The organism is Streptomyces albipurpureus, from assembly GCF_023701525.1.
GTDB classification, from domain to species: domain Bacteria; phylum Actinomycetota; class Actinomycetes; order Streptomycetales; family Streptomycetaceae; genus Streptomyces; species Streptomyces albipurpureus.
The window spans coordinates 159,427-217,097 of the sequence record NZ_JAMQAW010000036.1 but is presented as its reverse complement, the minus strand read 5'-3'; the positions used below and the strand labels follow the sequence as shown (position 1 = coordinate 217,097).

The 57,671-nt window shown below is 67.1% G+C and carries 41 protein-coding genes, 1 tRNA gene and 1 pseudogene (2 of these 43 only partly in view); 23 read left to right on the top strand and 20 right to left on the bottom strand.

The window, feature by feature from the left end:
• Positions 1-770: the 5' portion of a N,N-dimethylformamidase beta subunit family domain-containing protein gene (locus tag NBG84_RS28020; protein WP_250922403.1), read on the bottom strand. 706 nt of this gene lie to the left of the window's left edge; 770 of the gene's 1,476 nt are visible here — the first part of the coding sequence; its start codon is at positions 768-770; its stop codon lies beyond the left edge, outside the window.
• A gap of 300 nt (positions 771-1,070) precedes the next feature.
• On the opposite strand from NBG84_RS28020, the gene NBG84_RS28015 reads away from it, so the two are divergent.
• Positions 1,071-1,916 (top strand): class I SAM-dependent methyltransferase, encoded by an 846-nt coding sequence (locus tag NBG84_RS28015; protein WP_250922402.1) that lies wholly within the window; start codon positions 1,071-1,073, stop codon positions 1,914-1,916.
• A 147-nt stretch (positions 1,917-2,063) separates the two neighbouring features.
• Positions 2,064-2,837 carry an N-acetyltransferase gene (locus tag NBG84_RS28010; RefSeq protein ID WP_250922401.1) on the top strand — a complete coding sequence of 258 codons (774 nt, stop codon included), beginning with the start codon at positions 2,064-2,066 and terminating at the stop codon, positions 2,835-2,837.
• Here the strand turns inward: NBG84_RS28010 and NBG84_RS28005 are convergent.
• Together NBG84_RS28005 and NBG84_RS28000 are read right to left on the bottom strand one after the other, a co-directional pair.
• The gene (locus NBG84_RS28005) at positions 2,791-3,933 is read right to left on the bottom strand and encodes a hypothetical protein (RefSeq protein WP_250922400.1); all 1,143 of its coding nucleotides are present in this window, start codon (positions 3,931-3,933) and stop codon (positions 2,791-2,793) included. The genes NBG84_RS28010 and NBG84_RS28005 overlap by 47 nt on opposite strands.
• A 122-nt stretch (positions 3,934-4,055) precedes the next feature.
• On the bottom strand, positions 4,056-4,361 hold the full coding sequence (locus tag NBG84_RS28000; protein ID WP_250922399.1) for a hypothetical protein: 306 nt from the start codon (positions 4,359-4,361) through the stop codon (positions 4,056-4,058).
• A 214-nt stretch (positions 4,362-4,575) separates the two neighbouring features.
• Here NBG84_RS28000 and NBG84_RS27995 point away from each other — a divergent pair, with 214 nt between their 5' ends.
• Positions 4,576-5,046 carry an anthrone oxygenase family protein gene (locus tag NBG84_RS27995; RefSeq protein WP_250922398.1) on the top strand — a complete coding sequence of 157 codons (471 nt, stop codon included), beginning with the start codon at positions 4,576-4,578 and terminating at the stop codon, positions 5,044-5,046.
• Here NBG84_RS27995 and NBG84_RS27990 read toward each other — a convergent pair.
• Positions 5,030-5,839: a class I SAM-dependent methyltransferase family protein gene (locus NBG84_RS27990; RefSeq protein WP_250922397.1), complete on the bottom strand. Its 810-nt coding sequence runs from the start codon at positions 5,837-5,839 to the stop codon at positions 5,030-5,032. The two genes, NBG84_RS27995 and NBG84_RS27990, sit on opposite strands and share 17 nt — an antisense overlap.
• A 337-nt stretch (positions 5,840-6,176) precedes the next feature.
• The gene (locus NBG84_RS27985; protein ID WP_250922396.1) at positions 6,177-6,824 is read right to left on the bottom strand and encodes a hypothetical protein; all 648 of its coding nucleotides are present in this window, start codon (positions 6,822-6,824) and stop codon (positions 6,177-6,179) included.
• Between the two features lie 760 nt (positions 6,825-7,584).
• Here NBG84_RS27985 and NBG84_RS27980 point away from each other — a divergent pair.
• The 5 genes from NBG84_RS27980 (at position 7,585) to NBG84_RS27960 (ending at position 13,609) form a co-directional block, all read left to right on the top strand.
• Entirely contained in the window at positions 7,585-9,111 is a 1,527-nt protein-coding gene (locus NBG84_RS27980) for a sensor histidine kinase (protein WP_250922395.1), read from the top strand.
• Positions 9,014-9,673, top strand: a complete 660-nt coding sequence (locus NBG84_RS27975; protein ID WP_250922394.1) for a response regulator transcription factor — start codon at positions 9,014-9,016, stop codon at positions 9,671-9,673. The genes NBG84_RS27980 and NBG84_RS27975 overlap by 98 nt, the downstream gene beginning before the upstream one ends.
• Positions 9,674-10,119: 446 nt before the next feature.
• On the top strand, positions 10,120-10,722 hold the full coding sequence (locus tag NBG84_RS27970) for a carbonic anhydrase (RefSeq protein WP_250922393.1): 603 nt from the start codon (positions 10,120-10,122) through the stop codon (positions 10,720-10,722).
• 101 nt (positions 10,723-10,823) lie between these two features.
• On the top strand, positions 10,824-13,064 hold the full coding sequence (locus NBG84_RS27965; RefSeq protein ID WP_425608711.1) for a SulP family inorganic anion transporter: 2,241 nt from the start codon (positions 10,824-10,826) through the stop codon (positions 13,062-13,064).
• A complete protein-coding gene (locus NBG84_RS27960) occupies positions 13,061-13,609 on the top strand; it encodes a hypothetical protein (RefSeq protein WP_250922392.1) in 549 nt (182 codons plus the stop codon). Before NBG84_RS27965 ends, NBG84_RS27960 begins: the two co-directional genes overlap by 4 nt.
• Positions 13,610-14,032: 423 nt before the next feature.
• On the opposite strand, the gene NBG84_RS27955 is transcribed toward NBG84_RS27960, so the two are convergent.
• The 3 genes from NBG84_RS27955 to NBG84_RS27945 form a co-directional block, all read right to left on the bottom strand.
• Positions 14,033-14,839: an SAM-dependent methyltransferase gene (locus NBG84_RS27955; RefSeq protein WP_250922391.1), complete on the bottom strand. Its 807-nt coding sequence runs from the start codon at positions 14,837-14,839 to the stop codon at positions 14,033-14,035.
• 439 nt (positions 14,840-15,278) lie between these two features.
• Positions 15,279-16,043, bottom strand: coding sequence for a polyphosphate polymerase domain-containing protein (locus NBG84_RS27950; protein WP_250922390.1), 765 nt, complete (start codon positions 16,041-16,043; stop codon positions 15,279-15,281).
• Positions 16,044-16,288: 245 nt separating this feature from the next.
• Entirely contained in the window at positions 16,289-16,942 is a 654-nt protein-coding gene (locus NBG84_RS27945) for a DUF4956 domain-containing protein (protein ID WP_250922389.1), read from the bottom strand.
• Positions 16,943-18,171: 1,229 nt separating this feature from the next.
• Between NBG84_RS27945 and NBG84_RS27940 the strand changes: the two genes are divergently transcribed.
• Positions 18,172-19,395 carry a hypothetical protein gene (locus NBG84_RS27940; protein WP_250922388.1) on the top strand — a complete coding sequence of 408 codons (1,224 nt, stop codon included), beginning with the start codon at positions 18,172-18,174 and terminating at the stop codon, positions 19,393-19,395.
• 105 nt (positions 19,396-19,500) lie between these two features.
• Here the strand turns inward: NBG84_RS27940 and NBG84_RS27935 are convergent, their stop codons facing one another.
• Complete coding sequence (locus tag NBG84_RS27935; RefSeq protein ID WP_250922387.1) at positions 19,501-21,318, bottom strand: TerD family protein; 1,818 nt, start codon at positions 21,316-21,318, stop codon at positions 19,501-19,503.
• A gap of 627 nt (positions 21,319-21,945) precedes the next feature.
• Here NBG84_RS27935 and NBG84_RS27930 point away from each other — a divergent pair.
• The 8 genes from NBG84_RS27930 to NBG84_RS41215 all read left to right on the top strand — a co-directional run bounded on the left by NBG84_RS27930 (position 21,946) and on the right by NBG84_RS41215 (position 34,532).
• Entirely contained in the window at positions 21,946-23,364 is a 1,419-nt protein-coding gene (locus tag NBG84_RS27930; protein ID WP_250922386.1) for a serine hydrolase domain-containing protein, read from the top strand.
• Positions 23,364-24,401, top strand: coding sequence for a dipeptidase (locus NBG84_RS27925; RefSeq protein ID WP_285367824.1), 1,038 nt, complete (start codon positions 23,364-23,366; stop codon positions 24,399-24,401). The genes NBG84_RS27930 and NBG84_RS27925 overlap by 1 nt, the downstream gene beginning before the upstream one ends.
• 210 nt (positions 24,402-24,611) lie before the next feature.
• Entirely contained in the window at positions 24,612-26,834 is a 2,223-nt protein-coding gene (locus NBG84_RS27920) for a dipeptide ABC transporter ATP-binding protein (protein WP_250922384.1), read from the top strand.
• Positions 26,835-26,919: 85 nt separating this feature from the next.
• The gene (locus NBG84_RS27915; RefSeq protein ID WP_250922383.1) at positions 26,920-27,870 is read left to right on the top strand and encodes an ABC transporter permease; all 951 of its coding nucleotides are present in this window, start codon (positions 26,920-26,922) and stop codon (positions 27,868-27,870) included.
• Positions 27,867-28,829, top strand: a complete 963-nt coding sequence (locus tag NBG84_RS27910) for an ABC transporter permease (RefSeq protein ID WP_250922382.1) — start codon at positions 27,867-27,869, stop codon at positions 28,827-28,829. Before NBG84_RS27915 ends, NBG84_RS27910 begins: the two co-directional genes overlap by 4 nt.
• A gap of 196 nt (positions 28,830-29,025) precedes the next feature.
• A complete protein-coding gene (locus NBG84_RS27905; protein ID WP_250922381.1) occupies positions 29,026-30,891 on the top strand; it encodes an ABC transporter substrate-binding protein in 1,866 nt (621 codons plus the stop codon).
• A 93-nt stretch (positions 30,892-30,984) separates the two neighbouring features.
• The gene (locus NBG84_RS27900) at positions 30,985-32,424 is read left to right on the top strand and encodes an erythromycin esterase family protein (RefSeq protein WP_250922380.1); all 1,440 of its coding nucleotides are present in this window, start codon (positions 30,985-30,987) and stop codon (positions 32,422-32,424) included.
• On the top strand, positions 32,421-34,532 hold the full coding sequence (locus tag NBG84_RS41215; RefSeq protein WP_250922379.1) for a prolyl oligopeptidase family serine peptidase: 2,112 nt from the start codon (positions 32,421-32,423) through the stop codon (positions 34,530-34,532). Before NBG84_RS27900 ends, NBG84_RS41215 begins: the two co-directional genes overlap by 4 nt.
• 57 nt (positions 34,533-34,589) lie before the next feature.
• Here NBG84_RS41215 and NBG84_RS27890 read toward each other — a convergent pair whose 3' ends face one another.
• The 6 genes from NBG84_RS27890 to NBG84_RS27865 all read right to left on the bottom strand — a co-directional run bounded on the left by NBG84_RS27890 (position 34,590) and on the right by NBG84_RS27865 (position 41,165).
• Complete coding sequence (locus tag NBG84_RS27890) at positions 34,590-36,257, bottom strand: PucR family transcriptional regulator (protein WP_250922378.1); 1,668 nt, start codon at positions 36,255-36,257, stop codon at positions 34,590-34,592.
• Positions 36,258-36,420: 163 nt separating this feature from the next.
• Positions 36,421-37,530, bottom strand: coding sequence for an o-succinylbenzoate synthase (gene menC, locus NBG84_RS27885; protein WP_250922377.1), 1,110 nt, complete (start codon positions 37,528-37,530; stop codon positions 36,421-36,423).
• Positions 37,527-38,552 (bottom strand): GNAT family N-acetyltransferase, encoded by a 1,026-nt coding sequence (locus NBG84_RS27880; RefSeq protein WP_285367820.1) that lies wholly within the window; start codon positions 38,550-38,552, stop codon positions 37,527-37,529. Before NBG84_RS27880 ends, menC begins: the two co-directional genes overlap by 4 nt.
• Positions 38,536-39,753 (bottom strand): M20 family metallopeptidase, encoded by a 1,218-nt coding sequence (locus tag NBG84_RS27875; protein ID WP_250922642.1) that lies wholly within the window; start codon positions 39,751-39,753, stop codon positions 38,536-38,538. Before NBG84_RS27875 ends, NBG84_RS27880 begins: the two co-directional genes overlap by 17 nt.
• 816 nt (positions 39,754-40,569) lie before the next feature.
• Positions 40,570-40,645: transfer RNA gene (locus NBG84_RS27870), tRNA-Pro, on the bottom strand.
• A gap of 301 nt (positions 40,646-40,946) precedes the next feature.
• Positions 40,947-41,165, bottom strand: a complete 219-nt coding sequence (locus NBG84_RS27865; protein WP_250922375.1) for a hypothetical protein — start codon at positions 41,163-41,165, stop codon at positions 40,947-40,949.
• Positions 41,166-41,864: 699 nt separating this feature from the next.
• Between NBG84_RS27865 and NBG84_RS27860 the strand changes: the two genes are divergently transcribed.
• The 3 genes and pseudogenes from NBG84_RS27860 to NBG84_RS27855 all read left to right on the top strand — a co-directional run bounded on the left by NBG84_RS27860 (position 41,865) and on the right by NBG84_RS27855 (position 44,691).
• Positions 41,865-42,290, top strand: coding sequence for a PIN domain nuclease (locus NBG84_RS27860; RefSeq protein ID WP_250922374.1), 426 nt, complete (start codon positions 41,865-41,867; stop codon positions 42,288-42,290).
• Positions 42,291-42,813: 523 nt separating this feature from the next.
• Positions 42,814-43,017: pseudogene (locus NBG84_RS41630) on the top strand (HNH endonuclease); the annotation flags it as partial.
• A gap of 18 nt (positions 43,018-43,035) precedes the next feature.
• The gene (locus NBG84_RS27855) at positions 43,036-44,691 is read left to right on the top strand and encodes a DEAD/DEAH box helicase (protein WP_250922373.1); all 1,656 of its coding nucleotides are present in this window, start codon (positions 43,036-43,038) and stop codon (positions 44,689-44,691) included.
• Positions 44,692-44,699: 8 nt separating this feature from the next.
• Here the strand turns inward: NBG84_RS27855 and NBG84_RS27850 are convergent, their stop codons facing one another.
• From NBG84_RS27850 to NBG84_RS27835, 4 genes are all read right to left on the bottom strand, one after another.
• On the bottom strand, positions 44,700-45,140 hold the full coding sequence (locus NBG84_RS27850; protein WP_250922372.1) for a hypothetical protein: 441 nt from the start codon (positions 45,138-45,140) through the stop codon (positions 44,700-44,702).
• A gap of 957 nt (positions 45,141-46,097) precedes the next feature.
• Positions 46,098-49,052 (bottom strand): DUF499 family protein, encoded by a 2,955-nt coding sequence (locus tag NBG84_RS27845; protein WP_250922371.1) that lies wholly within the window; start codon positions 49,050-49,052, stop codon positions 46,098-46,100.
• Between the two features lie 54 nt (positions 49,053-49,106).
• Positions 49,107-51,833, bottom strand: coding sequence for a DUF1156 domain-containing protein (locus NBG84_RS27840; protein ID WP_250922370.1), 2,727 nt, complete (start codon positions 51,831-51,833; stop codon positions 49,107-49,109).
• On the bottom strand, positions 51,830-55,045 hold the full coding sequence (locus tag NBG84_RS27835) for a helicase-related protein (protein ID WP_250922369.1): 3,216 nt from the start codon (positions 55,043-55,045) through the stop codon (positions 51,830-51,832). The genes NBG84_RS27840 and NBG84_RS27835 overlap by 4 nt, the downstream gene beginning before the upstream one ends.
• Before the next feature lie 528 nt (positions 55,046-55,573).
• On the opposite strand from NBG84_RS27835, the gene NBG84_RS41625 reads away from it, so the two are divergent.
• The 3 genes from NBG84_RS41625 to cas2e are packed head-to-tail and all read left to right on the top strand — an operon-like array spanning position 55,574 to position 57,198.
• Positions 55,574-55,822: a type I-E CRISPR-associated protein Cas6/Cse3/CasE gene (locus NBG84_RS41625; protein WP_425608710.1), complete on the top strand. Its 249-nt coding sequence runs from the start codon at positions 55,574-55,576 to the stop codon at positions 55,820-55,822.
• A gap of 5 nt (positions 55,823-55,827) precedes the next feature.
• The gene (cas1e, locus tag NBG84_RS27825; RefSeq protein ID WP_250922368.1) at positions 55,828-56,832 is read left to right on the top strand and encodes a type I-E CRISPR-associated endonuclease Cas1e; all 1,005 of its coding nucleotides are present in this window, start codon (positions 55,828-55,830) and stop codon (positions 56,830-56,832) included.
• Between the two features lie 51 nt (positions 56,833-56,883).
• On the top strand, positions 56,884-57,198 hold the full coding sequence (gene cas2e, locus NBG84_RS27820) for a type I-E CRISPR-associated endoribonuclease Cas2e (protein ID WP_250922367.1): 315 nt from the start codon (positions 56,884-56,886) through the stop codon (positions 57,196-57,198).
• Between the two features lie 120 nt (positions 57,199-57,318).
• On the opposite strand, the gene NBG84_RS27815 is transcribed toward cas2e, so the two are convergent.
• On the bottom strand, positions 57,319-57,671 hold the end of the coding sequence (locus tag NBG84_RS27815; RefSeq protein ID WP_250922366.1) for a ParB N-terminal domain-containing protein. Its footprint extends 622 nt past the window's final position; the window shows 353 of its 975 coding nt (coding positions 623-975); its start codon lies beyond the right edge, outside the window — the gene reads right to left on this strand; the stop codon is at positions 57,319-57,321.

The window sequence follows — 57,671 nt, the reverse complement described above, 5'->3', positions numbered from 1 at the left end:
GCGACATTCCCACCCGCCCGCACGAAGTCCTCCACCTGGGTGCGCATGGCCTGGCTCCAGTATTCATCATGGCCAACGCTGAGAACGAGGTCGTATCCCGTGAGGAGGGCGGGATTCTCATGCAGGTCGAGATCCGTGCAGTATTCCACCGCATAGCCGCTGCGCTCCAGCCAGGAAATGAAGGGAGCGTCCCAGTAGGCAAGGTCGATCACCCCGCCGGGGCGATGCAGGCTCACCTGGTGGCCGGGTCCACCACCGTCCTCCCCACGCAGGTAGACCGGGTTGTCATACAGGCTGGCGGCACGTTCCTCATCTCGGCGATCCGACCTGTTGTACGCATGGCGGGTAAACGTCGACTTCTTGTAGAGAATGCGGGAGAGTTTGCCGGGTTGCCGGGGCCTGACGATGAAGAACTCTCTCTCAAAGCCTTCGATGGTCGAGCCGTCCAGAACCGGCGGGGAGTCTTCGCAGCCCGGACCGCCCTCGATGAAGTGCGCCAGATATATTCCGGTACGCCAACTGTCCGGTATCGAGAACTCCACCGAGGGCCAGTTCCAGTCCACCGCGGGTGAAGCACCTGCCGGATGGCCATCCGGATGTGGCGGCGGCGAGTGGAGAGTGCCCGGCTGCCACACTGATTCCCGTACCAATTCCAGCTCATTGCCGAGCCGATAGAAACGCACCCGGTAGATCGGCGCATCCGTGGAGACATGGAGCGCAAGAATCCCGCCCGCCGTCACGCTTTCCCGGCCCACATAGCCCTCTATCACGCCGCTCCCAGGATCGCTCGCAGAAAGGGCGGCCACCGTGTTCGCGCCGCCGATCGATCATGCTAGGGAGCCCTACCCGATGACGACAATGGTGCGTAGTGAACCGGCCACCCGTGGGGTCAGTTTGGGACACAAGGGCCGGTGATCGACTCATTTTCAGTGGGTCGGGGTAGTGCTGGAAATCAACACAAGAACCGACAACTCCGCAACGACTCAAACCCATACCACCATCCTGGACAACCCGCCTCGGTACAGCGCCCGCCCGTAGCTCCGCCCGTAGGACAGCGAGGGGAATCTGAAATGAGCAGCGAATTCCGTGTACGCGAACTCGTGCTGGGAATCCAGGGCATGGCGCTGCTGCGCCATGCCATCGACGGGGACGAGGAGTTCCTCAAGCAGCGGGTCGAGGACATCCGCAGGTTCGTCCTCAGCGACGAGCAACTGCCCGGCAGGGGTGCGGCGGTCGACGAACTCGACGCCGCCGATGGCTATGCCTCCTGGTCCGCCATCTACGACACACTGCCCAGTTCCTACATCGAGGTGGAGGAGCCCCTCGTCCATGAGGTCCTCGACCGGGTACCGGCCGGGACCGCGCTGGACGCCGCCTGCGGCACCGGTCGGCAGACCCTGGCGCTGACCTCCCGCGGATTCAGCACGATCGGTGTCGACCAGTCGCCGCAGATGCTGGAGAAGGCCCGAGCCCATGCCCCGGACGCCCAGTACCGGCTCGGCCGACTGGAGCACCTGCCCGTCGACGACGACTCCGTCGACCTGGCCGTCTGCTCGCTGGCGATGACCCATCTGCCGGAACTCGACACCGCCGTAGCCGAGTTGGCCCGGGTGGTCAAGCCCGGGGGCCGCATAGTGATCTCCGATATGCACCCCTTCGTGATCTCCCTGCAAGGGCAGTGCCTCTTTGTCCACGGCTCCGAGCAACTGGCCTTCGTACGCAACTACGTGCATCTGACCAGCAGCTATCTGGGGGCCTTCGCTCGGGCCGGGCTGAGCGTACGGGCCTGTCATGAGCCGCTCTTCAACGGCCGGCTGGCACCCGGGGGATATGAGGAGTTCATCGCCGACGCCGCCCGCGCGGCCTGGGAGGGCATCCCGCTCATCGTCGTCTGGGAGGTCTCCGTGCCCGGCTGACCCCGTCGCCCGGCAGGGCCCCAGCGAACAGCGGGCCCATCGCCCCTGGTCGGAGATCAGCCAGGGCCGCCCCACGTCCGACCATGTCCGACCCGAAGGCCCGTCGAAGAGCGAGCGCGACTCGTCGGAGAGAAGAGAGCAGGTCAGATGGCCATCGTTGTGGTGCGCTACTCGCAGCGCCCATCCCTGTGGGATCGCATCCCGGAGCAGTTCGCCGGCGTCATCCCCGAGTACAACCTGCATGGAGACATCAACGGCGACTACTGGAACCGCCTGTTCGAAGACTTCCCCGACTACCAGTTCCTGCTCTACGACGACGAGAGCGACGACATCCTGGGGGCGGGCCGTTCACTTCCCCGCAGTTGGGACGGCACCCCGGAAGACCTGGGCCCCGGACTCGACGACTCCATCGGCCGGGCCTTCGCCGACCATGACGCCGGGCGTGCCCCGGGCGGACTCTGCGCCCTGGGCATCGAGGTGGCCCAGACCCACCAGGGCAAGGGCCTGTCCAAAATACTGCTCGACACCATGACCGCAACGGCACGTATCGCAGGCGTCGACACCGTCCTCGTACCCATCCGCCCCACCTGGAAGGACCGCTACCCCCTGGTCCCCATCGAGCGGTACGCCTCCTGGACCCGCGATGACGGCTCGCCCTTCGATCCCTGGATACGTACCCAGGTCAAGGCAGGGGGAGCGGTCGCCGCCGCGTCAGCGCGGTCGTCCCGGATCACCGGAACGGTCGCCGAATGGGAGAGCTGGACCCAGATGTCCTTCCCGGACGACGGTGACTATGTCTTCCCGGGCGGGCTGACCACCCTCTCGGTCGACCACGGCGGCGATCTGGGCGCGTACTGGGAGCCAGCGGTGTGGATCACCCATCGGGTGCGTCCTGCCACAGACGCTCCCCAGCACGGATAGCGGTCCAGGCGAACTCCGTCATCAGCCGGATCTTCTCGGGCCCGGCCTCGGGGCGGCGCTCAGGGGAGAGACCCGCGGGCCCAACGGTGGACACGGCGGCTTCCTTCAGTCGGGCAAGGGCATCCTCATCCACCACGTCCGCAGGCCCCGCCGCGTTCTGGGGCGCATGCCGGTGGGCGGCTCCGGCCGCCTGCCGGCCCATGAAGAGACAGTGAACCCACAGTTCTTCGGCGAAGTCAGGGCCGAAGGTCCGGGCCACATCGGTCGCAAGCCCCAACGGCATATGCTCCGCGACCAGGTCGCGAACCCGCTCCTCGGTCAGTTGTGATGAGCGCGCTATGGCGGGGAGCGCATCGCGCCACCGGATGTGCCCACGGCCTCCGTCGGCAGCCTTCTCCTGACCGGGAAGCCGGAGATAGCCCTCCCCGTACCGCATATAGGGGAGCCAGTCGAGCTCCTCAAGCACCCATCCCCGACGCAGCAGCCCATCGGCATCGGTGGCGTCCATGGGACAGACCGCGAGCCGGATGCCCTGCGCGGCATGTCCGTTGATGCTGCTCGTACCGATGTGCTCCACCACATTGGGTACGGCGAGCAGACTCATCCGGCCCTTGGTCCGAAAGAACCCGGACAGCACCTCATCGTCGTGCCGCTCCGCACTGTCCCGGGCGAACGCACCGAACTCGGCGGCCAGGGCGACCGGTAGGCAGACGGCCAGCGACGGGGTGAACTCCTCCGGCACGGCCCGCACCCACGCCGCCCCCGCCAGCGCGGCCAGCCGAGAGGCAGATCCATTGCGGGCGTGCCAGTTGGTGTAGAAGACCAGTGCCTCATCCGGGAAGCGCTCCACCGCCCGACCCACCAGTGCCAGGAGATCCGGCGGCGCCGAGACATCGTCCTGCACCACCAAATGGTGGCCGGCTCCCGGCGACACCGCCGACCAGGCGACCAGCGCCGTACGCAGTGCGGACGGCGGGTCATGGGGAGCGGGGTCCAACGCGAGGCCACCGAGCCGGAGCCGGCTGACCAACTCCTGCGCCTGGCGCTCTCGTACCGGATGGGTCATGACGGCCGAGCTGATGGGTACCACGGTCACCACAGCGCTCCTTGGCATCCTGGACATCATGGCCGTGACAGAGTCGCAGACCTCTCTACGGCCGTCCGCACCCCCGCCCAACATTGGCCTGATCTTGTGGGAGCGTGACCTGGGGAAATGCCCTAAGGCCGGGGCCCACTGCTCCAACGCGGCTTCGCCTGCGGATGTCCTTCGGTGGTACATCGCACCGCGGGCTGTTCCGGGGTATCCGAATCCGCAGCCGCGCACGGATGACCTCGCTCGTCCCGGTTGGCCAGGTGCCTGGTCACCCCGTACGCGGCACCGCTCAGCCAGCAGAACACCACCGCGGCGTCCGCGTACAACCGCACGGCCAACGGGGGACGCGCCCATTGGTGGACCGCCAGCAAAGCGAGTGCGGTCAGCGCGATCGCCAGCGCGAGTAACAGATACAACCCGACCCGTCCCATGGGACAACCTCTCAGTGACCAGGTCCCCCGCGACCGGGTGGGTCGCCGTGCTTCCGGACCATTTCACTCCGGCTGTACCCAACGGCGGCGGTCGTACCCCACGGTCACCGTGTAATCACCGGTCACTCCGCAGGGGCCGCTGCCATGGTATGGAGGTCGGCCCAGCCGCGCACAACTGCTGCGCCGCACGTCATCTCAGGTCATGATGTCCGCCATGGCTGATGTCTTTCTTGCCCTCGCGATCATTTCCACGGGTCTCTACTCGGGCTTCATGCTGACGTTCCAGACCGGGATCATGCCGGCCTTCGCGCAACTCACCGATGAGCAGTTCCTGGCGGCCATGCGTCGAATCAACGAGGTGGTGCCCCGTCCCCTCTTTCTGCTGACGTTCGTCTCCATCATCGTCTTCCCGGCACTGGCCCTGGTGTTCCCCGTCGACGATCTCAGCGGTGACCAGCGCAGGTTCATCATCGCCGGCCTGGTCTGCGCGGCCCTCAACCACCTGATCACCGTGGCGGGGAACGTCCCACTGAACAACGCGCTGGAAGCGGCGGCGAGGGCTACCCAGAGCCCAGGGGATGACCAGCTGCGGATGGCCTTCGAGCCCCGCTGGAACCGTTTCCATCTGATGCGCACCCTGCTGGCGGTCACGGCGTTCGTACTGCTGGTCAGCGCTGCTCTCTGACGGCCGTGGTCGCCGTCGTCACGGTGAAGAGCCCGACCTGCTCTCGTCTGCTGGCGACGGTGGTGAAGCCGGCGTCCACCGCCCACCGCTCGGCGAGCTCCACCGGCCGGCACTTCATCTCCCACAGGACGCCGTCGCGGTTGGGCAGCACATTGGCGATGAACTCCAGTTGCGGATGGCGGGTCTGGGTGGTGAAGACCAACACTCCGCCCGGTGCCAGCAGGGACCGGAGCCTGCTGACCGAGGCGGCGATCACCTCGTCGTCCAGCAGCAGCTCATAGAGGCCGGACACCACGATGACCTCGGGAGCGCGAGAAGCCGGCTGAGGGTCCAGGGCATCCCCATACACATAGGACAGGCCCTTCAGCCCCCGCACCCGGGCCAGGTCCTCACCCTCGGCGAGCCCCGCACGGTCCAGGTCTCGGCACTCCACCCGCACGCTCCCGGGGGCGTACTCCTCGACCAGGTCCTGGAGATAGCGCCCTGGACCCGATGCCACATCGAGGATGAAGACCTCGCCCCCACGCTCGGCGACTTCCTTGCGCAGAACGTCCTTGAGCAGCTCGCGGCGGGCCCGGATGGCCCGCCAGCCGATGGCGTTGAGATAGACACGGTCGATCAGCCGTCCCACGCCGAGGGAGCCCCGGGCCTTGTTGACGTACACGTAGTCGAGCATGGAACCGCTGTCGAAGCCGTACCGGAAGCCGATTCTGATGCCCTCGCTCAGCCGTCCCGCGCTGCCCAACAGCATGCGCATGGCTGCCCAACGTGCCTTGCCCAGTCGCTTTGTCATGGCTTCAGCCTTCCGCCCGGCTGCCGTTCGGACATCCGTGCGGCTACTCGTTGGGCGTCTGAGTGCCTCTGAGTACGAGGTGGGCGCAGACCCGTACGGTTTTCCGGCGGTGCCCAACGCATGGCCGAAGTAGCACCCGGAGACCAGTAAAGGTCAGGTTGGATCGACGGGCGGGCATCGTCTGGTCTCCGTAGTCGATCTCATGACGTGTCCATGCCCGTATGGTCGAATCCGTTCCTCGGGCGGCCGGACCCGTGCCGTCCGCGCCTTCGCCGGCACCGCTTCATGGCGGCGCCGCCGCCACCCGACGCACCCGTCGGGGACCCGGTGGGAGCCGCTACCCCTGGAGGGGTTCACAAGCTCCGGCTGTATCGAGCGCGGTGGGAAGCGGGGTGACGCGTAGCTGAATCACGTCATAGTGCGAGTAGCTGTTGAGGTCGTCCGTGCGGTGGAGCTCCAGTTGAAGCCCCTGGCGGTACCAGACCTCGCGGTACTCATCCATCTCACCGCCGAACGACGCGTCCGGCGCGCCGAGTTCGGCTCTCAGCAGCGCTCCGATTCGGCCATACTCCCCCCGGAAGTCCACCCGGGAGGCGGTGGGGAAGCGGATCCAGTCGGCGTTGTACTCCCCGTCGAGATCATCGCTGTCATCCGGGTCCAGATCGGCCGGCTCGTCGCCGAAGGCAGGCCAGAACAGTGCGCAGGGCAACTGAATGAAGCCGGAGGTGTGCGCGGGACCCCCAGGCGCGTCGCCGAGTTCGAGTCGGCGTCCGCAACCGGCGTCCGTTGAGTCCTGGCCAAAGTAGTGCGGCGAGCCGGCGCCACCGCCCCAGCCCACCTGCGGCTTGCCGCCGGTGGGAGCGACCGGTGCCCACGCGTACTCGATGAACTTCCGCTCCAAGGGCTCTCGTTCCCATGGAACCGCGGTCAGGGCGACCATGCGCCGGATGTCTTCCCGGCCGATCTGCAAAGTCTTCAGTGACATGGTTTGGACCGTATCCGACCGCACTGACACTGCTTTGTGTCCTGGGTTGGCGAGATCCGATGGATCTTGGATGTGATCATTCCGGCAGACTGTTGAGTCGTCGACGGTCCGCTGTGCGTATCTGTCGTCGGATCGGTCGTCAGGCGCCCGTCGGCCGGAGAGCGCAAGAGGGAGACAAAGGATGCCTTTCTGGTCTGCACGTGCAACTGCACGCCCTGACCGGCCCGGACATGAGAATCCTCTCCTCTTTCACTCATCTGTTCGATCTGGGAAGCAAACTCTCCGCATGACACTGAGGAGAGCCAACATCGTGATAACGGCAGTGTGCGCCCTCGCCGGGGCCGGCATGCTGGGTGGCCGTGTCTGGGCGGAAGGACCGGCTCCCTTGGACCTCGGACCCGACATCGTCGTCTACCCGAGTAGCGCCCCCATGCCCGAGGCGACCGCACGAAGCGCACCCCCATCCCCGATGACCCCCTCGTTACCGAACCAGAAGACCCCCTTGCCATCGAAGTCCACCCACACCTCGAAGACCTCCGCACCCTCCTCATCCCCCTCTTCCTCCCCGCCCCCCTCCCATCAGCCCGGGGGCCAGCCGGTGGAGATCCTGGAACCGCCCCGCAGTACGGAGAGTGGCACCCCCACTCCCCGGCCGGGCGGCCAGGAGGAAGAGGGGGATGACGATGAGGAGGACAGTGCAGACGGGGGCGGAGGCGGAAGCGGTGTGGATGGTCGAGACGGTGCCGAGGGAGACGACTAGATGAGACGTCGCACGGCCAGCGCGCGATCGCGCATTGTTGGGTGGATGCTTCTCCTGGTGGGCGCGGCCGTGGCCGCCCCCACTGTCGGCATCACGGTGGTGTGGCAGGCCCAACTCGACAATCAGGTCGACGAGCAGTTGCAGCGACAGGTCAACGAGCTCCGGCAGTTCGCCGCGACCAGGACCGACAGCGAGACGGGTCTGCCCTACCGCGACGGCGCCGCACTGCTCAAGGAGTTCCTGACCTACAACCTGCCCAACCGCGACGAGACCTTCTTCAGCATCGTGGACGGCCAGTCCGGACACCGCAGTGCCACCGAGCCCCCGGTCATTCTCTCCATGGACCGGTCGGTGGTCAGAATGCTGTCCACCGTCAAGCCCCCCCACACCGGTTGGCTCGACTCCAAGGTCGGCAAGGTGCGGTACGGAGTCGTCCAGGTCAAGGTGACCGGCGACGATCGTGATGTACGGCTGGTGGTGCTGGAGTTCAGCGACCGCAAACTCCAGGAGGAGCGACGCGTCGCCAAGATGCTGATGTTCACCGCGTTCGGGGCGCTGGTCGTCGCGGGACTGGCCAGTTGGCTGGTGGCAGGCCGGATTCTCGCCCCGATCCGGCTGGTGAGGCAGACGGCGGCCCGCATCGGTGAATCCGATCTCACACAGCGGCTCGATGTCCGGGGCGATGACGATGTGGCCGCTCTCGCCCACACCTTCAACCACATGCTGGACCGGTTGGAGCGCGCGTTCACCACCCAGCGGCGGTTCCTCGACGAGGTCGGGCATGAGCTGCGGACCCCCATCACCGTCGTACGGGGGCATCTGGAGCTGATGGAGGACGGGCCGGACGACTCCTCCGCCATGACCCGGGCCCTGCTGGTCGACGAACTCGACCGGATGAGCCGCATCGTGGACGATCTGCTGCTGCTGGCGAAGGCGGAGCGCCCGGACTTCCTCACCGTGGGCGAGACCAACCTGACCGATCTGATCGTGGATGTGGTGGCCAAGGCCAGGGCGCTCGGACATCGGCACTGGCGCGTCGCCGCGGTCTCCGAGGCCACGGTGCTGGTCGATGGGCAGCGGCTCACTCAAGGACTGATCCAGCTCGCGGCCAACGCCGTGCGGCACACGCTCGACGGGGATCTCATCGAGATGGGTTCCGCGGTACGTGAGGGCCGGGTGCTGCTCTGGGTCCGGGACACGGGCCCCGGGGTCGGGCCGGTGGACCGGGACCGGATCTTCGGCCGTTTCGTCCAAGCCGGCAGAGTCGCCTCACCGGCTCAGGCGGGCACGGGCATCGGCCTGGGCCTCGCCATCGTTCGGGAGATCGCCGAGGGGCATGGCGGTACGGCATGGGTGGAAGACGCGGAGACCGGCGGCGCCCGTTTCGTACTGGATTTGCCGGCCTATTTCCCCTGGCAGAGAGGACAACATGCACCGGATTCTGATAGCGGAGGACGAAGCAGGAATCGCGTCCTTCGTCGAAAAAGGCCTGCGAAGCAATGGCTTCGTCACCTCGGTGGTCGGTGACGGACTTTCGGCGTATGAGCATGCCAGAGCCGGTGACTGCGATCTGATGATTCTTGATCTGGGACTGCCAGCGGTCGATGGACTGACCGTGCTGCGCAAACTCAGAGAGCTGCGGGTGACCCTTCCCGTGGTAATTCTCACCGCCCGAGACAGCGTCTCGGACGTTGTTGCGGGCCTTGAGACGGGTGCGGACGACTACATCTCGAAGCCTTTTGCCTTTGAGGAGTTGTTGGCCCGCGTCCGATTGCGACTGAGGGGCGAAGCAGGGCCGGAGGCATCGGTTCTGCGCGTTGGTGATCTGGTGCTCGACCTGCGGACCCGCCGTGTCCATGTGGACGGGCGGGTCGCTGAACTGTCGGCTCGGGAATTTGCCCTCGCCGAGGTCTTTTTACGCAATCCGGACCAGGTGCTCACCCGTGAGCAGCTGCTGAGCAGGGTCTGGGGCTTTGACTACGACCCGGGATCGAACATCGTCGATGTGTATGTGCGCTACCTACGCCGGAAGTTGGGCCCGGACCGGGTGGAGACGATCCGGGGTGTCGGCTACCGGCTGCGTGCCTGAGCCGTCGGTGTGCAGGCCTGTAGCGCCCGCTGGTTGGGCTCTGGAGGGCCGGCGCCGGGTCCCTGGACCCGGTTGCCGGCCCTTGGCGCCCCGGCCTCGTGTCGCCGAATGCCGAATCCGGGTCCTGCCGCACCGGAAGTCGGTTACGGGAGCTGGGAACTGAGTTGTACGCGTTAACCGAGGAACAGCGAGCCCTTAATTACGCTAGCGAAGGGACCTTTCACTCACAGTGAATAGGGCCCTGCGCATATGCCGTTGGAAGGGTCAGAACCCCTAAGAAATTCTTTGTTCGTACAAATGACATCGTTGTCACAGCCATGAGAACTCTCTCACGGTGATCTCACGGATGACTCATGACTTCAGCGCAGTATTCCGGGCCAAGACATTCAGTTCGGATGTCTCTCCCCCCATCGGCTTCAATTGCCGGATCTGCAAGGAGCGTGACCATGAAGCGACTGCTCGACAACGCGCGCAACTTCCGCCACCGCGTAGCCCCTGAGAGCGAGACCTTCCGACGCTTCGCGGCTGGACAGACGCCGGGAACGCTGTTCATCAGCTGTTCCGATTCGCGGGTGATTCCCGCACTCATCACCGGTGCGGTCCCCGGTGAGGTCTTTGAAATCCGCAACGCAGGCAACATCATCACGCCCTTCGATCCCGATCACTCCTGCGCCGAGTCCGCGACCATCGAGTACGGGGTGGAGGTCCTCAAGGTCAAGGACATCGTCGTCTGCGGTCACTCCCACTGCGGAGCGGTCGGCGCGGTGGCCAACGACTCGGATCTCACCTCTCTCCCCAGCGTTGCCCAGTGGGTGTCCAGCTGCAGGCCGGCGCTCGCGCCCATGCTCGGCACTCCACCGGACGACCTGACGTTTTCCAAGTACGTCCAGCGCCATGTGGTGGCCCAGCTGGAGAACCTGCGGACCTACCCCAAGGTGCGCGCGGCGGTCGACGAGGGCCGGCTGAACCTGCACGGCTGGTACTACCGGGTCGACACGGCCGAGGTGTTGGAGCTCGACGAGCTCAACGGAGTGTTCAACCGGAACTAATCCCCGGGCCCCTCCGGCCCTCTTACCCCCCACACGCACCGTGCCGCCGAACACGAGCACCCCCAGCTCCTCGGCGGCCCGGTTGCGGCGAAAGGACCACTGTGTCGACTGATACGAATCGTCCCGGTGCTCGGCGCCATGCGAAGAGAGGTGCCGCCCCCGCGTCGAAGGGTGCCCCCGACCCGTCGCTGTTCAGCTCCGTCAGTACTGACTTCAGTGCCTCGATCGTCGTTTTCCTTGTCGCCCTACCTCTGTGCATCGGTGTCGCGGCCGCCTCCGGCGTCAACGTCGCCCTAGGAATCATCTCCGGCATCGTCGGAGGTTTGATTGTTGGATTTCTTCCCGGCAGTAACCTCCAGGTCAGCGGCCCCGCCGCCGGACTTGCGGTGCTGGTGCTGGAGTTCGTGACCGAACACGGTGTGGGCATGCTCGGCCCCGTCGTGTTCATCAGCGGAATCCTCCAGATGATCCTCGGAATGCTCAAGCTGGGGCGGATGTTCCAGTCCATCTCGCTTTCCGTGGTGCAGGGAATGCTCGCCGGTATCGGTGTGCCGCTGATCCTGAGCCAGATCTACGCCCTGGTGGACTCCAAGCAGCTCGGTACGGCCCTGAAGAACATGGCCGGCCTTCCCGATCTGGTCTCGGACGTCATGGGCGACCGGGACAAGAGCGCCGCTCTGATGCTGGGCGTCATGGCGGTGGTCATCTGCTTCATGTGGAAGAAGGTCCCCGCACCGCTCAACAAGGTCCCCGCCCCGCTCGTCGCGGTGATCCTCGGCGCGGGCATCGCAGCCATCCCCGGCTTCGGTGAGGTCAAGAAGGTCTCCTTCGGCAGCATGGCCGAGGCGATCAAGTTCACCGGGCCGTCGCAGCTGTCGCATATCTTCGATCCGGCGATCCTGATGATGATCGTCACCTTCACGGTCATCGCCTCGGCTGAGAGCCTCTTCAGCGCCGCGGCCGTTGACCGGATGCACAGCGGACCGCCGACCAAGTACAACGCCGAACTCTTCTCCCAGGGCGTCGGCAACACCATCTGCGGCCTCCTTGGCGCGCTGCCCATGACCGCCGTCATCGTGCGCAGTGCCGCCAATGTCCAAGCCGGTGCCAAAACCAAGCTCTCCCGCATCCTGCACGGATTCTGGCTCCTCAGCTTCGGTCTGCTCCTGCCGGGGCTGCTGGGCCTGATCCCGATCACCATCCTCGCCGGTGTGCTGCTCCAAGCGGGCTGGAAGCTCTTCAACCCGCCCGCCTTCGCGGCGATGTGGAAGAAGGACCGCGGCGAGGGCGTGGTCATGTTCATCACCACACTCGCCATCGTGGTCACCAACCTGCTGGACGGCGTTGTCGCCGGTCTCGCCATCGCCATCATCCTGACGGCGATGCGGATGAGCCACATGACCATCCGCAAGACCACCGACGGCGACACCGCTCGGCTGGAGCTCAAGGGCAACGTCACCTTCCTGCGGCTGCCCAAGCTGATCGACGCCCTGGAAGACATCAGCGACCTGGACCGTGTGTTCATCGACGGGAGGAAGATCTCGCACCTGGACATGGCCTGCCGTGCCCAGATCGAGGAGTTCGCCGAGTCGCGTCGCAAGGCAGGGGCCGAGGTCGAACTCGAACTGCCGGGTGACCCGACGGTCGAGAAGGTCGATGAGGTCGTCGTTCCTGATGAGCCGATCACGGAAGAGATCGGCACTCCGGTCAAGGAGACCCCGCAGCCCGAACCGGTCGGTGCGGCCTACGCCTCGGAGCCAGCCCCCGCCTACCAGCAGCACACCGCGGCGGGCCCGGCCTACGGCCACGGCCATGTGGCCCACGGCAGCCCCTATGCGCGCCAGCACCAGCACGCGCAGCAGCACCAGCACAACAACCAGCACCCGCACGCACCGCAGCCCACCCATCAGGCGCACTACGGGCAGCAGCACAACCCACAGCACAACCCGCAGCACCACCCCCAGCAACACCCGCACGCACCGCAGCACCCCAACCACCAGTACGGCATGGGTGGCCAGGGGCCCGCACGCCCGATGCACCAGCAGCACCAACCGCAGTACAACCAGCACGCTCAGGTACATATCCCCAACCAGGCGCATGGCCCCCAGCACAATGGTGTGCCGAACGGCCAGCCGCAGGGCCCGCACGACGGCCAGCAGCAGATGCCGCCGCAGGGATACGCACCGCCTCCGGGATACGGCCCCCAGGAAACCCCCTACCAGGGCACTCCGATGGTTCAGGGATACGGCCCACAGGGTTACCAGCAGCCGTCGCAAGGCGGCTACTGGGGACCCGATGACGACTGGGCCGTTCAGCAGTTCGGCGAAGGGACTCGACGATGAGGAAACCCTTGAAATCGGCGCTGGCGGATGCACTCCACCTACGCGACCTACGAGACCTGCGTCATCACCGGCATCAGCCGGGGCGGCCACGGAGGGTCGAACGGCCACGCGCCGATCGGACCGACTGCGCCAGGACCGACTGCCCACTGACCGACCGGCCGGGGGCGGACCGTCCCAGGGCCGAGCGGCCGTGGAGCGGCCGGGACTGGAGCGACCGCTCCTGGACCGAACGCCCGGTGACGGACCGCCAGGTCACCGAGCGGCACAGCACCGACCGGCACGGCAGCGACCACGCGGTGTACGACCGGATGAGCCATGACCGTGCCGTGTACGACCGTACGACGTACGACCGCACCAGCTACGACCGGCGTGGCGAGCGTCGGCAGCCGGCCAGGCCGTGCGAGGAGGACAAGCTCTTCGAGTTCCTGCGCTCCCTGCACAAGTTCCTCCTGGCGCCGCAGGACGCGGCCACCGGGGGACTCGCCGAACGTCCCACGGACGGCTCCGCGGCAAAGCGCGCCAACCCGCCCACCACGGCGGGCTGACAGGACCCCAAGACGTCGCCCACGGCGCCGACATCCCGCAGGGTGTCGTGGGCGGCTCCAGGGCCTTTGAGCGACAAGCGCTTCCCCCACTGGGCCCTGGTGAGCCCCCTCTACTGCTTGCCGCAGAGAGGGGGCTCCCCTGACTTACCGACCCGACCGGGCGCGGGCCCCCAACCGCGCCTGGTCCCATGGACCCGAACCCGGCGCCCCGACCCGCCCGGGTGAGGTGAACAGGTCGGGCGACCCGGAAATGCGGCCGGGCCGCCCGGCCCCTTCATTCGCCCCCGCCAGGCTTCGTGGCGCGGGCGCGCCACCTCCGGCCCCTCGTACCCGGGAGTCCGACTCCGTACCGGCGCGCCGGGGGAAGACGGCGGATGGCCGCTGACCGGGCCCCCGGCCGGTATCCGGTCAGCGCACCCTCGATCAGGGTTTGCGGGCAACGCCGCCGAGGGCGATGACCTCGTGCGGGCGATCGGACGGCGCCGCGGGGTCGGGTCTCCACTCGGCGAGCGGCACCACACCCGGCTCCAACAGCTCCAACCCGTCGAAGAACGCGGCGATCTGCTCGGGGCTGCGGAGGAAGTAGGGCGTCGCGCCGCTCTCGTTGTAGCGACGGGTGGCCAGGGCGTTGACGGTGTGGGTGTCGACGCTGTCGTTGAACACCAGGTAACTACCGGACGGCAGTGCCGCCATCAGCCGATCCACCACCGACCGGGCCTGCTCGTCGTCGGCCACATGCCCGACGACCTGCAAGAGCGTCAGCGCGACGGGTCGAGCGAAGTCCAGTGTCGACGCCGCCTGGCTGATGATCGATTCGGGGTCGTGAAGATCCGCGTCGAGATAGTCGGTGGCACCTTCGGCCGTACCGGTCAGCAGTGCCCGGGCATGGGCCAGCACGAGTGGATCGTTGTCCACATAGACGATGCGCGAGGACGGAGCGACCCGCTGGGCGATCTGGTGGGTGTTCTCCCGGGTCGGCAGCCCGGTGCCGACATCGAGGAACTGCCGGATTCCCACCTCACCCGCCAGATGCCGCACGGTACGGGCGAGAAAGGCACGGGAGTCGTGGGCCAGATCGACGATGCCGGGAAAGAACTCCTGGAACGCCTGCCCCACCTCCCGGTCCGCCAGGTAGTTGTCTCGGCCACCGAGCCAGTAGTTCCAGACCCTGGCCGACTGCGGCAGCGACACATCGAGGTCTGGTCCCCTCCCGAGGGGGTCGGCTGTCATCGAGCGTCCTCCTGGCCCATGGCGCGTCAACGTTCTGCGCGCATCAACCTAGGGTCACCAGCCGTAACCGGGAACGGAATTGGTGCAAGAGGGCGCGGTACCGCGAAGGCCGTGGTGGAGGGCGCCGCGCGGACGGGACCGTTCTGCCGCTCGTACGGTCCGGAGCACGGGCGCAGCCGGCCGGACCCCGGGGAGGAGGGCTGGGTCGGCTGCGCCCTTCAGGAGTGGTCAGGGGAGCGGGTGCCTGAGGGCCTGTGTTCAGACGAGGCTTTCCCACGCGAACGGTGGTGCGGTGGGCGCGGACGCCGCCCGTCCTGGGTGGTGCTGTTCCCAGGCCCATGGCGCGGTAGTGGTGTTCTCGGAAGGAGGTCCAAGGGGCGTCGGCCCCAGGACCACGGTCCAACTCCACCAGGGGTCGGACCAGGGTGGGGAGAACTGCTCAGGACGGAGCGATCACCGAGAAGGCGCGCCCGGCGGCGCGCCGCCAGCGGTTGGCGGCGAGACCTGGACGCAGCGCGGCGAGTGAACCGCAGTACTTGGTGAAGACCGCGGGCCGCACTCCGTGCGCATGCAGAAAGAGGTCCGCCTCGGTGAGATGACCGGTGGTCTTGGTCTCGACCAGGACCAGCCCGGGATCGCAACGGACAGCGGAACGGGCGCGGACGTCGTCGCAGCGCAGCCGCGCGTCGCAGGTGATCCGCTCGCCGTCGGAGACCAGGGTCGCCCGCTGGTAGTCGGTGGTGACCGAGGGGGCCAGCAGGGTGGGTGCCTCGATGCCGTACGCGGTGCGCAGGGCATCGGCGAGGAAGGCCCGGTAGGGCCCGTCGAGCGGGGTGTCGGACCCGGTCAGGGGGCGGCGGTGCTTGACCGTCTCACCACGCCCCCCTTTGAGTTTGATCTCGAACTGGCGCTCCCCGGAGTCCTGGTAGACCCGCTCCCGGATCTTGAACCGCAGCCGGCGACCCTGTCGGTGATCATGAAAGCAGCGCAGTTCGGGGGTGTCGTAGTAGACGGAGTGATAGCGGAACCAGCGTCGGCCGTCGATGGTGAGCGCCCGAAACGGCCCCTGCGGTCTTCGGGGATCGGTCAGATGCCTGGTCAGCGCGGCGAAGATCGGGGTGGGGACCAGATACGCCTGGTCGAAGCGAGCGAGTAGTTCGGCGCGCTCCTTCACCTCCGCGAGGGATATCGAGCGAGCGCTCATCACTGGCCAGGCGATCTCGTCGAGCCCCGGGAGGAATGAGTCCCCGGAGTCCCTCCGGTCGAGTGGAGTCGGCTTCGACCGGTCCTGACCAGAGTTTCGCTGCGCGCTTTCCCCTGGGGTTTCCCGAGTGCTTCCCGGCGGGTCCTTGCGCGAGGAGTCGTTCTGGGCGGACCCCGCGGACGGGGGCTCCGTCGATGGGTCCTTCTGCTTTCCGGGAAGCCGGCCCTGATCTGCCTCCGCGCCGGTCACACCGACTCCAGCGATGGTGTGGGAGCCTGCGGTGCGAGAGCGGTGGGCTGCTGGTTCTCCGGCTGAGTCTCCGCCGGCGCCTTCTTGGCCTCCTTCGGTATGCGGTAGCGCACATCCACGACGGTGAGATCGCGAACGTAGTCGACCTCCATGACCGTCCAGTTGAGGGGTTCTCCCAGCCGTCGATCGAGGTCGGCTCGGAGCTCGTCGGTGCTGCCGTACACGGCGTCCAGGGTGACGACCGTACGGCGGGCGCGGGCGAAGAGCCGTGGATGGTCGGCCGCGTAGATGACCACGAGCAGCAGGGCCGCGAGCGCGCAGGCCTGCTCGATCTCCAACTGGGGCAGACCGCAGAGCAGGCCGAGGACGAGAGTGGTGAAGTAGTAGGCGACTTCCTCGTGCTGGATGGAGTCAGAGCGGAGCCTGATGATCGACAGCACACCAAAAAGGCCGAATCCCAGTGCTGTACCGCCATTGCCATCGACCTGTGCGAGGGCTGCGACGACGGTGAAGAGGGCCACGTTGAGGGCCAGATACGCCGGGAGCAGATCACGACGCCGATGCCTTGGGTAGTACACGGCGAAGGTCAACAGGGATACGGCGATGAGGTCGAGGCCAAGATGCGTGCCGAGTTGCCTCAGGGAATCCAAGGGGATGCACACCTCCTCTAGGGAATGAAGGGATGGATGTGGATTGCCGGGAATACTAAGGAGCGCAGTGCAAAGAAACTGGAAAAGACATATCCGTTTATGCAAAAGTGGCTGGTGGTCGATTATCGGCCACCTTGCTCTCATGTGCGTTCGCGGGCCGGCGGTTCGAAGTGTGAAATCCCTGGTGATATCGGCGCCTGGACGCTGAGGCCTGCCGCAACACCCCTGGCCGTGCCCCTGGCTTTATGCCTGCACTGCACGTGTTCGGCTGGGTCGGATTGCCGCTTGGGAGGGTGGAAGGGCCGGTCTTGGGGGGTGGCAGTCAGGATCTTTCGGAGAAGCTGGACATCGACTAGATCAGGTTCTTCTCATAATCGCCTTGAAGGCTTGAGGTTCGCTGCGGCAAGCATGTTTCGAGATAGGCGGGAAAGTGACCCGCTGGGCGCTATGGAGGCCCCGTTGATTTCCTGCTGGTTGAAGTGTGAAAATTCATACGGAGGTCAATTGGCGCCGAAACTGGCCGGGTTTGCCCCTGCTCGGGCACGGTGTATCTGACACGGAACGCGTCCGCCCGGGAAGATCCGGAAAGGAGCGCTTCCCTCGGCGCCGCGGGACCCCTGCCCAGCGGATGATCGGGGCGCCCTGTGTCAATCAGGTGTTGGCCGGTCGGGTGTCTGATGGCCAACCTCAGCCGGTGTGCCCCTGACACTGGAAGCCCCTAGGGGTGTGCGCTCCGACCGCGCCCCGACGCGGAGCCGGTCAGCGCGCCGCGGAACTCCGCGACGGGGGTTCCGCGCTCCGCGACGTCTGTTCTGTGGCGCGGGTCCACGCTGATGGCTCACGGTCCGGGGCTCGTGCCCGGGCCTCACCGCCCCACCTCCGACTCCGGGGCCTCCCTCCCGCACCTCGCGTTGTCCGCGCGCAGGCCCGGGTCCCGGCCGTCGTCGACATCGACCAGCGGTGGGCCGATCCGTGGCTCTCGCCCGAGGTCCCCGGGCCATGGCAGCGGTTGATTCCGGTGTGCCTGCCCCCGGCCTGTGCGTAGCCCTACCGGGGGAGTGGCCGGGCGCGCCGGGGCGGACATGTCACACCGACGTGGTGGTGCCAGTGCCCAGCCTCCTGTCGTAATGTGAATGTATGAACAACGGCGGGGCGGGTCATGTCACCTCCTGCCGGTCCTTTCCCGGCTCCTGGATGTAAGGCAGCTGAACCGACCTTGCGAGGAGCCGATGGCCCATCAGACCCACAGTGACGTTCGCCCGTCGGCGGCCGCTGTTCCCGCCCCCAGGTTCCGTCAGCGAACAGGCGATCCGCGCGGACTGAGATTTCGCCCCGGTGACGCCTTTCTGCGGCTGATCGGCACGGTCCTCGCGGTCTACGCGGGGAGTGTCTCCCTCCATCTGGTGATCCTCGGGGCGATGACCAGCCCCGGCGGGTCCAGCGTCAGCGACCGTCTGTTGTCCTGGGACGGCCAGCTCTACACCTCGATAGCCGCCGACGGCTATCCGAACGGCTTCACCTACGACGAGAACAACCAGCCCGCGGGCAACAACCTCGCCTTCTTCCCGGTCTATCCGCTGCTGGCCCGAGGCCTGCACCAGATAACGGGCGTGGACGCGGGCACCGCGGCCATCGCCGTGGCCCATCTCTCCCTCATAGCGGCGCTGCTGGCCCTCCACTGCCTGGTGACCCGGCTCTATGACGAGCGCACGGCCACCATCGCCGTCATCCTGGTGGCCGGCGCCCAGCCCATGGCGCTGGCCTTCTTCATGGCCTACAGCGAAGCGCTCTTCCTCGCTCTGGCCGCGGGGGCGCTACTCGCGGCTCACCGTCGTTCCTGGCTCACCGCGGGCACCCTGGCACTCCTGACGGGCCTGACCCGGCCGGCGGCCGTCGCCCTGACCCTCGCCGTGATCACCGCGGTCATCCTGGAGATCCGTCGCACCGGCCGCCCCACCTGGCGACCGCTCACCGCGGTCGGACTCGCCTGCGCAGGCACCCCGCTGTATCTCCTCTGGGTGGGAAACCGAGCCGGTCAACTCGATGCCTGGTTCGTGATCCAGGAGGCGGGCTGGGGAACCCGTTGGGACAACGGAGCGTCCTTCTTCACGTTTCTCCGTGACACATTCCAGACCGGCGACGGCTGGGTCCCCATCAGCACCGCGGTACTGCTCATCGCGGCCATCTGCACCACCATCATCGCCTGGCGCCGCGATGCCTGGCCCCCGCTGCTGGTCTACGGCACCACGGTCCTGGTGATGACCCTGGGCCAGAGCAACTACTACCACTCCAAACTGCGCCTCCTGATTCCCGCGGTCCTCTTCCTGCTTCCGCTGGCCAAGGCGCTGTCCCGCGTCAGTCGTCGAACGCTGGTGATCACCTTGACCGCGGCCACGCTCTTCGGCTGCTGGTACGGCGCCCATATGGTCACCCTCTGGCGCTACGCGATCTGACCTTCCGCCCGGCCGGTCGGGTGTCTGTGTGTGTGTGTGGTGACGGCTTGCTGCCCAGGCCCCGTTCGCCGGGGCGCTGAGCGGCTCGCGTCCGGTCGGCGACCCTCAGTCGGCGATGTTGACGCCATAGCCGCGGGCGAGTCCATCGAGACCGTGGTCGTATCCCTGGCCGACCGCGCGGAAGCGCCAGATCGGGCCGCGGCGGTAGATCTCGGCAAGCAGCATGGTGCGCTCGGTGGTCGCTGCGTCCAGAGTGGCCTGGCTCAGCGGTAGCGCACTGGCGCCCGGTGCCGTGGTGATCTGGATCGCCCCGACATGGCCGAAGGTGGGTGTGCCGTCGATGGCGGCGGCAATGACCACCTTGAGCGCCGCGGGCGGCAGAGCGGCGAGTTCGATGCTGATGGTCTGCTCGGTGGGGCCGTCACTCAGCAACCGCACGGCCCCGTTGGGGCACTCCGGAGCGCCGTAGAAGGTGAAGTCGTCGTCATAGGAGACCTGGTCCTCCTCGTCGACGATGAACGCGACCAGATCGATCTCGCAGCTCGTCTGCTGCGCCCAGGAGGCGGTCACATTCCACCGGTGCGTCGCCTCAAGACGGGGCAGATCGACCACCCCGCCTCTGGGCAGGATGTGCGCGGCCTGGCCCCGATCGCCACCCGGCGCGGCCGGTGAACTGGTGGGTGCGATGAGCCAGTCGGCGTCATGCGTGGGTAGTTCGAGGGCCACGATGCGGCGCATGCGCCGATCCTTCTCGCCACCGGGGAGTATGACGGCGTCGGTGACACTGGCGGAGAGGTTGACCGCGGCGGACGCTCCCAACTCCACGACCCGCGTACGGGCCGCCACCGCCTGCGGATGGGTGCCGCCCAGCACCAGCACCCGGCGCCCCGACAGCGGTTTGCCGGCCGAGGTCCGCGGCCTACGGGTAGCCGGTGGAGTAGCAGGGGGCGCGGCCGTTGGCGCTTTCGTCCGCGCTGTCGCGGGGGCGGCGGTCGACTGGCTCTCGTGTGCTACCCCAGGACGCACATCGCCCAGCAGCCTGAGGAAGGTCCGCTCGTCGATGACGGGAACGCCCTCGGCCAGGGCGCGACGAGCCTTGGCCGAATCCGCCCCGGAGTCATTGGCCACCAACGCACTGGTGTGCCGGCTGACCGATCCCACCATGTTCAGACCCGCGGCAACGGACCGGGAGATGAGCTCGTCGCGGGCGATCCCGGTCTCTCCCGTAATGGCGATCTTCATGCCCTGGGTGAGTGCTCTCCCGCTGGTCATCCGTCCGGGATTGCGGTAGGCGCAGGGGGCCTTGGGCGGGTTCGGTGTGAAGTGCGAATCCTGTCGCGGGGGACAGGCCACCATCGGCAGCCGTAGATCGAGTCTGGCCGCCTCCCTCAGGGACGCCCGGAAGACGCCCGCCAACACCCGAGTGTCATCCAGGGCGTCATGGGCCCGCGTCTGCGGCACGCCGTAGTGCGCGGCCAGAGTCGCCAGACGCATGTCCTTGGTCGGCGGATCGACCCGACGGTTGAGGGCCAACGAACACAGCCGCTGGGAAACCGGCAACCGCACCCCCGCGCGGGCGAACTCGTGGGCCAGGAAGTCATAGTCGAACTGGGCGTTGTGCGCCACCATCACCCGGTTCTGCAGCAGTGCGCCGATCTGGGCCGCGACCTGGTCAAACGTCGGTGCGCCCCGCAGCCGTTCCGGAGTCAGACCGTGTATGTGCACTGGGCCGCAATCGCCTCCGGGGTTCAGCAGAGTGGAGAACTCGCCCGTCTGTTCTCCGTCCGGCCCCATGGTCACCACCGCGATCGACAGCACCCGGTGCTGGCGGGGTATCAGCCCCGAGGTCTCCACATCCACCAGGGCCCAGTCATGGGCGTAGTCGCGTGGATAGGGCACTTCGAGAGCGGCAGCGAGAGTCATAACGGCAAGGATGGTTTGTGATTCGCCCCTCCTTCAACCAGAATGCCGATTTTTCTCCAGGGGATGGACCCGGGTGCAGCCGGTACGCGATGGCCGGGCTCGGTACGGCGTGGTGCTGGCCCGCCCCTTCTCGCGCTGTCCCCCTGCGCGCACCGACTTGACGGCACATCAGAGATGTGACCGAGCGTTGGAGGATGGCCTTCGGCGCTACGGGAGACCGGCCCGCGGCCGGCATCCGATCCGCTGCCGACTCGATGAGGGTCGGCCCTCCGGTGCGCACCTCTTCGAGGTCCCGCGCTCGCCCGGCGTAGACGACTCCCCGTACTCCCGTCCGGTTCCGTGGTCCTGAGTCGGACCCGGCTGGGAGCGGATACGGCTACGCGTGATCATCGGGGTCGTCAGGACTCCTGGAGGCAGTGGACCCCTGAAGGCGGCCCGGTAGTCAGGGGCCGTAGCCGTAGCCGTAGCCACCCTGTCCGCTGGCGGGGATCCGCTATCGCGGGCCGGGGCGGCGGAGGTGGGTTCGGCCGGGAACACCAATCGATGGGTCACTTGTGGTGGGAGCGGACGAAGAGTGCGGTTTCCGCCAGTTCTATGCTCATCCGGAGTCGAGCGGGGAGGGATGCCGTGCCGAAGCCGGATGGGCTGGACAAACTGGATGGGCTGGACAGGGTCGGCGCGTGGTTGCGCCACCGATTGCCGGACCTCATCGTCGAGAGCGGGGTGCCCGGGGCGGCGGTGGCGGTGTGTGCCGGTGACGAGGTCGTCGAAGCCGCGGCCGGCGTGCTGAGCACGGCCACGGGTGTCGGGGCCACGGTGGACTCCCTCTTCCAGATCGGTTCGATCACCAAGGTGGTGACCGCGACGCTGGTCATGCAGCTGGTCGACGAGGGCAGGCTGGACCTCGACGCTCCGGTGCGGGCGGTCCTCCCGGAGTTCCGGATCGCCGACGAGCAGGCGGCGCGGCGGATCACCACACGGCACCTGCTCTGTCACGCCGCGGGCTTCGAGGGGGACATCTTCACCGACACCGGCAAGGGCGACGACTGTCTGGAGCGATACCAGCACGTCCTGCGCGATGTGCCGCAGCTCTTCGAACCGGGCGGGATGTTCTCGTACAACAACGCCGGCTACTGCGTGCTGGGGCGGATCGTCGAGGTGCTGCGCGGGGAGCCGTTCGACGTCTGCGCTCGGGCACGACTGTTCGCGCCACTGGGTATGACCCACACCGCGAGCGACCCGTACGAGGCGATCGTCCACCGCGCGGCGGTGGGCCATACCGAGCGGACGCCGGGAGCCCCGGTGGAGCCGACCCGGGTCTGGGCGATGGCGCGATCGAACGCGCCGGCCGGGTCGATGCTGGCGATGCGCCCCCGCGACCTGCTGGCCTTCACCCGGATGCACCTCGCCGGGGGCCTGGGCCCGGACGGCGCTGCCGTGCTGAGCCCGGCGAGTGTCCGGGCCATGCAGCGGCCGCAGATCGCCCAGCCCGACATCGATCAGGGCGCCGCCTGGGGTTTGGGCTGGGAACTCTTCGACCTGCCGGGTGGCACGGTCTTCGGGCACGACGGGAACACCATCGGGCAGTCGGCGTTCCTGCGGGTGGTGCCGGAGCGCGGTGCGGCGGTCGCGATCGTCACCAACGGCGGGCTGTCGCGGCGGGTGTATGCCGAGGTCATGGGCCGGGTGCTCGGTGAACTCGCAGACGTCGCCCTGCCCGCGCCGCCGATGCCGGGTGCGGACGCTCCCGCGCCGGAGGCGGCGCAGTGCGCCCGGTACGTCGGCACCTACGCATCGAGCACCGCCGCGACCACGGTGAGCCGGGACACGGCGGGGCGGCTGTGGTTGGAGCGCACTCCCCTGGGAGTCATCGCCGACCTGGACGAGGCGCCGTACCGCACGGAACTGGTCGCCTGGCGCGGTGACACCTTGCTCCCGGTCGAGCCGGAACGCGGTGTCCACGCGCCGCTCGCATTCCTCGGTGACGACGGGCAGGGGCGCGCGCGGTACCTGCACACCGGCCGGGCCGAGCGGCGGGCGGTGTGATGAACGAGCTGCACCGGCGCGCCGTCGTCGCCGACCTGCACAACGACCTGCTGTGCGCGGTGGTCGCCCGGCCCGTGGACCACTGGGCGGACTTCTTCCGGGAGCGCTGGCTGCCGCAGTTGCGGGCCGGCGGGGTGGACATTCAGGCGCTGCCGGTGTTCATCGAGGATTCGTTCCGGCCCGAGGGCGCGCTGCGCCGGACGCTGCGCATGATCGAGGCGGCACACCGGCTCGCGGCCGGCAACGCCGATGCCGTCGCGCTCTGCGAGGACGGCGCCCAGATCGACCAGGCCCTGGCCCAGGGGCGGATCGCCCTGGTTCTGGCGTTGGAGAGCGCGCCCGGTGCGGGTGAGGACGTGGAGTTGCTGGAGACCCTGTTCCGATTGGGGGTCAGGATCGCGTCCCTGGCACATTTCGGACGTACCGCCTTCGCCGATGGCAGCGGGGAGGACGGGACGGGCGGTCGGCTCACCCGTGCCGGGGTCGCGGCGCTGGCCGAGATGGAGCGCCTCGGCATGCTCTTCGACATCAGCCATCTCGGTGCGGCCGGGGTCGAGCACGTCCTGGAGTCGGCATCACGGCCGGTGGTCGCGACGCACTCCAGCGCGCGGGCGCTCTTCGACCACCACCGCAATCTCAGCGACGAGCAGATCCGAGGCGTCGCCGCGGGGGGCGGGGTGGTGTGCGTGAACTTCTTCGCCCCCTACCTGCACGAAAGCGACTACTCGATCGACCGCTTGGTCGACCACTTGGAGCATGTCGCGGGTGTGGCCGGGGTCGAGCACGTCGGGCTGGGTCCCGACTTCATCAAGGAGGTGCTCGCCGACACCACGCCCCCGTGCTGTGAGCGCGCCTTCGTCGAGGGGGTGCCGGCCGACGCCTATCTGCCCGGCCTCACGGGTCCGGCCGGGCTGCCGCTGGTCACCGAGGCGCTGCAACGGCGTGGTTGGCCCGCCGGCGACATCGTCGCGGTCCTGGGGGAGAACGCACGGCGGCTGCTGCGAGAGCAACTCGGCCGGCCCGCGTCCGCTGGCTGAGCGCCGGATCTGGCGGGGCGGGGAGCGGGTGGGGCAGGGGTGGACTTTTCCGGACTCATCGATTCCACTTGCTTCCCTGTCGGCTCATCGCGGGGACCCCTTCGTACGACCGGACAAAAACCAACCCGAATGTTCGATGAACCCGACGAACGGCACCTGGGGATTGTGTCCCAATATCGTCGGGTGGCCAAGGATATGGAGAGCGCTACCGTGCGCACGAGCGAGGGTACTGAGAACGCGCTTGGGCCCGCGGACGACAGCCGCGTGCTGACGATCCGCGATCTGTCGGTCGAGATCCGACGCGGCGATCGTGTCGTCCACCCCGTCTCGGGCGTCAACCTGGCGCTTGACCGCGGGGAGACCCTGGGAATCGTCGGGGAGACCGGCTCCGGCAAGTCCATGACCGGTCTCGCGATCATGGGCATGCTGCCGGCCGGTGGCCGGGTGACCGACGGGTCGATCGACTTCGGCGGCACGGAACTCGTCGGGCTCCCCGCGGAGCGGTACCGGGCCATCCGCGGCAATGACATCGCGATGGTGTTCCAGGACTCGATGACAGCGCTGAACCCCACCCGGCGCATCGGCGAACAGGTCGCCGAGCCGGTGCGACTGCACCACGGCGCATCGAAACGGGCCGCCCGCGCCCGCGCAGCTGAGTTGCTCGACCTGGTCGGGATACCGAGGCCCGCCGAGCGGATGGACGACTACCCGCACCAGCTCTCGGGAGGCATGCGGCAGCGGGTGATGATCGCCACGGCTCTGGTGTGCGAACCGCGGATAGTCATAGCCGACGAGCCGACCACCGCGCTCGATGTCTCCATCCAGGCGGAGATCCTCGATCTCCTCGACGACCTCAGGTCCCGGCTCGGCATGTCGATGATCCTCGTCACCCACGACATGGGGGTGATCGCCCGGCACGCCGACCGGGTGGGCGTGATGTACGCCGGGCGGGTGGCCGAGACCGGGCCGACCCCCGCGCTCTTCAGCCACACCCAACACCGCTACACACACGCGCTGCTGTCCTCGATCCCCTCGCTCACCCATGACCGGCGCGAGAAGCTCTTCAGCGTCCCCGGAGCACCGCCGGACCTGGCCGTGCTCCACGCCGGCTGTCCCTTCGCACCGCGCTGCGCGGCCGCGACGGACCGGTGTCGCGAGGAGCGGCCGACGCTGTCGGTGGGGGAGGGCGGTCACACCCACGCCTGTTGGCACCCGGTCTCCGGCCCAGCGGTCCGGGCCCAGCACCTGCCGGAAACCGTGACACCGGAAGCGGTGACACCGGAAACCGGCATATCGGCGACCTTGAAACCCGTGACCGTCGTATCGCCGCACCTGACACCCGCGCCCGTCGCATCAGCGCCCGTCACGTCGGTAACCGTCACGCCGGTGACTGTCTCACCCGTGGTCCACCCCGAGCGGGAGACCGCGTCACGCCTAAGGGTCGTCGATCTCAGACGCGAGTACCCGGTGGGCGGGCGCGGCCTCTTCGGGGAGCGCCGCACGGTCAAGGCGGTCTCCGGGGTGAGCTTCGAGGTGGCGGCGGGCGAGACGTTCGGTCTGGTCGGGGAGTCGGGGTGCGGAAAGTCCTCCTTGGGCCGGATGCTCGTGGCCCTGGACCGGCCCGACTCGGGTGAGGTGATCTTCGACGGTGCCTCGGTGACCCGGATGAGCTCCCGTGAACTCGGTCCGCGCCGGGCCCAGCTACAGATGATGTTCCAGGACTCGAACGCCTCCCTCGACCCCCGGATGCGCATCGGTGCGATCCTGCGCGAGCCGCTGGCGATCCAGGGCATCGGCAGCCGCGCCGAGCGCACGGTCAGGGCCCGTGAGCTGCTGGGGGACGTGGGGTTGCCCCTGAGCGTCCTGGAGCGCTACCCCCACGAACTCTCCGGGGGACAGCGCCAGCGGGTGGGGCTGGCCCGTGCGCTCGCGCTGGACCCCAGGGTGCTGGTCGCCGATGAACCGGTCAGCGCGCTGGACGTCTCCGTCCGCTCCCAGGTCCTCAACCTGATGCGACGCATCCAACGCGAACGCGATCTGAGCAGTGTCGTGATCTCCCACGACCTCGCGGTCGTGCGCTATCTGGCCGATCGGGTCGGGGTCATGTACCTGGGCAAGTTGGTGGAGACCGGCACCACCGACGAGGTGTACGGCGCCACCGCGCACCCCTACACCGCGGGGCTGCTCGCGGCGGTCCCCGAGGCGGACCCAGGGGCGCCGTCGCCCCGCGCTGGCGTGCGGGTGCGCGGCGAACTGCCGAGCCCCATCGATCCGCCCAGCGGCTGCCGGTTCCGCACCCGCTGCGCGCTGGCCACCGAGGTGTGCGCGTCGGCCGAGCCACCGCTGACGACGGTCACCGGTTCGCACCAGGTCGCCTGCCACCACCCGTTGCGGTCGCAGGCGGGACAGCCCGTGGAGCTGACGACACGATGACGCGCTTCTCGCAGCTTCCCCAGGTCTCACGGGCCTCATGGGCCTCACGGGCCTCACGGTTTTCTTGTAGAGGGGATGAGCACGCATGACCTGGTACGTGGTCCGACGGATGGCGATCTCCTTCCTCGTCCTGCTGGGGATATCCGCGGCGGTCTTCTTCCTCCTGCACCTGGTGTCGGAGAACCCGGGCCGCGTCGTCCTGGGGCAGCGCGCCTCACCCGAGGCGGTGGCCGACTTCAACCGGGAACGCGGGTTCGACCGCCCGGTCGTCATGCAGTACTTCAGCTATCTGGGCCAGCTCGCCCAAGGAGACCTGGGGCGGTCCTACAAGCTGAACGAGAACGTGGGGGAGCTGTTGCGGCAGAACGTCGGCCGCAGCGCGATGCTGTCGCTGGCCGGTCTGGTCCTCGCGCTGCTGATCGCCGTCCCGCTCGGCATCCTCCAGGCGGTCAGGCGCAACAGCCTCATCGACCGGGGCGCCACAGCGGCCTCCTACGTGCTCTACGCGACACCGTCGTTCCTGCTGGGCCTGGTCCTGATCGCCGTGTTCAGCCAGTCCCTGGAGTTCTTCCCAGCCGAGGCGTCCCAGTCGCGCTCCCCCTGGGTGGTCTTCACCGATCCCCGTGCCATGGCCCTCCCCGTCATCACGCTCGCCATCACCAGCGTCGCGGTCTTCTCCCAGTACCAACGCTCCTCCGCGCTGGACCAACTCGGCCAGGACTACATCCGGGTCGCGCGAGCCAAGGGGCTCCCGGAACGGCTCATCCTCACCCGCCACCTGCTGCGCAACGCCTGCCTGCCACTGATCACTCTGGTCGGCACGCTCATCCCCACCATCCTGGCGGGCAACCTGATCGTCGAGTCGCTCTTCAACTACCCCGGCCTGGGCCTGCTGTTCCTCAACAGCCTGCACCGCGAGGACTATCCGGTGCTCCTCGCCTACACCCTCATGGGTGGTGTTCTGACCGTGATCGGCAACTTCATCGCCGACATCGCGGTAGCCGCCGCCGACCGCCGAATCGAGTTGGAGAAATGACCTCACCACACGTGGACACCACGGAGGCCACCGAGACGGATGTCATGGCACGTTCCGAGACCGAACCCACCGAACCCACCGAACCCACCGAATCCGCCGGGGCCAGAGAAACGCAGAAACGATTCTCCCCGCGGTCGGTGCTGCGTACGCTGCGCCACCACCCGGTAGGCCTCGCCGGAGGGCTGCTCCTGCTACTCGTCGTCGGGTTCTGCTTCATCGGCCCTCTGCTGTACCGCACCAACCAGACCGATGTGGACCTGCTCAACGCGACGCTGCCGCCCGGCCCCGGGCACCCCCTCGGGACCGACCCCAACGGGTTCGACGTGCTCGGTCGGCTGATGGAGGGCGGCAAGGTGTCCTTGCAGATCGGGCTGCTCGCCGCACTCTTCGCCACCGCGATCGGTACCGTCTACGGCGCCGTCGCGGGGCTCGCCGGAGGCGTCCTCGACGGGTTCCTGATGCGGGTGGTGGACATCCTGCTGTCGGTGCCCTTCCTCTTCTTCGTCCTGATCCTGTCGGCGAAGTTCCATGCGAACGCCGTGTCGTTGAGCCTGGTCATCGGCGGGTTCTCCTGGCTGATCTCCGCCCGGCTGGTCCGCGGCGAGGTCCTGACCCTGCGCGTGCGGGAGTTCGTCCTGGCCGCACGGGTGATGGGGGCGTCGCGTCGGCGGCTCATCCTCACCCATCTGATCCCGAACGCGCTCGGCGTGATCATCGTCAACATCACCTTCCAGGTCGCCGACGCCGTCCTCGTCGTCGCCGCCCTGGGGTTCCTGGGCTTCGGGCTGACGTATCCGACCGCTGACTGGGGCAGTCAGCTGGCCAGCGGCGCCACCTTCATCTCCGCCGACCACTGGTGGCTGATCTATCCCGTCGGCGGCTGCATCATCCTCACGGTGCTGGCGCTCAACCTGCTCGCGGACGCGCTCCGGGACGCCGTCGGGCGACGGGCCGACTGAGTGGGCGGGCCGGGCCTGTCGGCCCCGACGGACAGGGGGGCCGGGAATTGTCGCGCTCGCCGAACACCGATGAACACCGGTGCGACATCTTCGACCCACGCCGAAGCGGTCCCGGCCCCCTCGCCCGCGCCGCCGCTGTTCCGCCGCCACCCCCACTTCTTCGCACCTCTCCACCACACCCCGCAGGGAGCCATCCATGACGCATGTGTCCGGTAAGCCGCGAGGACGCCGGTTGGCGGCGCTCGCCGGCGTGATCGCCGTGCTCGCCACGGCGTGCAGCGGCGGCGGCAGCAGCTCGGCCAAGGACGTTCAGGGAAGCTACAAGACCCTGCCGAAGGAGTCGGGGAAGCCCAAGGACGGCGGGACGGCCACGGTCGCGCTGACCCCGGGACTCAGCCCCAACTACATCTACCCCTACCCGCCGGCGTCCGCCAACGGGACCGTCATCGCCCGGGGGCAGATGTGGCGCTCCCTCTACCGCCCCAGCGGTGAGGGCAACCAGATCGCGGACACCAAGCTCAGCCTGGCCGAGGCCCCCGCCTACAGCGCCGACCGCAAGACCGCGACCATCAGGATGAAGGACTTCACGTGGTCCAACGGCCGACCGGTCACCGCCCATGACGTCGTGTTCTCCCTGGCCCTGCTCAAGGCCTCGCTCAAGGAGAGCCCGGCCAACTGGAGCTTCTACACCCCGGGCCAGTTCCCCGACGGGGTCACCGCGAAGGCCCCCGCGGCAGACACGCTCACCCTCCAACTGGAGACCGCGTACAACCCGTCCTACCTGCTGTCGATGCTGACACTGCTGTACGTGATGCCATCCGAGGAGTGGAGCATCGCCAGCACCGGGGGGCCGCGTCTGGACTACGCCAAGCCGGAGAACGCGAAGGCGATCTACAAGTACCTCACCAAGCAGTCGGAGTCCCAGTCCACGTTCGCCAGCAACCCGCTCTGGCAGGTGGTCAACGGCCCGTACCGCCTCAAGAGCTTCGACCCGACGACCGGATCGTTCTCCCTGGTCCCCAACAAGTCCTACAACGGTCCGGGGGACTCGCGGCTCGACCAGGTCGACTTCAAGTCCTTCACCTCGGCCGCGGCGGTGCTCAACCAGTTCAAGGCCGGCAATCTGACCGTCGGAACACTGGACTCCAGCTTCATCACACAGATCGACGCGCTGAAGAAGCAGGGCTACCACGTCTACGGCGCCCCGGCGCCCGCCCGGTTCGACCCGCTGGTCCTCAACTTCGAGAACACCACCGGCAACTTCGACAAGATCATCGCGCGGCCGTACGTCCGGCAGGCCCTGCAACACCTGATCGACCAGCAGGGCTACATCAAGAGCCGGGGAGTCTACAACGGTGCCGCCTCCCCGAACTACAGCACCGCGGGCAACGGCTCGCCCTACCCGCCCGAGTTCGGCGACAAGGCGCCCTACCCGTACGATCCGGCCGCCGCGAAGAAGCTGCTCACCGACAACGGCTGGAAGGTGGTGCCGGACGGCGCCACCACCTGCGAACGCCCCGGTACCGGGGCGGGCCAGTGCGGGGCCGGCATCCCGAAGGGGCAGACGATCGACTTCCCCCTCGCCTCCGCCAACACCCCGGCGTTCGTCGGGGCCCGGGACATCGCCTTCGCGTCGGCGGCCAAGAAGCTCGGCGTCAAGGTCACCATCGTGTCCAAGTCGCTCAACTACCTGTACACCAACTACGGCAACAGCTTCGCGCCCGCCAACAAGGACAAGTGGGCGACCCAGGACTACGGGCCGCTGTACCTCGCGGCCGGGTACCCGAGCAGCAACACGGTGTTCAACAAGGGCGGCAGCTTCAACCTGGGCGGCTACCAGAACGCCGAGGTGGACAAGCTGATCAACGGCTCGACCTTCGGAGCGGACTCCAAGGTCCTCTCCGCCGAGGTGACCAGCCTCTCCAAGGACCTGCCGGTGCTCTTCTTCCCGACCCCGCACACCCTGGTCGTGTGGAAGAACACCCTCTCCGGTCCACCGGCGTCGTTCAATTCGCTGCTCAGCTTCCTGTACACGCCGGAGCAGTGGTACTTCCGCGACTAGGAACCTTCTTCGGACCGGGCCGGGTCCAACCCGGCCCGGTCCGAGCGGAAGGCCCTCAGCGTTCCATCACCATCCTGGGAGGAGGCAGCCGCTATGGACACGTCTGCGGACTCGTCATCGGACGCGTTCGCCTGGCCGCTCGGCCAGAGCGCGGGCCCAGCCGAGATCGGGGCGCTGCGTGAGCTGATCGGCGACGCACGGGTGGTGGCCCTCGGTGAGGGCGCCCACAACATCACGGAGTTCTACGGGCTCAGGGACCAGCTCTTCCGGCTCCTCGTCCAGGAGTTCGGGTTCACGGGCCTGGTGCTGGAGTCCGGCTTCCCCGAGGGCCTCGCCGTCAACGAGTGGATCCACGGCGGACCGGGACGCATCGAGACGATCGCCCGTGACGGCATCACCTACCGGTTCGGCGAGTCCGAGCCGACGCGGCGGCAACTGCGCTGGATGCGCCACCGGAACACCGGGGATTTCGCGAAGGTCGGCTTCTACGGGATGGACCTCCCCGGTTCGTCCACCTCACCCGGGCCGGCGGTCCGCGCCTGCCTGGAGCGGCTACCGGCCCGCCCGGGTGACGAGGAGTTGCTGCGGCTGAGCGACCTGGGCGGCCGTTCGCATGCGGCACTCCGGTACGCGGCGATGTCCGCGTCCGACAGGGCCCGACTGCTCGAAGGGCTCCAGGGGCTTCAGGAGCGCGCGCTCCGGTTCAGCCACAAGGACGGCGTGGACAGGGAGCACAGCGAGGATGCCGAGGTCGCGCTCTGGTGCGCGGCTTCGCTCGGGGCCTTCGTCGCGGAGGTCGAAGGGGCCGGTTCGACGTTCCCGACGGGGCGACCGTACCCGCGGGAGGCGTTTATGGCGCGGAGCGTGGAGTGGGTACTCCAGCGGGAGCGGCGCGTCATGGTGAGCGCCCACAACGCGCACGTTCGCCGTTCGCCGTTTCATGGCCGGCCGACCCTGGGCGGTCTGCTGGACTCCGCGTTGGGCGCCGACCTGGTCGTCATCGGGATGACCTACGGGTCCGGTCCGGAGATCCGGTTCACCCAGCGTTCCCCGCGCCCGTTCGACTGCGAGGTCACCCTCGGCGCGCGGACCCTGACGCCGGAGTCCGTCGAGTCGCGGCTGGACCGCCTCGGTCCGCGGGTGGCCGTGGTCGATCCGCGCCGCGCGCCGGGCGGGTTCCTCGACGGGGTCGAGGGCACGCTCGCCAGCGGTGGACTCGACCCCGTCGACGACTTCCCCGCGGCCTACGACGCGCTCATCCACGTCCGGCGGGTCACTCGGGTCCCCGGGGCGTTCGAGCGGCTCCGCGCGGAGTTCGATGCGGCCGCGAGGTCGGCCCCCGAGGCAGCAGCGGAAGTAGACGCAGGCACGAACACAGGCACGGAAGCAGGCACAAACACAGGCACGGAAGCAGCCGCAGCAGCAGATTCGGACGCGGGCCCGGATTCAGAGGCAGAGGCAGAGGCAGAGCAGTCCGCGCGTTCTGGGGACCTCGGCGGTCCTGAGGCCACTGAGGAGTCGGAGTCACCGTGAACGTTGTCCCACCCCCGTTTTCGCCCGCGTACCCGCCCGCCCGTACCGTCGAGGTCGTCGCGGACGTCGCGGGCGTCCGGGTGCCCGACCCGTACCGGTGGCTGGAGTCGGAGACCGACGAGGTACGGCGGTGGCAGCGCCAGCAGGCCGGGCTCGCCACCGCCGTCAGCTACGACGGGCAGGATCCGGCGGCCGTTCGGAAGCTGGTCGAGACGTATGACCGCGGGTCCCGTCCAGACCTGCCGAAGTACGCGGCCGGCCGCTGGTTCCGCGCCGTGACCGAGCCGGGTGGGGCGGCGCCCACGGTGGTCGTCGCCGACCGGCCGTTCGGCGCGGGACGGTCCGTGGTCGACCTGGCCGCGTTCGGCAGCGAGCAGAACCCGGCGTTCCTGTCCTGGCTGATGCCCGCGCCGAACGGCCGCGTCCTTGCCCTGGGCGTCTGCGCCGACGGCAGTGAGCACAACACCATCCGGCTCATCGAGGTGGAATCGGGGCGGGTGCTCGACGGCGCCCCGTCGCAGGTCCTGCACAGCGCGTGGGCCGGTGGCGTCTCCTGGCTGCCCGACAGCAGCGGCTTCTACTTCCTCGCGCTCACCGGCTCACCACGGGAGTTCCGGCAGGCGGTGTTCCGCCACCGGCTCGCCACACCGCCGCCGAACGGGGACGGTGCGGCCAGCACGGTGGTGGAATCGATTCCGGTCGGCGCGGGCTCCCGGGAGTACACCCTGGTCCAACTCTCGCCGGACGGCCGGTGGGCCGTCGCGAGCCACCGGGTGGGCAGCCCCGTCCCGGTCGCGGTGCGCGACCTGTCCCGGCCCGGCGCGACCTGGCGCCCCTTCGTCACCGAGTGCGTCGGAACGATCGCCGGACATATCGTCGGCGACCGCTATATCGCGGTGACCGATGTCGGTGCCCCCCGCGGGCGGGTGGTCGCCCTCCCGCTCGATGCGGGGGACCCCAATGACCCCGCGGGGTGGACCGAGTTGGTGCCGGAGGGTGAGACGGTGCTGCGATCCCTCTCCCCGGTCGGTGAACACCTGTACCTCAGCGAGTTCGACCAGACGTTCGCCAGGGTCCGGATCCTCGACCGTTCGGGCGCCACCACCGGGGAGGTTCCGCTGCCCGGCCGGGGCGCGCTCGCCGCTCCGTTCTTCGCGTTGACCGGCCTGGCGGTCGGCGCTCCCACGGACGACTTCGTCTTCGCCTTCTCCACCCTGACCAGTTCCTGGGGCGTCTACCGGCACCGGCCGGGGGATTCGGGGATCGAGACGCTCTTGGCCCCCGAGCTCACCCTCGACGCCGAGGTGACGGTGGGCCGGGCCGTCGCGGCCGACGGGGTGGCGGTCCCGTACCACGTGGTGCGGCCGGCGGGCAGCGACCCGGCGCGACCGGCGCCCACGCTGATCTCCGCGTACGGTGCGGCGAACGTGCCCCTGCTGCCCCAGTACCAGCCCGACCTGGCCGCCTTTGTCGCGGCCGGTGGCGTACTCGTCCAGGCGTATCTGCGCGGGGGCGGCGAGTTCGGCCGGGACTGGTACCTGGCCGCGCACCGCGAACGCAAGCAGGTGCGCGACAGCGACCTCATCGCGGTCGCCGAGCACCTGGTCGCCACAGGGCTCACCAGCTCCGACCGGCTCGCTCTGACCGGTGGGTCCGACGGCGGTCTCATGTGCGGGGTGGCCCTCACCACACGGCCCGAGCTGTGGCGTGCGGTGCTGCCGCGGGCGCCGCTCCTCGACCTCATCGGGGGTACCCGCGATCCCTATCTGGACTTCGTCATCCGCAAGGCGTGGGCTGACCCGGACGATCCCGCACAGATACGGCGACTCCTTCGGCTGTCGCCGTACGAGTTGGTCAGGCCCGGGGTCTTCCCCGCGGTCTACCTCCAGGCGGGGGCGACCGATCCGCGGTGCCCACCGTGGCAGGCGCGCAAGTTCGCCGCCCGGTTGCAGGCGGCCCAGCAGGGCGCGGCGCCGATCCTGCTGCACGTTTTCGACAACGCCGGTCATGGTGCGGCGACCGCGCCCGAGGTGGCGGTCGCACAGGACGCCGAGTGGTTGGCGTTTCTGATCGGCACACTCGGTCTGGGGAGTGAGGGGGTCCACTGAGATCGGTGGGCGGTGTGAGATGAGCGGGCGGGTGGGCCGGGCCGTTGCCTGGCTCGCTCAGCCGTCCGGGGCGGACCTGAGGGACATCAGACGTAGCTGCAACATCGCCGACAGGCGCGCGTTCGGGTCGTTGAGGTCGATCCGGCCGACCTCCGCCGCGCGCCGCAGCCGGTAGCGGAACGTGTTGGGGTGCACGAACATCGCGGCGGACGCCACGGCGACATCACCGAAGGCGTCGAGCCAGCTGCGCAGTGTCTCGACCAGGCTGGCCTGGTGCGTCTCGTCGTAGGCGACGATGCGGGCGACGGCGCCGCTGGGGATGTCCCCGCGCGGGACGAGGTCGGCGAGTTCGAGCAGGAGCGCCTCGACATGGATGTCGTCGAGGCGGGCCACCTGCTGTCCGGCGGTTTTGGACCGCAGGACGCGCAACGCCCGTTCGGCTCCGGAACGCGACCGGGCCAGCGCCGAGGAGTCCGCGGCCAGCTGCCCCACCCCGATCAGCGGGCGGAGGCGGGAGCCGACGCGGGCCAGGAACTCGGTGGCGATCCAGGCCGCGCGTTCCTCGGCGTCCTGCCGGTTCTGCGGGAGGAGGGGCAGGATGCCGTAGGCGACGTCGCCGATCAGCGCCGCGGTGGCCCGCGGGTGCACGGCGGACAGGTGCATGGCGAACGCGTCGGTGAGCCGTTTGCGTTCGGTGGCGAGCCGGGCGGGCAGGCGGTGTTCGGTCGCCGCGTCGACGACGGTGAGCGCGAGGACGACCGCGGGCTCGTCCTTCAGGCCGAGGCGGCGAACCGCTTCGGGCGATCCCGGGCCGCTTTCGAGGGCGGTGCCCAGCAGCTCCGCCCGCAGCCGGCGTTCCATGTCGGCGTCGGCGCGCTGCCAGACCATGTGCATCGCGACGAGCTTGGAGGCCTCGTAGAGGGCTTCGCTGCGTTCCGCGCTCAGGGCCTCGGGCACAACCACCCAGATCGTGCCGAGGATCTCGTCCCCGGCGCGTACCGCGATCGCCGCGCGGGGCAGTTCGGGCGGTTGCAACGAGTCGTCCGACTCGGGCAGGGAGTCCACGAAGACGGGCCGGTCGCTGCGGTAGATGGCCTGGAACACCCCGCGTTCTTCCAGGATGCGGGTGTAGTGCTCGGGAACCTGCCGGCCCAGGATCGTCTGGACCCGCGACGGGTCCACCTCCTCCTGCCGGCTGGAGAAGGCCAGCAGACGTGAGTTGCGGTCCTCGATGGTGACGGGAGCGTCGAGGAGCGCGGCGATGGCGTTGGCGACCGCGAAGAGGTCGCCGGACCCGACCCGGCCGGGCGCGGGGGAGTCCGTGTCATACCGGTTACTCTCGGCCGTCAGCGTCCGGAGCATCCCCGCCAGATGTGTCCAGGACGCGCCGCGGGCGAAGGAGAGGACCGCCACGCCCGAGGCACGGGCCGCGGCGACGAGCCGTTCGTCGGGTTCGACGGGCGCGCGCACCACCAGCGCGGCGGCGCCGTGCCGGCCGAGGTGGGTGACGACCCGCGCGATGTCGGCGCTTTCGTACAGGCCGACGCCCATCACCAGGGCGTTCTTCGGGAGTTCCGGCTCGTCGAGCGGGTCGTGGATGACGATGCCGCCGATGTCGTCGGCGCGTTCGACGTCGCCGCAGACCACGTCGAGCAGGGTGGTACCGACTTCCTCCAGGACACGCGCGAGGCTCGCTCGCGGGAGGCTGGTCACGGGGATGAGCACGAGGTCGAAGCTAGCGCGGCGCACCCGTGTCGTTGTTGGTTGACCATGACGAAAGGATGCCATCCCGTTCGTCGGACCGGACAGCCGCGGGGTGCTCTGGGTGACGGGCGGGGGCCGCCACCGGCCCCGGAACCAGCAGGTCCGGGGCCAGGAGGCCCGGGACTCAGGCGGGAACGGGCACCCAGGCCGTCCTGGTCGTGACCGCTTCCAGAACCTCCGGGATGGGAGTGACGCCCAGCCCCGGCGCGGTCGGCACCGCGATGTGCCCGTCCACGAGGTGGAACGGCGGTGTGATGTCGGTCCGGTAGTAGCGGTCGGAGGCCGAGGTGTCGCCGGGGAGGAGAAAGCCGGGCAGCGCGGCGAGCGCGACGTTGGCGGCGCGGCCCAACCCCGTCTCCAGCATGCCGCCGCACCAGACCGGGATGCCGTGCGCGGCGCAGACGTCGTGGATCCGGCGGGCTTCGAGATAGCCGCCCACGCGGCCCGGCTTGATGTTCACCACCTGGCAGGCGCCGAGCGCGAGCGCGTCGGCGGCGGCGCGGGCGGAGACGATCGACTCGTCGAGGCAGATCGGGGTGGTGATCCGCCCGGAGAGTTCCGCGTGCCCGATGAGGTCGTCCTCCGCGAGCGGCTGCTCCAGCATGAGGAGGTCGAACGGATCGAGCCGGGCCAGGTGGCGGGCGTCCCCACGGCGGTAGGCGGTGTTGGCGTCCACCTGGAGCATGATGTCGCCGAACCGTTCGCGCACGGCGCGGACCGGTTCGATGTCCCAACCGGGTTCGATCTTCAGCTTGATCCGCAGATAGCCCGCGTCCAGGTACTCGCCGACCACGTCCAGCAGTGCGGGAATCGATTCCGTGATCCCCACGGACACCCCGCACGGCACGGTGTCGCGGACCGCGCCGAGGGCATGCCCGAGGGCGACGCCGCGGGCGCGGAGGTCCGCGTCCAGCACCGCCGTCTCCAGCGCGGCCTTGGCCATGCGGTGGCCCTTGAACGGGGCCAGGGCCGGGGCGACCCGGTGGGCGTCGAGGTTCGCCACCCCGGCGAGTGCCGGGACCAGGAAGCGGCTCAGTACGTCGGCGGCGGCATGCGTGTACTCCGATGAGTACCCGGGGACGGTGCCGGCGCCGCATTCCCCCCACCCCTCGGCCTCGTCGGTGACGACGCGCACCAGCAGCGCCTCACGTACGGTCTCGGTGCCGAACGACGTCCGGAAGGGGGACACGAGGGGCATCTCGATGGTGCGGAGTTCGACTCCCGTGACCTTCACACTGTCTCCTGTGGTACTTCGCCATGGTGTGTTCCGTGCTGGTCTGTTACGTACTGCTGTGTGCCGTACTGCTGTGTGCCGTTGTGCGGTGCCGTCCGTGATTCCGTCGTCCGTCGCGGTGCCGGTCGCCCCCCGCGGTCCACGACGTACCAGCCCGCACGGTCGAAGCCGCGTATGCGCGCACCATCGGCGAGCAGCCCGTCGAGCGCCTCCCGCACCGCCGTGCGCCAGCGCGCGGCGCAGACCGGGTCGCTCTCCCGCAGGGCCTCGATGTCCTCGGGAACGGCCACCAGCACGGTGTGGGCGTGCTCGTCGACGCGTCCGGCGATCGGCGTGCCGGTGGCGGAGACACTGAGCGCCACGGTCGCGCCCGCCGCGCGGGCGGCCTGCGCGTCGGTCACCCTGGGCCGGCCGGCGCAGGCCGACTCGACGTCGGGCGACTCCAGGTGCCACCGCACCAGGATGCGGTCGCTGTCATCGCTGCGGTTGATGTCGTCGTCGATCGGGCCGTAGAAGTCCGGTAGGTACTCGGCAGGTTCGGCGGCCAGTTTGCCGATGTTGAAGTACGCGTTGCGACGCACCAGGGGGTCGTACGTCCAGCAGATCTCGTTGACACCACGCGCCATCGCCCAGGCACGCTGGTGCAGCTTCAGGGCGAATCCGACGTTGCGCCGCCGCAGTTGTGGCAGCACCCCCGCGATGTGACTGTGCAGGGCCTCGCGCGCCGGTGGGGAGAAGAAGCCGAAGGAGGAGCCGACCAGTTCGTCCCCGTCGAAGACGCCGCTCACATAACTGCCCGCCTTCGCCATCGCGCGCAGCAGGTCGGCCGTCACCGGAGGGCTGTTCTCGCCGGTGCGCCAGATGCGCTCGTACAGGCGCCGTACGGCCTCCAGCTCGCTGACCCTGTCCAGGGAACGGATATCGACGCCCGCGGCCTGCGCGGCGGCCTCGGCCGCGGCGTACGCCGCGGCGATGGGTGGGGAGTCGGTGCGGTCGCGGAGGAGATCAGTCACGTCGATCATGGTTCCAGCCGTTTTGGCCGCGTAGCTGGTCCGCAGGCACAGGATGCCGGTCCCCGTTTCGTCCGGGCGGACAGCCTTCCTGCGGCGCCAGCAGTTCGGCGACCAGCGCGGTGAGCAGCTCTGTCCGTCGCGGCAGCTCCGCGACGAGCAGGTGTTCATCGTCGGCGTGCGCGCCGCCGCCGACCGCTCCCAGTCCGTCGAGGGTGGGGGTGCCGACCCCCGCGGTGAGGTTCCCGTCGGACGCGCCGCCGACGGCGACCTGGGCGAGCGGGCGCATCCCGAGGCCCTGCGCGAGCCGCTGCGCCCGCTCGAAGAGGTCCCGCGACGCGGTGGCCGACAGGGGTGGCCGATTCGGTCCGCCGCTGACCTCCACGGTGGCCCCGGCCACTACTGCCCGCAGGTTCCGCATCGAGGTGTGGACGCGGTGCTGCTCGGCGGCGTCCCATACCCGGACGTCGACATCGAAGCGTGCCGAGGCGGGGACGGTGTTGTTGGTGGTGCCTGCCTCCAGACGGGTCGGGGTGACGGTCGTGCCCCGTGCCGCGTCGCCCAGCGCTGCCACGGCGAGGATCTGGTGGGCGGCCTCGACCGTCGCGTTCACGCCGCGTTCCGGTTCCAGGCCGGAGTGGGCGGCCCGTCCTCGTACCAGCACCTCGTAGCGGGAGACCCCCTTGCGTTCGGTCTTCAGAGCGCCGGCGGGGCCGGCGGCCTCCAACACCAGGGCGGCCGCGCACTGGCGCGCCTCCTGCTCGATGAGCTCCCTGGACGTGGTGGAACCGGGCTCCTCGTCACCGGTGATGAGGAGGGTGACGCCGTCCAGGGGGTGCGGGCTGCCGGGGGTGAGCGGGGTGGCGCCCGGGGAGCGCGCGGCCAGGGCGGCCAGCGCGTGGAAGGCCATCACCAGGCCCGCCTTCATGTCGAAGCAGCCCGGTCCGCGCAGCACCCCGTCGCGGACCTCGAACGGGTGGCTCCCCCATGACCCGATCGGCCACACCGTGTCGTGATGTCCGACGAGCAGCACACGCGGGCTTGACCCGAAGCGCCAACGGAGGTGGGTGCGTCCGTCGATGACGATGCGTTCCGCCTCGACCCCCAGGTATCCGGCGCCGATCCGCGAGACCAACTCCGCGCTACGGGCGACCGCGGCCAGATCGTCGGAGGGGGACTCGCAGCGCACCAGCCGTTCGATATCGGCGATCATCGCGGCTTCCCGCTCCCGCTCCCGGGTCGCGGGCCCAGCATCGTCCTGCTGTCCCTCGGTCCGGTCTGCCTCGGCGCGGCGTTCTGTCACAGCGGACACCTCCAGTCGACGTATCCGCCCAAGCATCGTGAGTCGCGCCGCCGTGGGTTCTGTCCGGTCAGCCAAGATCGGCGCACGGGATTGGGCCGGGGCGATGAACCCAGGCGGAGCGGACGGGGCGTCTTCTGGCCTGCTGGGCCCGAGGGGTCCACCGGCCATTCGGGTCCGCGTTCCGCGGGACTACCCCGATCGCCGTGGCGGCACCCGGCGAGAAGACCGGACTGCGCGCGGGGTCCGCCTTCCGCCGCGCGCCTGGCCCCAGGCCCGCCCGGGCCGTTCCGCCACCCCGAGGGCGGGACCCGCCGACTGGCAGACGCGGCGAGGCCCCCCAAGCCCGCCTGACCACATGGCTGACGGTGCCCAGCCCGCCCAGGTCACCGCCATGGCCGGCCACCGCGCGCCCGAGCCCTTCGCCACGTACCCCCGCCACGTCACCGACCGGCGCGCCGAACTCCACCAGCTGCCGAACTCCACCAGTGCGTCGAAGGACTTCAGCAGCTCCCAAGCGCCCCCGCCCAGGCCGCGAGATCATCACCAGAACGTGTGGAGGACCGAGGAGAGAACCGCTACCAAAAGCCGTGATCAGCCGCCCACAGCCCGGGTCCCACCCACCCCGCCCACCGATCCCGTGGACCTCTCAGCACTCCCGCTGAACGCCCCTGAGCAGCAGAAAGACCCTCCACAAGGGAGGGTCTGTCGGCAAGGGAAGAAGTGTGCCCCCGGCAGGACTCGAACCTGCGGCCAAGCGCTTAGAAGGAACCCGACTCCTTTGGTCTTAGTATGCCTCTGGCCTGCATGAACACGCCCGTGGGTCTCCTTTGAAGGGGGCGCCGTTCCACGCATTTGCCACGCCCCCTGGCTCAGTACATGCCGAGGAGGGTCACGTCACCTAATGGGGCAATTCATGGCGATTTGTTGGCTTATGCTTACTCAGTCCGTCGAGTTGCCCATGCGGAGCGCCTTTTCGCCAGACCGCAAGCCTGGCAGACTGTTACGGCTGCAAGGTGGGGGTGTGACACACAGACATGCGGGTGTCGGAGTTAAAGGCTGCGCTGGCAGACGCGTACGCCAGAGGTGTCGAAGCTAAGTTCGACTCAGTTGCCGATAATGGTGACGAAATCTGGAGCATGGGCAGCGCAATGTTCGTATTGCCAGCCGTGCCGGCAGGCGCTCCTCCTGAGCTGGAGTACGCGCTTCGGGTACGTAGGGATGCCGTTCTGTCCGGCACCTGCGAAGAATGTAATGCTTCGCTGGATGCGGACCCGTTTGGGCAGCTTGGAGGTGTTGAGGCTGCGGCCGCGATTGTCGCTCACCGACGCAACTGCCCTGCTTCGGATGAGAATCTACTGCCGCAACTTCGGCAATTTCACGAGCGCCGTGAATCAACCTCAGTAGATGAGATTTTCGCGGCTGCCAGTAAGGCAACTCGGCTGAGAGTGGAGGGGAAGACTCCTTCGCGGCGAATGATCCGCAACAGGAAGTTCGAAATGTGGAGCCGACGACTCTTGGATCAAAAGCTTGCGGAGTCGACGGGTAAATGCGGCCATCTGCGCGTGGATCCGGCTCAGACCTGGAATATCCTCCTCGGTGACACGCGATGGACATGCAACCAGTGTTGGGAATATCTGGGGCAGGAAATTGTCCGCGGAAACTCTCCTATTAGTGCTCGAGAGGACTTTACGTGCGACCATTGCCGCATCGTGAAAGACGAACTCGAGCCGTTGATTCTTCGCATCGGAACGTTCGTTCTGCATGGCGGATTGTGTCGAACCTGCTCAAAGCGTAGTATGGCGACCACTGAGAAACCGCGGAGGGCGAGAAATGGGGCCAAGCGTAGAGGACGTCGATGAGTCGGCACTTATTGAGGCTCAACGGGTACTCGGTACTAAGAATCGCCGCGACACAGTTAATGCCGCGCTCCGGGAAGTTGCACGTCAAAAACTTGTCGATGAATTCCTAGATTTCATGTCTTCTAGGGACCCGGAAGAGCTTGAAAGGCTACGGAACGAGGCGTGGCACTAGATCCGTTGTTCATGGTGGACAACAGTGCGATGAACCGGTACAAGCATGCAGCTGTTGCTGCCCGCCTTGAGTCGTTGATTCGCGCTGGGGTGGTTGCGACTTGTGGAGCGCTAGACGTTGAGGCGCTTTATTCGGCGCGCAACCCGGCTGAGTATGAGCATATGCGTGCAATGCGTGGTGCCGCCTTCACTTATCTTGAAACGGAAGAAGAGGATTGGCAGCAGGCGCTAAGTGTTCAGCGTGAACTCGCTGCAAAGTCTCAGCATAGGGGCCCCAAGGTCCCAGACTTGATGATTGCTGCTGTGGCTCAGAGATACGGTCTTACGCTGCTGCATTACGACTCGGATTTTGACCGTATTGTCGAATTCACTGGCCAAAAGGGCGAATGGGTCGTGCCTCGCGGTTCCGTTCCGTAAGCTTTGGCCTTTCGCGTGGTGATCTGCCGTAACGTATAGTTTGGGCGACTATCGCGGCAAGAGTCAGCAGTTCTTTCTTCTGTAAGCACCTGAAGGTGTGTCAGATCTTATGGGCTGATCGCTCGGGGCTAAGCGGATCGAAACTCGCTCGCGAACCGTGATGGAGAACGACAGAGGTCTGGACTGCTGGGACTGGGTCCAGGCATTCATGCTTGGCACTCATGCAGGTCAGCGACTTTTTAGCGCTGGTCTGGCAGAATTTCCCCCGGCCGGACTCGAACTCTCGGACACGGCTCCGGAGGCGCAGCGGCTACCGACCGCCTCCCCAGTTCAGAGCGTTACCGGACGGCCTCGGGTCCGCTGGGTCACGCGCTCGCCCCTGGCCGGAGGCCAGTTGAGGGCACAGCAGGGCGGCAGTCGGTGCCTGAGTCACAGTCACCGGGATCTGAGTATCAGCATCAGTGTCAGTGCTGCGTGGCATTCTGACCATTGGCGGCCGCGTTGGCCACCGGAGTGAGCGGAGATGCCGTTGACAGCTGCCCGTGATCCGAAACGCTTGTTCAGTGCCGCAGAACGGACTGCCCTGTTCCTGGCGTCTGATGGCAGGTGCGAGATATGTGGCGACGAACTCCTGCCTGGTTGGCATGCGGATCACGGAGTTGCCTGGGCCAACGGTGGTCGAACTGACATCTTCAACGGACAGGCGACTTGTCCGACGTGCAACCTCAGGAAGGGCTCCAGCGGCATGAAGCTTCGTAAGTGGCAGGAAGACGGCCTTCGTAAGTTCCTAGGCACCCAGTCAGACTTCCTGGCGGTGGCCACGCCCGGCGCAGGCAAGACCACATTCGCTATCCTGGCCGCGCAGTCCATGATCGACAGAAGTGAGATCAAGAATCTCTACGTGATCGTTCCGACGGCCCACCTGCGAGGGCAGTGGGCAAGGGCAGCAGAACGGGAAGGCATCCAACTCGACTCGGACTTCGTAAATCGCAGCCAAACCCAGGCGAAGGACTTCGACGGCATCGTCGCGACCTACCAGTCCGTTGCGGCAAACCCGTTGCTCTGGCGAAAACTTGCTTGCGACCCTCGCCGTCCGTCGCTGGTCATCTTTGACGAGATTCACCACGCTGGGGATGCGGAGAATCTGGCCTGGGGTGCGGCGCTGTCTGAGGCGTTCGGAGGTGCCCACCGTCGGCTCTCGCTGTCTGGGACTCCGTTCCGAAGCGATGGGAAACTCATCCCGTTCCTCAACTACGACGTTACTCGACGTGTTGTAGCAGACATCAACTACGACTACGGGATGGCTCTCCAAGACCAGGAAGTTGTACGGCCGGTGGCCTTCCCTGCGATGGACGGGGAAGCCCGGTGGCGCTTTGCCTCGGAACACCCCATGTCTCAGAAGCTTTCGGAGACTGACGCCAGCACAACTGCGGCCGCACTCAAGACCGCCCTCGATCCGAGCGGCCAGTGGATCCCCTCGGTCCTGAAACGCGCCCATGAGGAATTGGAACTCATGCGCCAGGACAAGCCCGACTGCGGCGGCTTGGTGGTCGCCACCGATCAGGCATCGGCTCACGCCTACGCCGAGATTCTTCGGCAGAGCACCGGCGACGTGGTAGACGTTGCAGTATCGGACGACCCTGCGGCATCAAAGATCATTGACCGCTTCGGCAGGAGCACTTCCCGCTGGATCGTGGCTGTTCAGATGATCTCCGAAGGCGTCGACATTCCCCGCCTTGGGGTCATTGTCTACGCCACTCGCACTCGCACGGAGATGTTCTTCCGGCAAGTTGTGGGACGCTGCGTGCGCAAGCAGGGTGACGAGGACGAGATGTGCGCCCGGGTCTTCATCCCCTCTATCGCTCAGCTGCTGACCATCGCGGCCGGTATCGAGCGCACCGTTGACGCGGTTCTGGCCGATGAGGAGAGCAAGGTCCGCCGCTCGACGGCTGACGGCGAGGGCGAGGGCGGGCGTGGCTCGGGCCGAACGACAGAGGTACTTGGCTCCTCGGCGGCAGCTCACGCCTTCACCATTAGCAGTGGTGACGCGTTCGAGGAGGCGGAGCTGCTCCACGCCCGTCGACTCGGCCAGCAGGCGGGACTTCCGGTCGGCACCGAGCCTTCCGCGATTGCTCGTCTTCTGCGCCTCAGCGGAACGTCTGCACAGCCCGGTGCAACAGTTGAGCCTGCGGTTCACCAGACACTCTCCGAGGCGAAGAAGGAGGTACGGGACCTCATCACTCGGAAGGTCGGCCGGTTGAGTCGAATCACCCGAAAGCCCCACAGCCACATTCACTCCGAACTAAACCGCCACTGCCACGAGAAGGCCATTGACCAGGCCACCCTGGACACGCTCAAAAAGCGGCTGCTGGTGCTCGACAAGTGGATCGAGTCCGCATGACCTCCCAGTCAGCTAAGGCCAACGCTGTCCTGGTCCAAGCTCTCGGCAGTGGCGTCCGCTCCACAAGCAACGGACTCGCCGACGTACCTGTGCTGCTCACCCGCGTCCTTCAGGAGGAAGCGTGGCGTGCCTTCACGACGCCACGCGGGCAACTCGTAGAGCACAGCCGCTTCATCGACTTCCTCACTACGCCCCCCACTGCTGGGCTCGGGGCGAGTGTCGATTTGGTGCGCCGGATAGTGGCGGACGATCAGGTCGCTCGTGATCTTTTCGAGCGTGCTCTTCACGACGCCCAGGTTCCCGGCGAGCGGACCGAGCTCTTGGACAATGGGCAAGACGCGGAAGGTAAGGCGCCCCCAGGGAACCGGCAGGAGGCTGTGCTTCGTCGACTCCGCAAGGATGCGCCTGAGTTGCACGCTCGTGTCATGAATGGCGAGCTGAGTGCCCACGCAGCGATGGTGCAGGCCGGATTCCGGGCAAAGACAGTCACGGTGCCAACAGCCCGTCCGGAGACCTGCGCGCGGACTCTAAAGAAGAACATGAACGCGGAGGACGTCAAAGCTCTGATCGAGCTGCTTAGTGCACCCTGATGACCTGTACGCCCTACTTCGATCCTCACCCGGGTCCAGACGAACCAGCCCTAGACTACGTCCGCAAATCCAACACGCTCTCGCCCCGTGGCGGCGTGAGCCAACTGCCCGGCCAGATTCCACCGCCCCTGCATGAACTCGCCGTCGCCGCCTAAGCTGTGGCCTGGCCGCCATTTCGTCCTGCCGCGAAGTCGGCTGCACGAAACCACTCTGTCGACATGAGCCGGGAATGGGATCGTGACGCAACCCACCACCGGGGCTCGGCTGCGGCCCTGCTGGACGCCAAACTGATCGTTCTCGACGGAGAGGACGTTCACCTTCCGGGAGAACATCTAAATCTCGGCTGCTGTTTGTTTCCCTCAAGCAGCTCCGCCAGCCGCTTCTTGGTCCTTTTCAGTTCCTTCCGCAGTGTGGCTGATGGGCAACGAGAACTTCAGCCGCTATCGGGACGGCAGTGAGCGGGCGCACGCACCCATGGTGGACGGGCCTCGGCCTCAGCTGCGCTGTGTTGGGTGCACGGATTGGGGTGCGGGGCCATGCGACTGCTGTTCAGCTTCCCGTTGTGCCGGCCCCGCAGGCGCGGAGGAGGAGAGATGCCGTGAGGTCTACAAGGGCCATGTCTGACTTGAATGTGGCCTGGCCGATCGCGGCGTACTCGGCGCGACCGATGATCGCTCCGTGCGACGGTCCGCCAGTTTGGGTGCCTCCATCCGCAGAAGATACGCCGGGTGCAGGCAGTGGACTCGGAGGGCGCTGCATCGCAGCCTCATCTGATGCCGGAGGCTGCGATGCGCGAGTTCCCGACTCATGCTGCCGCTACATGTCCCGTACGTGAACAGGAGATCCCAGTTCACGGATTCGTTCGGCAAGGCCGTCAGCGGCCTGGCTGCTGACGACCATTTGAATGTTGCCCTGCAGGAAAGAGACGTCGCCCCGATCGATGACGTCGTACAGCTGCCGGAAGAGCTGGCTCAGTGCTTCGGAGTTGCCTGTGTTGTTCAGCATGCTCTGGGTGACGGAGAAGGCGATCTGCTTCTCCCGCGGCGCCGGCGGGGCCTCGTCCTCGCCGCCGCGACCTTTGCCTTTGCGGCGCTCGCCGTCGTCTTCCGGGCTGGGCTCGGATTCGGGCGTGGAATCCGTCTTGCCAGACGACGGTTCATCGTCCTGAGGGGACGGAGGCAGGGGCTTGCCGAGCCGCAGCCGCTGGCTTGAGAGGTTGATCTCCGAGACGCCCGTGACTGCTACTTCTTCTCCCTCGCCGTCGACGATGCGCAGCAGGCCAGCTTGCACAGCTTCGAAAAGCGCCTGTCGTAGGTCGTTCTGTCCGCCGTGGAGGAGGGGGAGTCGCGGGGTGTTCCAGAACGAATCCCGCAGTTCGTCGAGCGGGCGTCCGTAGTCGGTTTCCCGGAGATTGTGAAGCAGAGCTCTCGCTGTGAACGACCCTTGGTCGAACGCCTTCCCCTTCTCAACGAGCGCCTTCCACACGATGGCGCCGTTGAGGGCGGTCTCCGTCTTGTCGTCGAACGTCACCTCATCGATGGCACGTGGCGCGTCGTCGTCAGGCTGAGCCAGGTACAAGACGTGCTGGAAGGCCCGCTTGATCGTGGTCTCGAGGCTGCGCTTCGCCTCGTTGCGCTCAGCTACTGCTTTGGACTTCATATCGCCATCGTCTTGGGTCTCCTGGACGCCAAGGACGCGCTCCGCAGCTAGGTATGCGGTTGCGAGACGGCGAGCAGCGTGCCGCTGCTGGGTGTTGGCTACAGCGAAGACTGCGGAGGAGGCCCATCTCGTGGGTAGTTTCTCAGCACCGAGCCCGACTGCCGCTTGGACTGCATCGCGGGTGGCGCGATCTGCGCCATTGCGCAGGGTGAACTGCGCGGGATCAAGCACGACCAACCGAGAGGCGCGAGCATCATCGATGCTGGCACTCGCCAGTACCTCCCGTGACGTCTGACCCTCTGTAGAAGCTCGCACGAACTGCTTACGATCGAATGGACCTGTCTCGGTAAGCCGTTCGGCGAAGTCGGCGATCACTGTGTCGCGCTCGGCGTCGGTGATGGTGTCACGCATCGCTCGCTGGAGCATGAGTAGCGTTTGCTCGGTGGACAAAAAGTACCGGGCCTGCTGCCCTTTCTGTCCGGGTGTGGTCTCGATACTGACCAGGCCGGTCTCGGGGTCGGTGACGTCCTTGATGACGGCATCAGCATCGGCGAACATGTAGGCGGGATCGGGGACGGCCGTCGCCGCCTTGACTTCTGCATCGGTAGCGCCGCGGCGTCCCTGGCTTCGACCGGACACGATGGAGGTGAGGAAAATGGCCGTGGCCGCCCGCTCAGCAGCTCGCGGGTTGGAACGGTGCCAGAGCACGTCTTCAGTGGCACCACGGTTCGTGTCGAGGAGCCGAGCTGTTCCGCTGGTGTCCTTGACGCCAACGATGTCGTTTTGCGCCAGGGATCGGTAGTTGTTCTGGGTCTTTGTGTCGCTGATGAGGCCGGAGCCGATGATGGACTCGCGGACCTGGGTGTTGGACAGGGGAAGGTCGCCCGGCCCGATGAGGAGCGGAGCCCAGGCCCCTGTCTTTCCTCGTTGCTGGAGGGCGAAGACGGTAGCGGCGAAGACCTTTATGGTCGAGCGGACCTTTTGAAAGCCGGTGCGGTTGGCCCATTCGTGTTCGGCCATGTGCATGAGCTGAGGGTGGAACGGGTAAGTACGGCTGACTTCCTCGCCGAAGTTCGCCGTCCATGGGACGTGGAGGGCGTCATATACCTTGTTCTTCCAAGGCCCTTTGCTCATCGCCTCGTTGTACTCGCGGACGGTCGCGTCGACGACTTCCTTGGCGGGGGGTTGAGCGAAGATACGGCGACGGAGGATTGCTGCGAAGTCATCGTTCTCATGGACGCCTACGGGCTTCCCGTTCCGGTCGAGCAGTCGTTCGAGGTCGAGGCGTCGACGCCCGCCTTCGGGACTCAGAGAGATGGAGTCCTTGTCTGAGGCGATCATGACGGCCAGCATCGCTGTTCGTGCCGTCTTCGTAACGGAGTCCAGGAGTGCTCGCATGAATGCCTGGTCCCGGGCTGTAAGGGCTTCGTCGCCGACTCCGTCCAAGCCGTTGCCGAAGTAGTTCATGATCTCGTCCACGATGATGAGGACGGGCCTGTCGAGAGACCTGATGGCTTCGGAGATCTTGGACACGTTACTGAAGTGCTCGCGATAAGCGATGTAACGTGAGTAATCGCCCTCGAAGAGCCGCCAAAGGAAGCGCTCGTAGAGGCTCTTCGCCGGGCCGTCGTGCTCCTCTACAGTCACACCCGGTGTCATGTTGTCGCACGGAAGCACGACGACGTGAGGATTCTCCAGATTCCTCGGAAGCGGTCGGCCGAGGATTATCTCGGCTTGTTCGAGAACGGCCTTACCGACGTCTGTTTTGCTCAGTTTGAGAGGTGCCTTGGCAAGGTGATAGGCGCCGATGCAGGCGTGGGACTTACCGCCACCCATGCCTTGGTCGAGCCGCAGAAGTGCGGGGGCTTTAGTGTAATCGTCGCCGCCGCCGAGCCTGATCGCGATGCGCGCCAGAAGGTCCGTGAGCGCCCCGGTGGGGTGGGTGATTTCGCCATAGTACGAGGCATCTGCGTACTGGGGGCGCTGATCTTCTGTTCCGTACACGGCATGGTACAGCGACATTTGTACATCAGCGATGGATCCCGAGGCATCCAGGATCTCAGGGCGGATCCGAAGCGCCTTCCACCAGGGCGTCACACCGCTCTGCTTCACCACAACTCCTCGATTCCTCATAATGATCTTGATTGCTGCATTGACTCGCGCTGATCAGAAAAGGGTGGGGTGGCCCTTGTCGAGAGCCTCGCGTGATGTGCGGATCTGTGCGCTCGCGATGTTTCGTGCTGCGACGTCGACACCGCGCCGGCTGCGCTGTAGACCATTCCAAGCGGCAACGTCGGCCTCGCCTTCGGGCAGTCTGTTCGCCAGGTAGGCGATCGCGGACCACAGGTACTCGTCGTCGTTGTCTCTGGCGGCGTCCACGAGAACCTCGGCGACGGCGTCCAGCCCATCCGGCCATGATTTAGCCATGGCGAAGGCCACGTCGATGACGGAGGAATCCGGCGTGATGGTGCCCTTGAACTCCTTCGCGGTGAGGAGGCGGCAGCCTTTGTCTCCCTGGTGGAGGAGATTCTTGACGTCACCCATGTCCAGGTCGCCGGCCAAGACTTGCCATCGGAGTTCCGACTTGGGCGCCAGCTGCCGGCCGTAGAGGCGTACCCACCACAGGGCGAAGCGCGTGCGAGCGTCGAAGGAGTCCAGCGGCAAGGAGACGACCTTGATGTCTGCGGCGTCCTGGACGGCCTTTCGGGCAACGATCAGGAAGCGTTCCAGTCCTACGACATCGCCCGTTACATCCAGAATCTGCGAGTAGCGTCCTGTCACCTCCATCGCCGGTCCGGCTGATGCCATGAGCATGTCGGTGTGCGCAAGTCCCGACCGGTCCCAGAGTTCGACTCTTGACTTGACCTCGGCTTTTACCTGCGCTTCTACGGCGGCGAGGCGTCCTTCCCGACGGTCTGAGGGCGCGGGGCGGCAGGCCATGGTCAGCGTCGTAACGATGTTGGCGGCCGTCGAAGACGCTCCCCCAGCCTCGGTCTTGGCGGGCCATGACCCCGTGAGGATCAAACCGGCTGCCGAGATCGCGCTGAGCAGGCGATGCCAGACTTCGAGGTCGCCGTGCCCGAAGACGATGGTGACGACGCCATCGTCGGTGACGACACGGCGAGCCTCGGAAAACGCTCGGGCGATGCTGCCGTCGTAGTGTTCACGCGTGCGATGGTCACCTGCAGGGCTGCCACCCCGCTTGACGATGATCTCCTCTGCCTTGTCCTGGACGCCCCCGGGGTGCGTGGTCATAGACAGGATCGGGTCGGCCGTGTTCATGGCGCGCTTCGCCCAAACGAAGAAGATGTCACTGGAGTCGCTGTAGTCGATCATGTCGTCATACGGAGGGTCGGTGACGACAGCGTCGACCGAGCTGGGCCGGAATGGCAGGGTGGTGGCGCTCCCACGTTGGATGGAGGCTGGCAGCGCTGAGGCCCGCTGCCGGATGTTCCGCAAAGCGGTGACCGTCTGCTTGGCAAGAGACTCCCAAGAGCCCGGGCCATTTGAGAGCCCGCTCTCGAACCAGTCGTACGAGAACGAAACTGCGGACTGATTGACGAAGAGATCGCCAACACGCGTTCCGCCGGTAATTTGTAGGCGTGCCCCGCGCGTTGATCGTCGGATCTTTCGCATCATCGCTGCCGTGGCATAGCTGGCAAGAGCACGGGCGTAGTCGGTTGTAACGCCGGCCTTCAACGCTTCTTGGGTGACATCGTTGATGGCACGGGCCAGTCGAATCAGTCCCAGTGTCTGGCGTGCTTCGCAGAGGTCGCCGTAGGTGCGGTCCCCGTAGTTTGTGGACTGAATCGTCCAGGTATTTCCTGGGGGAATGCTTTCGTCCGGGCATGCTGGCATCAGGCCGAAAGGAGGTTCGTGCTTCAGGGCTTCCGCAGCCCGCTTTGCCGCAAGGACTTCTTCGTCAGTGGGCTGGCGAAATACTTTGGTGTTGTCCTCCGCATCGATGTCGGCTGCCACCAGGAGCATGTCCTCGCGCAAACCTTCGGCGCTCAAGCGAGTGTGTACCGCTTTGGAGTGCACATGGTCGCAGAATGGACAGACAGCCACACGACCGTTTGCCGAGTACTTGCTCTTGCCTGCTTGGACGCGTGTGGGTGTGCCGATCGGCGGGCCATCGTGGATGAGAGCTTCGCAGGTGCCTGTTTGTGTGTCTGCGCTGATGCGAAAGCTCTGGCCGCTGTCCCCCTTCTTAGGCCGAGGGCGCCGCAGCTGCAGTTCGCCGACTAGCGGAAAGCGTCGACCGCATTCCTGGCAGGGGAGCGACGAAGCCCAGAGGTATCCCCAGGGGTAGCTGCCACCCGACGTGGGGTAGAACTCGTCCATGGACTCACGGAAGCGGCGGCCGACTTCCCGGAGGAAGATCTCTACGTCAGTGACGATGCGGTCCCTGTCTCCTTCGAGGGGGAGGGCTCCGTCGGTCTTCTGGAAGGGCAGGGACGGCTCCTGGCTCCAGTCCCGGAAGGGTAGGTCGGCGAGAAGGGAGCCCCCGAGAGCCGCGAATGGGGAGTAATCGATGCCGAAGGCTTCTGCCTGGAGTCGGCCTGCTTCGAGTGGGATCATGGCGCGTCCGGAAAATGGGTCCAGCACCCGAGGACGCCGGCCGTATTCCTGCTCAAGGATGGCCTGGATCTCGTTTGCGCCGTCTGTGTGGCCCTTGAGTGCTTTACGGACGAGGTCCTGCAAGTCTCGCTGTTCAGCCTCGTCGTCAGGCCAGGGCAGAAGACTTGTGAGTACTGCCGCTTTGGCTTGGGCGACGGGACGCTTCGCGAACCACACCCAAAGGCTCGACTCGGTGTTACCGCTGCCCCAGCTCTCGGAGCACGCATCACTGACCTCGGCGCAGGGAAACCAGCGTTCGATCATGCGTGTCATGTGGAGCTCTCCTGAGTACGGTCACGGGCAGTGCGCAGTGAGGACCCAGGGATCCGGAAGACGGCATCGCCTCGGATGTCACCAGCGAACACGTTAATGGGGTCGCGGAAGCTGCCAAAGAGTGCTCCCAGGCCGTCGTTGCACTGGTCCACGACGTAGAGCCAGTAGTCCCTCCGGTGCTGCATGGCCATGAGCACCTCGTTACCCGTCAGACGGATTCCCCGAGATGCCGCCGAGTCCCATACCCCCTTGACCTCAACCAGTCGCTGGTCACGGCCCCTCACTGCCCGTAGATCGTATCCCCGATTCTCCGTGTGCACGTCCGAGACGACCCACCCGTCCTCCTGAAGGAGGCGCTGTACATGGCGCATGGCGATGCGCTCGGAGTCCTTCTCCTCGACGGTCTTGTCGACAGCGCTTGCGTAGACGCGCATACGGCCTACGCAGGTAGGTGTGGTGATCTCCACCTTGCTCAGGCGCTCCAGCTCTTCCAGGCGCCGCTGTGCCTGAGCGCGCAAGCGATCACGCAGTGCCAGGCGCTCGTCACGCTTCGGGATCTGGTGCGTGAGATCGACGGGGAGGTTCTCCAGGTCACGCCGAGCGGAGGCGAACCAGTCGTCGCGAACCTCCTGGTACTTCTTCCGGGTGTCACTGGCGAGCTGGTTGGCGCGCTCCTCGGCCAGCTGTCCACGGGCTGGGTGCGGTACACCCCCCGACTTGGCAGTAGGCACTAGGTTGGCCAACGTCTCCCAGCGGACGGGATACGCGTCGCCCGTCTCGTCGATACGGATGAGCCCTGCCCAAGCAGTTCGGCGTTTCCCCCCTACCTCGGTCAAGGTGGCCTCGTAGGCGTGCAGCTCGTAGCCGGTGATGCTGGTGGGATCCTCTGCCGCGCCTCCACGGTAGAGGTCGGGGGCAAGCCCATCAGCGACGTGCTCGATGAGATCGCCGAAGGCCAGACTGCCGGGGCCGAGAGGCAAGGCTCGGGATGTATCCGCGTTGCCTGCGTTGTCTTTTAGAGCCTGGCTGCTTGTCGCCACCAGAGCCTGCTGCCCACCGCCGAGCCCTGGAGGGAGGTCAGAGTCTGAGGCGAGGAGCAAAATGCCGTCACCGGCCGCAGTGTTCCGCACCCGCATAAGTCCGGCCGAATCGAGCCGTTTGAGAAACGCCTCGACGATAGCGGGGTTGATGCGTTCGAGAAGGTCTTGCTGGAGAAGGGTCAGCGCTGCCATGGCCTCGACCTTGCTGGCCAGATCGGCCTCCTGCGCTCGGGCCTGCTGGGCCCTCCTCCGGAGGTCCGCCACGGTGATTCGGCGGGCAGCGTCCTCCGCGGCCTGTCGTCGCTCCACGTCATCGCCGTAGAGCGCCTGGAGCCATTCCTCGTACCGGATGCCGGCGAGCTCGGCTACGAGAGAGAGGCTATCGAACATCTGTCCGTCGAGCTCGTTGGCAGCAGTGACGAACCGGTCGAGAAGGCGATGCAAGGTCGCTCCTTCTCGGGTGTCGACGGCGACGAGATTGAACAGTTCGACGTCTCGGGTCTGGCCGACTCGGTGGATACGGCCCATCCGCTGTTCAAGCCGCACCAGGGACCATGGGATGTCGTAGTTGATCAGGACGTGTGCCACCTGCAGGTCGATGCCTTCGTTTCCCGCGTCGGTGGAAACGATGATCTGGAAGTCGCCGCGCATGAAGGCGGCTCGCACCGCGTCGCGCTCGTTGTTCGGCTGCCGGCCGGAGTACATGCGTGCTGTGTAACCCTCACGCTCAAGCCGCTCAGTGATCCACTCCGCAGTGTCCGCGAACTCCGTGAAGATCACTGCCTGCTGATCGCTGCCGGGTTCGATGCCTTCGGGCGCCAGGCACCCGTCAATGAGCACTCGCCACTTCGAGGGAGCGAGCATCGGGTCCTGGAGGATCTGGTCCACCTGCTCGACAAGGTCGGAGATGGCCTTGCGCTCGGCGCGGGATGCGGCAGAGTCCGCATTAACGACCTGGGCTTCCTCGCGGCCAGCGTCGTCCTCACCGTAGGGATCTGCCTGCACGGAGGCTTCGGCCGCGGCAAGCCGCCCCATGTGCTCCTGCCGACGTCTCAAGGTCTCGCGCAGCGCGAAAAGAGAGGAGGCAGCCCGCTTGCCGTAGACCATGCGGGCAAGCGGCTGGGCGTTAGGCAGCATGTAGCGGTCCACCATCGCCAGGGCCTGGGTGTAGACCGAGAGCTCCTGGCGGCTCAGTGGAATACGGTGATTCGTGGCCCGGCGACGCTTGAAGAGACGACTCTGGCCGTCGTAGTCGACCAGGTCCTCCTTCATCCTGCGAAGGAAGTGGATCGGTCCGGGCGTGAGCTTGGACAGCTCCTGCGACTGATCGTCGCCTGGATCCGGGTAAATGTCGGGGTCCACCAGATGCAGGAGATGACGGAACAGCCACTCGGATCCGCGATGCGGTGTCGCTGTCATGAGGAGTGTGCGAGGTGCCCGTGACAGGAGCCGGCCCACCCGGTGATACGTCTGCGCCGTGGGGGTCAGCCTGTGCGCTTCGTCGAATACGACGATGTCCCAGCCAGCGCGGTCTGGACGGATGGCCTCCTGTACGGCGCCGTTAACTGCCGCCAACTCAAGTGACACAACCCACATATCGTGTGTCACATCGAGCGCATGCTCACGAACGGTGTCGGCGGTGATTCGGCGAAGACCCCCGTCGAAGAACCGGTCGAAGTCCGCCTGCCACTTGGACACCAGGTTGGCTGGCGCGACGATCAACGCCTTGCGGATGAGTCCATACCGCTGCATCTCGCGGAGATAGAGCCCGGCCATGATCGTCTTACCAGTGCCCGGCTCGTCGGCGAGCATGAACCGCAACCACGGCTGCGGCAGCATGGCCCCGTAGACCGCGTTCGCCTGATGCGCATAAGGGTTCAACGGTGATGACGCGAGGAGGGTGCTGCTCGCGTTGGTCGCGGCGGCGGCCATCCATTGAGTCCACATGCCAGCCAAGATTCGCGCGGAGGGCGCACTGCCGTCCCTCGCCAGCACCTGCACCCGGGCTGCTTCCTCGGCAGACAGCTCGGCTTTGTGAAGAGCTTGGTGATCATCGATGACGTACAGAGACCACCCTCCATCAGGCAACTTCCGCGCCAGATCGATGGTCACCCAGCCGGGCACAGTTTTCGGCAGGCTGACGCGCTGCCCCTGCTCGAATGCCGTCGCCACGAACCTACTGCTCCCCGCTATGTGTCACGCTCGCTCCGGTCGACCGTCGATGTCGACGGTGCGGCTACACCACCCTAGTACCGGGTCTCTGCGACTCGTGTGTGTCGCTTGCCTAGCCGAGAGAAGCAGAACGTAGCTGCAAGGCCGCTAGCTAGGGGTTTCCCAGGAAGATCCGACCACTGTCGGTGGCTGATGTCAGCGAGCCAGGGCTGGAGGCTGGGTGCATCGCGTCGGACCACACGCTGGGCCCAGCCGTCGGAGATTGTGCTGAGGCGCGCCGAAGGGTACTCGATCATGGAGATGTCCCATCGGCCAGTCCGCAGCCGGCTACCACCAGATACCAGCCGTCTCCCCAGCGGATACACCACGCAGGCCCTGACCCGAGCTATGCAGCCCATGCTCACAGCACTCCGCACTTCCCGTGCCCTACCACCTACTCGGCAACGCCGTACTGTGCTGCGGGCCCAACAGCACAGCCGGGAAATGGAAGCAGGTCATCCCCCTACACGGTGCCGAAGCCGACCAGTGGTGGGCCGAACGCTCCCATCCCTGCGGACTTCCTCCGCACGCACCACCACCCACTCCGAGCCGGCCGCATGCGTCAGCACACGCCACGACGAAACCATCCGGATCAACCGGTCCGCCGTCCTCTTCGAAGAAGCGGCCACCCTCCGCGAACTCGGGGCGCTGCGCACCGCACTCCTCCAAGGCATCGGCCGCAGCAAGTCCTACGGCTGCGGGATGCTGAGCCTCGCCCCTGCTGGAACAGGCAGGTGACCGCGATGCCATCCGACAACACCACCCCGACCGGTCCCCAGCTGACCCCGTCCACCGCCAGACGCAGGATCGCCGCACCCACTCTCGCCATGCTCCCGCGCATCGGCGACTCTCTGTCCTTCCTCTACGCCGACGTTGTCCGCATCGTCCAGGACGACACCGGCGTCTGCGCCGAAACCACCTCAGCCGACGGGGAAGTCTCCCGCGTCTACCTTCCGACCTCCCTCGTCTCCTGCCTCCTCCTCGGCCCCGGCACCTCCATCACCCAGCCGGCACTCACCACCTTCGCCCGCCACGGCACCACCGTGGTCTGCACCGGCTCAGGAGGCGTCCGCTGCTACTCCGCCACCACACCGGACTCCCTGACCACCCGCTGGCTCGAACGCCAGGTTCACCAATGGGCCGACCCAGACCGCCGCCTCGAAGTCGCCCGGCAGATGTACCTCATGCGCTTCACCGCGAACGTGCCCCCCAGCACACCCCTGAACAAACTCCGCGGCCTCGAAGGCCAACGCATGAAAACCCTCTACAAACTCCTCGCCCAGCAACACAAAATCGGTCGGTTCCGCCGCTCCTACGACCCCGCAGCCTGGGACAAGCAGGACCCCGTCAACCTGGCCCTCTCATCCGCCAACACCTGCCTCTACGGCATCGTCCACTCCGCGCTCGCAGCCCTCGGATGCTCACCCGCACTCGGCTTCGTCCACCAAGGCAAACAGCACGCCTTCGTCTACGACATCGCAGACCTCTACAAAGCCGACCTCACCGCCCCCCTCGCCTTCTCCCTCCACAACTCCCCGAACCCCGAACGCGACGCACGCCGCGACTTCCGCCGAGACCTCCACCTCTTCAAGCTGCTGCCCCGCATCGTCAAAGACGTCCAGACACTCCTCGCCCCGGAAGAATCCGAACCGATGGAAGAAGGACAAGAAGTCGAACTGGTCAACCTCTGGGACCCCGAGGTTGGCTCCGTACCCGCTGGCACCAACTACTCCACCAGCGGCGAGTGAGCTCTGGCAGCCAGCCATCAAATCTGGCACAGCGGAACAAGAGAGAACCACATGCCGTCCATGACCATCCTGTCCGCAACAGCCGTCCCCGACCACGTTCGTGGCGCTCTCACCCGCTGGATGATCGAACCCACCCCCGGGCTCTACGTCGGCACAATCTCAGCCCGCGTACGCAACGAACTCTGGTCTACCATCCGCGCATCCATCGGACCCGGAGCAGCCACCCTCATCCACCCCGCAAACAACGAACAGGGATTCGAACTCCACACCGCAGGAGACCGGCGTCGGATCCCCGTGGACTTCGACGGGCTGACACTCATGGACTTCAGAGCGCCGGAGAATCACGACGTACCAGAGAGTCACTAGCACCACCGAGTCCGGCAACCGAACCGGACCGTACTAAAGCCTGCTTGGCAGTGGTGGCGCATCCGCCAGTGGCCATGGCCAGAGATGGTTTCACCGAGGGGGTACGCCAGCGGTGGCCAATCACGGCAGGGCACGAGCCTGCCAGACCTGGTCCATCTCGGCCAGCGCCGTCACGGCGTGCGCGATGGTCTCGCGGGTAATCGGCGTGCCGCTGGCATAGGCGGGGTCGTAACGGCTGAATGTACGGGTGCCACGGGCCTGGGCGAGCGGCAGGACCACCTCGTCCAGTAGACGCGTGGCCACGCGGCGCTCCCGCTTGTCCTCCTCTACGCGAGCCGTGCGCTCGGCCCAGGCCCCGGCCAGCGTCAGGTCGCCTTCGACGACTCGGTCCGCCAGTTCGGCGTCCTCTTCTCGGAGTCTGGTTAGCTGAGCCTCGGCACTGGTGGCCTTCGCCTTGTTTTCCCGGGCGGTGG

Coding starts and splice junctions, on each gene's coding strand:
- NBG84_RS27995 (WP_250922398.1), top strand. CDS start 4,576: ATGGCTGATGTCTTTCTTGCCCTCGCGATCATTTCCACGGGTCTCTAC.
- cas1e (WP_250922368.1), top strand. CDS start 55,828: ATGCCATCCGACAACACCACCCCGACCGGTCCCCAGCTGACCCCGTCC.
- NBG84_RS27925 (WP_285367824.1), top strand. CDS start 23,364: ATGAACGAGCTGCACCGGCGCGCCGTCGTCGCCGACCTGCACAACGAC.
- NBG84_RS27840 (WP_250922370.1), bottom strand. CDS start 51,833: ATGACACGCATGATCGAACGCTGGTTTCCCTGCGCCGAGGTCAGTGAT.
- NBG84_RS27940 (WP_250922388.1), top strand. CDS start 18,172: ATGGCCCATCAGACCCACAGTGACGTTCGCCCGTCGGCGGCCGCTGTT.
- NBG84_RS27950 (WP_250922390.1), bottom strand. CDS start 16,043: ATGAGCGCTCGCTCGATATCCCTCGCGGAGGTGAAGGAGCGCGCCGAA.
- NBG84_RS28015 (WP_250922402.1), top strand. CDS start 1,071: ATGAGCAGCGAATTCCGTGTACGCGAACTCGTGCTGGGAATCCAGGGC.
- NBG84_RS27880 (WP_285367820.1), bottom strand. CDS start 38,552: ATGATCGACGTGACTGATCTCCTCCGCGACCGCACCGACTCCCCACCC.
- NBG84_RS27960 (WP_250922392.1), top strand. CDS start 13,061: ATGAGGAAACCCTTGAAATCGGCGCTGGCGGATGCACTCCACCTACGC.
- NBG84_RS27935 (WP_250922387.1), bottom strand. CDS start 21,318: ATGACTCTCGCTGCCGCTCTCGAAGTGCCCTATCCACGCGACTACGCC.
- NBG84_RS27875 (WP_250922642.1), bottom strand. CDS start 39,753: ATGATCGCCGATATCGAACGGCTGGTGCGCTGCGAGTCCCCCTCCGAC.
- NBG84_RS27855 (WP_250922373.1), top strand. CDS start 43,036: ATGAAGCTTCGTAAGTGGCAGGAAGACGGCCTTCGTAAGTTCCTAGGC.
- cas2e (WP_250922367.1), top strand. CDS start 56,884: ATGCCGTCCATGACCATCCTGTCCGCAACAGCCGTCCCCGACCACGTT.
- NBG84_RS27910 (WP_250922382.1), top strand. CDS start 27,867: ATGACCTCACCACACGTGGACACCACGGAGGCCACCGAGACGGATGTC.
- NBG84_RS27905 (WP_250922381.1), top strand. CDS start 29,026: ATGACGCATGTGTCCGGTAAGCCGCGAGGACGCCGGTTGGCGGCGCTC.
- NBG84_RS27900 (WP_250922380.1), top strand. CDS start 30,985: ATGGACACGTCTGCGGACTCGTCATCGGACGCGTTCGCCTGGCCGCTC.
- NBG84_RS28000 (WP_250922399.1), bottom strand. CDS start 4,361: ATGGGACGGGTCGGGTTGTATCTGTTACTCGCGCTGGCGATCGCGCTG.
- NBG84_RS27970 (WP_250922393.1), top strand. CDS start 10,120: ATGAAGCGACTGCTCGACAACGCGCGCAACTTCCGCCACCGCGTAGCC.
- NBG84_RS27955 (WP_250922391.1), bottom strand. CDS start 14,839: ATGACAGCCGACCCCCTCGGGAGGGGACCAGACCTCGATGTGTCGCTG.
- NBG84_RS27990 (WP_250922397.1), bottom strand. CDS start 5,839: ATGACAAAGCGACTGGGCAAGGCACGTTGGGCAGCCATGCGCATGCTG.
- NBG84_RS27980 (WP_250922395.1), top strand. CDS start 7,585: ATGAGACGTCGCACGGCCAGCGCGCGATCGCGCATTGTTGGGTGGATG.
- NBG84_RS27985 (WP_250922396.1), bottom strand. CDS start 6,824: ATGTCACTGAAGACTTTGCAGATCGGCCGGGAAGACATCCGGCGCATG.
- NBG84_RS27975 (WP_250922394.1), top strand. CDS start 9,014: ATGCACCGGATTCTGATAGCGGAGGACGAAGCAGGAATCGCGTCCTTC.
- NBG84_RS28010 (WP_250922401.1), top strand. CDS start 2,064: ATGGCCATCGTTGTGGTGCGCTACTCGCAGCGCCCATCCCTGTGGGAT.
- NBG84_RS27915 (WP_250922383.1), top strand. CDS start 26,920: ATGACCTGGTACGTGGTCCGACGGATGGCGATCTCCTTCCTCGTCCTG.